We start from the raw sequence: 56435 nt of genomic DNA on the forward strand, positions 1-56435 counted from the left end.
GATATTGATGCAATGGGGGGGGGCGGGAGTTCTGTATGTTGTGTTTCTATGCCAAGAGAGTATCCCAAAGAAGGAATTAAAGTAAAAGTACGCTGGAATGCCACAGATACATTGGAAGAGCATTGGTTTGAAAAAGAAGTAAATGTTGACCCCTATTCAAGCAGGGGGGGGGATGTCTATGTGCATTTCTTACCGAATCAGAATGTCCGAGTGGTTGTTAGCAATACACATCCCATGAGCCCGGAATATCTAGGGCCAGGCATGCCCGGAGAGGAGAAGAATTAATTATGAGCACTAGTAATTTAACCCCTTTACCAGCAAAGTCTGGATTAAGTGCTGCGGAGCAATTGGCAAAAGCAGCATCCTGTTCCGTCGACAAACCTCAGTTAGCATGTCAAAAGACAGTTAATGTAGGGGTTTTCTTTGACGGTACCAATAATAATGATAAAAGAGACAGATCAGAAAAAGGTCATTCTAATATTGCTAAATTATATTCAAGCCATCGTGATGATCCTAGGGAAGGTTTTTATAGGTTATATATACCTGGCGTGGGAACTGCATTTGAAGAAATTGGTGAGCTAACAGAAAGTAGTGAGGGAAAGGCTTATGCAAAAGGAGGAGATTCAAGAATTGCATGGGCATTAATACAAGTATTAAATAGTATTCGTTTTACTTTTGATGGTAGGCGGTTATTAGAAGCAGATGAGGCAAAGGCTGCGATTAAAGATACAAATCAGCTGGCTACTTACTGGGCATTATCTAATTCAAAAAGGCAGGCTTGGTTTAAGAGGCAAGTTAAAAAATTAGAAGAAGTCATTGTCAATAAAAAACCAAAAATTGTTCAGTTAAATGTTTCTGTGTTTGGATTTTCACGTGGAGCGGCAGAGGCGCGGGCGTTTTGTCATTGGCTGGTAGATTGCTGTGAAGGAAATGGCACTTATTTGGCCGGTGTTCCGATAAAAATTCAATTCTTAGGGATTTTTGATACGGTGGCCTCTGTTGGTTTGGCAGATTCATTTCCTATCCCTGTGCAAGGCTTGATGGATTGGGCAGATGGATCCATGGAAATCCTGCCGCAGGTGCAGCGCTGCGTGCATTATGTGGCCGCAAATGAAATTCGCGCTTCGTTTCCTTTGAGTTGTGCCCGTAATGGGAAGTCTTATCCAGCTAATGTATTAGAGCAGGTTTTTCCTGGTGCGCATTCAAATATTGGCGGGGGGTATGGGCCAGGCGAGCAGGGGCGCAGCAAGGCGGGAATTGAGCATTTATTGTCTAATATACCTTTGTTGAATATGTACCGCGAGGCAGTGAAAGCTGGTGTGCCTCTAAAGCCATTGAGTGCTTTAAAGCCAGAGATTCAACAAGATTTTAAAATTAGTGAGCCATTGCGCCTTGCATTTAATGCCTATGTGAAATATAGCGCAATTAAAACGGCTAAAGTTGAGGATATGCTAGATGGGCATATGCGTTTTTATAGGCGGTATAAAGCTCAGATTGGTAAAAATGAAAGTAAATTAATCAATGTTAAAGATCAGGATAAGCTTGATTTAGATGAGGCATCAAAAGATTTTGAAAGAGACGCTGCAAAAATACGATTAGAAGCGTTGCACTACATCCCGGATTATGATCTAAAAAGAATTAAAAATGATTATATTGATATAGAAACGATTTTACCTAATGATGTTCTTGATTTCTTTTTGCAATATGTACATGACTCCCATGCTGGCTTTTATTTGGCTGGAGCAGTTACTAAATATGATAAGGAAATGGAGAAAAAAAGAGTCAAGGCTAAGGCTAAGGCATTAAGTGGTTTATATAATATATATTATAAACCCGACTATGATAACCCTATGAATACTAGCTATGTGAATAAATATAAACTCACTGAGAGTGAATATATAAATAATCAGTTAACTAAATGGGAAAGAAAAGTTTTGGCCTGTAAAGGTAGTGATTTTCCTTTAATGAGTGATCAGGATCAGTGGGATATGTTACAAGGAATGGGGGTCGTTGTTCGTGCTAATACCACTACTCGAAGAGAAGGAAGTGGCTATTTTAGGAGGAGAAATGTCTTTGATAAAAGCTGATGTGTTTTTTTGTGGTTGCTTTTGCATATAAAGATAAGATTACAATTTTTGTTTGGCTGTTGGCTTGGTTTTTTTATGGTCTAGAGTGATAAATTTATATGTATTAATTTTTTTAAATTTATATTTATTTGTTTTTTAAAGTCTTGAGTGTTTAATTAATTAGGTTGTATTTTTTAATAGTTATTGTTTATAAGGATTGGCCAATTTTCATTGTTTGTGAATTTATTAAAATATTACTGCAATTAATTTCAGATTCTTATAACTCTTCGGGACCCATCCCATGTCTACCCCCCTTAAAGCTCTTATCTCCCGCCTTACTCCTACAGCCCGCCGTGCGGTGGAGGAGGCGGCTAGTCGTGCTTTGTCGCGCACTCATTTTGAGATTGAAATTGAACACGTTGTGCTGGCGATTTTGGCTCAGGACGATAATGCGGGGGTGGCGGCTTTGCATTCCCTGGGGTTGAGCCTGGATCAGCTGGAAAAAGAGCTGGATGCCGCGCTGGATCGCTTTCGCACAGGCAATACGCGTAATCCGGTGTTATCCACCTGGCTGCCAAAATGGCTGGAAAAAGCATGGCTGCTGGCCAGTGCAGAGCTGGGGCAGGATTCGGTTTCTACTTTGGATTTGCTGCTGGCGCTGGTGCAGGATGATGCTTTACGCGCCACGGTGCAGGGCAGCTCGGCCACGCTGGCTAAGATGGATGGCAAGCGCGCTTTGCAGGGCTATGTGGCTTTGCGTCAGCATGGTAATGAGGCGGCGACCAATTCAGAAAACCTGCCAACTGGCGATGCGCCGGATATGAATCTGGATCAGCCAGCGCCACGCCGTGGCAGCCCGGGGCTGGATAAATATACGATTGATTTAACTGCGCAGGCCAAGGCGGGCAAGATTGATCCGGTGCTGGGGCGTGAAACAGAAATCCGTCAGATGATTGATATTCTGCAGCGCCGCCGTCAGAACAACCCCATTTTAACCGGCGAGCCGGGCGTGGGTAAAACCGCCGTAGTAGAGGGCCTGGCGCTTAAGATTGTGAGCGGTGAAGTGCCGCCGGTGCTGAGTGGCGTGACTTTACGCGCTTTAGATTTGGGCCTGCTGCAAGCCGGTGCATCAGTTAAAGGCGAGTTTGAAAACCGCCTGCGCCAGGTGATTGATGAAGTGAAAGCCAGCCCTGTGCCAATTATTTTGTTTATTGATGAGGCGCATACGCTGATTGGTGCGGGCGGGGCGGCCGGGCAAAATGATGCGGCAAATCTGTTAAAGCCCGCCCTGGCGCGTGGCGAGCTGCGTACGATTGCGGCCACTACATGGGCCGAATATAAAAAGTATTTTGAAAAAGACGCTGCGCTGGCGCGACGTTTTCAGGTGGTAAAAGTAGACGAGCCTGCGCCGGAAATTGCGGTGCAAATGGTGCGCGGCCTTACAGATGCGATGGCTAAACACCATGAAGTGGTGATTATGAACGAGGCGGTGGTGGCGGCGGTGAATCTGTCCAGCCGCTATATCACGGGTCGCCAGCTGCCGGATAAAGCCATCAGTGTGCTCGATACCGCCTGCGCCCGCGTGGCCTTGTCGCGATCTGGCCGCCCAGCGCCTATCGAAAATGTGGAAGTGCTGATCGCCAATATCGGGCGTGAAATCAAGGCGCTGCAAACCGAAGAAGGCCATGGTGAAAGAATTGCTGAGCTGACTGGCCAGCGCGAGATTTTAGAAGTGGATTTACAGCAGTTGCAGGCTGCATGGGCCGTGCAGCAGCAGGTGATTAATGAAATTGAGGCGCTTAAAGCTGCCGCCGCCGATGCCAAACCTGCCAAGGGCAAGAAAATCAGCCCGCTGCAAGCCAAGCGCACCGAGCTGCGCGAGCTGCAAAAGCAGCATCAGCTGGCTTATGAATGCGTGGATGAAAGCGTAATTGCCGATGTGATTTCCGGCTGGACAGGCATCCCGCTGGGCCGCATGGTCAGCAATGAATTAGAGCAGGTGCAAAAGCTGGCTGGCCTCTTGGCAGAAAGGGTGATTGGCCAGGATCACGCCTTAGAGCAAATTGCCGAGCGTGTACAGATTGCCAAGGCCAATCTGGATGATCCAGGCAAGCCTAAGGGCGTGTTTATGCTGGTTGGCCCTTCTGGCGTGGGTAAAACTGAAACTGCGCTGGCTCTGGCTGAATCTTTATACGGTGGTGAGCGTAATCTGATTACGATTAATATGTCAGAATACCAAGAGGCGCATAGTGTGTCCGGCCTGAAGGGCTCGCCTCCGGGTTATGTGGGTTATGGCGAGGGTGGGGTGCTCACCGAAGCCGTGCGCCGCAAGCCTTATTCGGTGGTGTTGCTGGATGAAGTCGAAAAAGCCCACCCTGATGTGATGGAGCTGTTTTTCCAGGTATTTGATAAGGGCCTGCTGGAAGACAGCGAAGGGCGCGAAGTCGATTTTAAAAACACCATCATCCTGCTGACATCCAATACCGGCACCGATCTGGTGATGCGTGCCTGCGAGCATGGAGTAACAATTGAAGATGTAACGCGTGACCCGACGGCCGATGATCTGATTGAAATTTTGCGCCCAACCTTACAAAAAGCCTTTAAACCGGCGTTTCTGGGCCGCCTGACTATCGTGCCTTACTTCCCGATTTCGGATGAAGTATTGCGTAAGATTGTAGGGCTGAAGCTGGCTAAAATCGCCCGCCGTATTGCGCAAAACCATGGTGCGGTGCTGGAATATCCGGCTGAACTGGTGGATTCAATTGCCAACCGCTGCATGGATGTAGACAGCGGCGCGCGCGATGCAGATGCCATTCTGACCCGCGCCGTGCTGGCGCAGATTTCCACTGATTTGCTGGCCAGAATGTCGGCAGGCAAGCCGGTGAAAAAGATTGTGCTTTCACTTAAAAACGACGAAGTAAAAGTGAAAATCAGCTAAGCAGTTATAGCGCAAGGCAAGGGCAGGTGGCTTAGGGCTGCCTGCCCTTGATGGCGTTTTTATTCGTTTAAGGAATTTTATATGTTGGGAACACTGGGGCTGTTTGGCGGGCTCTTTGCTGGCTGGTGGCTGTTGCTGTGGTGGGGCTTGCCCATCAGCTTTCAGAAAATGAGCCCAACGGCCATGCTGCTGACACATCTGGCCCCGCCGGTGATCTTTGGTGTGGTGTGGCGCATCTGGCAAAAAATACGCGAATCCCGCATCGTGCAGGCACAGGCTGCTGGCCAGGAAGCGGCCGAAGCAGACCGGCAGGCCCAGCGTGAAGCCGCTAAGCAGCAGCATTATGCGGCGCTGGCAGAGCGGCAGATTAAATCGCTTTGCCGTGGCGTATGGGCACTGGCTTTGCCGGTAAAAGACGCGCCGGCCTGGCTGGAAGAAATCCCCGATGGCGCCTACTGGACCGCGCTGGAGCGGGATGAAATCAGTACAGATGCAGAAACCACCGGGCAGGTTCAGCAGACTTTGCAGCAGCTCTTAAGCGATGTTTACACTACTGCGCCAGGGGCCGCCTGGTTGCCGCATTATTTTGAAGCCAACCCGCAGCTGGAAGGGCGTGAGCAGCTGGAAATGCTGAAACAGGCCCAGCTGCAAGCAATTGCTAATCAGGATTTCGAAGAAAACTCACCCAGCCCTGAGCCGCGTTTCTTTCCTGGCTCCGGCGCATTAATGAGCCGCGTTCAGCAGCTGTTTCAGCAAGACCCCGGCCTGCCCGGCATGGTGGTTTATGCCGCCGATGCACCGCTTTTAACGCGTGGTATTCCGGAAGACGAGTGGGATGAGCCAGGTGCCGATCAGGAAGAAGCGAATCAATGGCTGGGAAAACCAGGCTATGCCGCCGTTGCCATGATCTTTTTGCGGGACAACCTGCCGGTGCCAGAGCCAGTCAGTACGCAGGAAACCAGCCAGGATGCTTACACGCCTTACTGGGAAAAGCAGCAGCATTATGGCGACGAGCGCTGGGGACGCGTGCCCTTGCAATGGCAGGATACGCTGGCGCAATTACCCGTGCTGGCCGAGCTGCGCCTTGGTGAGCAAGCCAATATTGTGCATAAGCAGCTGCTGCCTATGACAAGGCAAATCCATGCCCTGTTTGATAATGCGCTGGTAAATGCGGGCCTGCGGGATTATCCCTTCAGCAGTGATGATAAAGACGAGGCCAAAGATCAGGCAGAAAGCATTGCCTGGCTGGTTCACAATAGTGGCGATGTGGATGTGGGCGGCACGCGCCTCGCCGCAGTTTCATCCGCCCTGCAGCAATATGCCGTGCCATTAAACCCGATCGATGACGCCAGTAATTGCGTGCGCGAATGGGGCGATGTGGGCTCGGCAAGGTCTGTGTTGCAAATGGCCGTGGCCGTAGTGCACAGTGCCCGTTTAGCTGCACCAGCCGTGTTAACAGAATTTGATCGCCAGGGTGATACCGAGCATTTCAGCGTGGCCCTGATCAGGCCGCAGGAGCAGTCTGCATGAAAAAAGTCATTCGCATTGGCGACCCGACCAGCCATGGTGGCGTGGTCATCAGCGGCGCATCTAAAACCGTTTTATTTGGAAAAGTAGTGGCATTGCTAGGTGATAAAGTAAGCTGCCCCGTGCCTGGCCACGGCATTTGCCCCATTGTTGAAGGCGATCCAAGCTGGCTGATCGATGGAAAACCTGTGGCGCTGGAAGGTCATAAAACATCTTGTGGCTCAGCGCTGATTTCTACGATGCCAGAAATGGGTAAGGGTTAGTACCTTAAATATGACATTTGGGAAAATATTTTAATAAAATTGCACCTTAATTAATAAAAACGGACAAAAAATGTGGTCAAATTGTCCGCTGCAGATCGTTTTAAATTTCCATTGCTAGCCCTGAAAGTCAGGCTCAAACATGCTTGTGCCTGGCTTTGGGGCCTGCTGTTTTAAAATATTACCCATTTGCTTTATCTGCGATGAGTTTAAACTGACCGCTTAATTCAGCAGATTGCTTGTAAATAAAGGATTTAATCATGAAGAAATCAGAAATTGTTTTAGCCTGCTCGGCGGTGTTTTTTGCCGGGATACTGACAGGGTGTACAGATCTTCCGACGCAGCCAGCTACTACAGCATCCGCTACATCATGGTTAAAAGCACCAGAAGTCCCTGTGGTGGCGCTGGGTAAGCCATATATGCTTAAATTTGAAAAAATGTCTGCCAAGCTTACACCGCAGCAAGAAGAAATCTTAACTGCGCTGGCTCCTCAGCTTAAAGACGCCAAATCGATTATTTTGCGTGGCTATTGCAGTAAAAGAGATATTGGCAATGCCAAAGATTCTGCATTGGCCCGCGCGATCAATGTAGAAAAATTCCTGGTGACCCAGGGTATTGTGGACCAGAAAATGAGCCTGCGTTATAACACCGACGATGCTGAACACGCAGTTGAGCTGGAAATCGGTGGTTAATCTTTTTGCGGTAAGCGCAAGCCATGATCCATCAGGCTAAGCGCTATTGCTTTTGCAGTAAGGGCGAAACCCGCGGGCAATGCTGAAAAATACGCGGTTTTCGCCAGCCATCAGCCGGTACAAAGTTTGCAGGCATGCAGCCGCCTTATGGCAATTGCTTGATTTAATGCATTTAAGGCGGCTGTATTAATGGCTGTATCCTGGCGCTTAATCGTTGCGCTTGATATCCAGCAGCTCGTTAAGCTGTCCCAGCGTTGCATCGTCTTTAATCACCGATCCCAACCATTCTTCCAGGCTCATTTCTGCCCATTTAGCTGCGCGCTCGGCCAAGAGGGCTACGGGGCTGTGCGGCTCGTGCTGGCGGAAGTAGCGGGCTACTTCAACCAGTTGGCGCACGGCATCTGCGCGGCTTTGCAGCGGGCCCTGGCGGGTTGGAGCGGGGCTGTGGCTGATGGCCTGTGGGGCATGGTTGCTTGGCTGGCTTTCGTGGCTGATCACAGGTGCAGGCTCATGGTGGGCGGGGGAAGAAGATGGCTCGCCCCATTGCAGACGCAGGCGGTTAACAACTTCAAGGCAGGCATTGAGCGCATTGCGTAATTCGGCAAAATTAGGCGCAGCAAAGCCAAAGCGATCGTCGATGCGTTTATCCAGTGCGTGATAAGCCTGCTGGGTGTGTTCAAGCTGGGTATGCAGCTGTTTAAACCAGCTGGCACCACTGGCGTTGACGCTTTTATCAAAGGTTTCACCAGCGAGCTTGCCTTCGGCCAGTGCGGCTTCTTTGGCCTGGCTGTCTTTCAGGCCCATGTTTTCTACTTCACGCGATTCCTGCCACTGCTGCCAGTTATAGCCGCCGTGAATCGGATCAGTCAGCGGCACTTCGCGCAGCGCCATGCCCATCTGATTATTAAACCACTCCAGCTTGCCTACCCGTTCGTCTAAATCATTGGGATCGTATTCCGGATAAGCGGTTTCCCAGTAATGATCCAGCAGGCCGTCCAGCACTTGCAAGGCCAGATGGGCACCGGCAAAACCACGGGTTTTAACCAGTGCTTCGCCATACCATGCTGCCAGTTGAAAATCTTTGCTTTGCTGGCTGAGTGCCTGTTTGCAAAGTTGAATCACTTTGCTCCAGTCGGCGGTTTTTAATTGCTGGCCCCAATCGCCCTGAGAGAGGCTGGGGTCATCCGCACGGCGGGCTTCGCGGATTTGATCAAAGAGAGCGGAATAGCCCAAATCCTCACCAGCGGGCTGATCTGCAGAGATGGGGGCCAGCAAAGTGGCCAGTTTATCTTGGGTTGTCATGGCGTTTCCAGAGCTTTTAAAAGAATGTCAGGTCTGTCAATATGGTGTTTTAATTACAACAGCTTGTCATTACACCTGGGGTTAAATTTATCAATAGGGTAACAATTCCTTTCATTATTACTCAGTATTGCCTGATAATGTCAGCTTAATACGGGCCGATGGTATATTTAATATTGACGCGGAATCTGCTCGTTATATTTATTCACTCCCGAAAGACAGTGCCTCATGCTTGATTCATTATTGCCGTATTACGAACGTGAGCTGAGTTTATTACGCGAATTGTCGGGCGAGTTTGCCCGCCGTTACCCTAAAATTGCCGGGCGGCTGCAATTAGAAGGGGATCAGTGTGAAGATCCGCATACTGAGCGTCTGATTGAATCATTCGCCTTTCTTGCCTCACGCATTCATAAAAAGCTGGACGACGAATACCCTGAAATTGCCTCCAGCTTTTTAGATGTGCTCTATCCGCATTATCTGCGGCCGATTCCATCGTCCAGCATTGTGCAGTTTGAGTGTGATCCCCTGCGGCCGGAAATCGCCAAACGCTATGTGATCGAGCGTGGTCAGCCTGTGCATGCGCCAGCCATTCAGGGCGTAACGTGTAAATTCAGAACCTGCTATCCGGTAGATCTTTATCCTTTGTCTTTATCAGACGCCAAGCTGGAGTTATGCAGCAGCTCGCCTAATTTGCGCCGTATCGCGCCCGATGCAGCCGCGGTGTTAACACTGGAATTTAATACTCACGGCAATTTACCTGTCAGCAGTATTAATTTGCAGTCGCTCAGATTATTTCTGGATGGCGAGCCTGCGCTGATGCATCTGGTGTACGAGCTGTTGCTGTCAGGCACTACACGTTTGCGCGTGGGCGATGGCAGCGATGATCCGGCCCGCACCCGCTTTTTGCCTGCTGCTGCAATTGCACCGGTCGGTTTTGGCCGTGATGAAGGCGTGCTGGAATACGACGAGCGCTCCTTTCTGGGCTATCGCTTACTGACCGAATATTTCAGCTGCCCGGATAAATTTTTGTTTGTGGATATTCAGCAGCTGAGCGATGTGGCGCAAACCATTTCGGGCAGCAAGCTGGTCATTCAATGCATGATTCAGCGCTGGCCCGATACCGAGCGCCATGCACGCCTCTTACATCATTTGCAGGCTTCACATTTCAAACTGGGCTGCACGCCGATTGTGAATCTCTTTGTGCAGGCGGGTGAGCCCATTCGTGTGACCCACCAGAAGGCCAGTTATCCCGTTGTGCCCGATGCACGCAAGCAGCATGCTTTTGAAGTGATGCAGCTCAGGCGCGTGGTGCGGGTAGAAAAAACCGGCAGCCAGGAAAGCAGCGAAGAAGTTCTGCCGTTTTATGCAATCCGGCACGGGGTGAGTAAAGAAGGCCCTAAATTTTACTGGCACGCCAGCCGTGAGGCTTCACCTCGTCAGGATGATAAAGGCACAGATTTAGAGCTGCATCTGGTTGATCTGGATTTCAATGCCGTCAGGCCAGGGGCCGAGGTTTTAAGTCTGGAATTACTCTGCAGTAATCGTGATCTGCCCGAGCTGATTCCTTTTGGCGGCAGCCAGTCTGGGCAGCATATTGATTTCAGCCTGCCGGGGCATTCGGTGGTGAAGCGGGTGAAGCTGCTGCGTAAACCAAGTAACAGCTTACGTCCGCCGCAAAAACGCGGGCTGCAGTGGCGCCTGGTTTCGCATCTGTCGCTTAATTATTTGTCTTTGATTGAATCGGGCCGCTCTGCCTTGCAGGAAATGCTGGTGTTGTATAACCAAACCGATTCACCAGTGAATACCCGGCAGATTCAGGGGATCAGCGCCATCAGCAGTGCACCGGCCGTCACACGGGTTATGGGCCGGGATTTTGCGGGTTTTGTACGCGGTACCGAAATCACCCTGACGCTGGATGAAGAATATTACGTAGGCGGCAGTATTTATCTGTTTGCCAGTGTGCTGGAGCGCTTTTTTGCACTGTATTGCTCGCCAAACAGCTTTACCCGCCTGCGGGTAAAAACCAAGCACGAAGAGCTGGCTGCATGGCCTGCACGAGCAGGTGAGGCTTTGGTTATTTAATGACTCATCTTTGTGTATCAAACGGGAGAGCGCTGCATGGCCAGCTCTAAACACCCTCGTCATCTGGATCAGGAGCTTCTGGCCAATCCAACCGGCTTTGGTTTTTTTCAGGCGGTACGGCTTTTGGGTTTATCCGCCAGAAAGCGGGGCGACCGGCGCGGGCCTTTACCTTCGGGCCTGCGTTTTCGCACCCTGGCTAATTTGTCTTTCCCTGCCAGCGAAATGACCCGCTACACCGCCGTGCAAACCGAAGACGGCGAGCTGAACGAGCTGGAAGTCGCATTTATGGGTCTTACCGGCCCCAGCGGCGTTTTGCCCACCAGCTATACCGAGCTGCTGATCGAGCGCCGCCAGCAGTATCGCGATCCCACCCTGCATGCCTTTCTGGATATTTTCAGCCACCGCTCTATTGCCTTGTTTTATGGCGCATGGAAAAAATATCGCTTCTGGCTGCAAGCCGAAAGCGGCGAGCAGGACGGCTTTAGCCGCAATCTGCTGGATTTGGGCGGTATGGGCTTAAGCGCATTGCGGGCGCAAATGGGGCAGGGCGCGCTGCATGATGAAAACCTGTTTATTTATTATGCGGGACTATTAAGCCAGAAACCGATGTCCAGCCAGGCGTTGGTTACACTGATCGAAGGTTTTTTTGGCTTCAGGGCCGAGCTGGTGCAGTTTGCCGGCCAGTGGATGAATCTGCCCGAAGCAGAGCAAAGCCAGCTGGGCGGTGCATCCTGCGAGCTGGGCGTTTCTGCCTTTGCCGGGGACAGAATCTGGGACAGGCAAACTAAGCTTAATTTGCGCCTTGGGCCACTGCGCTGGGCTCAGTTTTCTGCCCTGCAACCTAATGCCGATGCCGCGCATTCGCTCAGAGAGCTGCTTAAATTTGCTCTGGGCCACAGCCTTGCCTGTGATGTTACTCTGGTTCTGGATCAGCGCGATGTTCCGGTGGCACAGCTGGCCGCAGAGCCTGTGGTGCAATTAGGCGGCAGCTGTTGGCTGGGCGCTCAGGATCATCATCCAAGCGATATGATGTTTTGCCTTCTGGAATAGCAAGTTGCTGCTAAGCTACAAGTGATCAACCGGCTCATAAGAAGGCTGTAATGGAAAAATTTCCTCATCATCTTAATGCGCTTTTTGCCCAGCTGGGTCTGGCATCCGGCGATGACGATATCGCGGCCTTTATTATGAAACACGCCCCTCTGCCTTCGCATTTCTCCCTGCTGGAAGCGCCTTTCTGGACAGAAAATCAGGCCGCATTTTTACGCGAAGAGCTGGAAGAAGACGCCGATTGGGCAGAAGTAATCGATCAGCTTGATGTGGCTTTGCGGGCGATGCCATAGCCGCAATGAAACACGCGGTGCACACGGCAAAACCGCGCCAAATCGGCAGGCACAGAGCACACAGCTTTAAAAAGCAGAACTCAGAGAAAACCAAACGATGTTGCTGAGGGCGGTTTTAAAGCCCTCTCAGCGCACTCGGGTTTTTTTAGTTCGCTGCGTGTGCAGATTTTTTTGAGTCGCAGAGCCCGCTTTAGTCATCCCATCCCGCGTAGGTGGGCAGCGTTTGCCAGCATTGCAACTGCCGCGCTTCAATTTGCAAGGTAGTCTGATTGAGCAGCCAGCTGGCCAGGCCGCCGCGGATATAGGCCAGCTCATCGCCACACATTCCCACCAAATCCCGCGTCAGCGCTGCGGCTGCAAGGTAGATTTCACCTTCGATAATTGGCGCTGTAGCAAGATAGTATTGCTCTTCAATCAGCGCCAGCCAGTAAGCACGCTCTTCCTCCGCCAGCACCGCCACCGTACCACGCGGCTTAGCCGCCAGCTCTGTCGCAACTAAATGGCCAACGGCCTGAAACCACTGCCAGTTTTCAATCGTATGCGTATCAACGCCATAGCAGGGGATATCGGTATTGATGGGAAACACAGGGCTAACCTTTATTTAATGCAGGAGGGGATTGTAAGCGAAAACGCTCAATCTAAACCCAAATCTTAAAACGTCATATTAAGCATTGGGGGATTTCGTCATTCCCGGGTGTTTTTATCGGGGATCCTGTGGCGCTGCCGGATCCCCGATTGAAGCGCCCGGGGATGACGATCTAAACCGTGTTTTAAGACTTGGGTTTTCAGGCATTAAAAATCTTTCACTTCCACCACCATCAATCCCGCCCGCACGCCGGGTTTTACTTTGGGGTTGGGGAAGACCACGCGCTCTTCAGGGTGGCTTACTTTGTATTCGTAGCCGGTGTCAGATGCAATCAGCGTGCCTTGGGGATAGCGGGTGAAATTGGCAACATCGTCCGGCAGGTGCAGCTTAAATGCTTCGCTGTGTTTCTCCAGCTGGCCCACCACTTTAAATACTTGATAGGGCCGGGCTGGCCAGTTGGGTTGGGTGGCGGAGACCATGCTTTGCATCAGCGCATTGATACCGGCAAAGTCATCAAGCTGGTTTTGCCCGAAAGGCTGCACCTTGCCCAGCTCCAGTGTTACTGATTGTGCGCCGTGGTGCTGGCTGGAGTGGTAAGCAAACGTGCCTGCCGGGGCATGGTTAATCAGCAGCGCACCTAAATCACAGCACTCAAGGCATTTAAGCAAATGCGTGTCGTAAGGCCGGGTCTGGTAAGGCAGCAGGCCAAAGCGGGTAAAGCTGGAAGGACGGATGGCGGTGTGCAGATCAAGGTGATAGCGGGGGCCACTGGCTCCGGCAAAAAACTGCGCCATCGCCGCTTCAATTTGTGCGGCGCGTTGTGCATCACGGCTTTCCGGCAGGCGGGTATGGCGGTGATCAAACAAGCGGTTGAGATCGTCATCTAAATAGCGGTCGCTGGTCCGCATCGCCGCGACATTGCCCAGCAAAACCAAAAGCCGCACGCCTGGCGTCAGCTGCCCGCTTGCCAGGTCTTTAACCAGGGCATTAAGCAGCTCAATCGGCGCAGTCTCGTTGCCATGTATCCCAGCGGATAAAACCAGGCTCTGATCGCTGCCATGATGCGGCACAAATTCCAGCATGCCCTCACCCAGAAAATGCCAATGCACCCCACTCGCCAGCGTGCCTTTGACGATATCGATGGGATGATCTTGTAAGGTAAAGCTCAGGAAATCAGCAAGAACAGGGTGAGTGTGTGGCATGGGCGGGGTCCTGATAATGAGCAGCAAAATCTGTAGACACTGAGCACTCTGAGTAAAAAAGCAGAACACAGAGAACACAATGAAATATTGGAGGCAAGCGGAGCGATTAGATTCCCGATAAACCCATTCTGGAATGACGATTTTTTGTTCTGCTGGAAAATCGCAAATTGCTCAACGACAAGACGTCATTTTAAAGGTTTTCTTCGTGTGCTCTTTGTTCTCACCGTTCTCTGTGTCTGCAGATCTTGATCGTTATTAAAATATTTAAAAGCAGGCCAGTAAAGCCTGTACCGGATGGCGGAGTGTGGTTTTGTCTATGAGTTTAACCTGGCAGCGGCATGAGTAGCCGGTAGCCAGCAGGTTTGGCCCTTGCTCCGCCACAATTTTAGCCCAGCTTTGCGTGTAGATTTGCTTTGATTGTTGTCTGTGATCCGCCTCGTGGCCAAACGTGCCAGCCATGCCGCAACAGCCTGCTGGCTGGGTACTGAGCGAGACGCCCAGCGCAGCAAATACTTTATTCCAATCGCTGAATGCGCTGGCGACATTGGTTTTTTCGCTGCAATGCGGGATCAGCGTAAAGGCGGCGGTTTTCAGCTTCAGATCGGGTGCTTGCTGAGCAAATTGCCCGGCCAGCCATTCTTGCAGCAGCGCCACTTTAGGCGGATTTGCCAATGTTTTGGCGTATTCGCTGCGGTAAGTCAGCGTCATCGAAGGATCGATTCCCACCAGCGGCACGCCGTTTTGGGCGAGTTTTTGCAGCATGGCGCTGTTATCCGCCGCCGCACGCTTAAAGCGGTCTAAAAATCCGTGCACATGCAGCGGTTTGCCATTGGGTTTAAACGGGGCAAGCTGCGGGGTGAAGCCGAGTTTTTTAAGCAGCTCGAACACATCCAGCACCAGCTGAGTTTCAAAATAGCTGGTGAAACCATCCTGCACGATGATTACAGAGTTAGCCTGATATTGCCCGTTCGCCATGGCAAAGCCACGTTGCAGCAGGGTGGCTTGCAGATTAACGCCGGTAAGCAGCGGGCTTTCGATCAGATTAAGCCGCTGCATGATATTGCGGGCCAGCGGATTGCTCATTACGGCGTTGCAGAGCTTGGGCGCTTTGGCCATCACGGGCAGCGCAGCTTCCAGGCTGGCAACGAAGTAATCTTTGGCGGGGCGCAGATAGCGGCCGTAGTAGAGCGACATAAATTTAGAGCGCAAATCAGGAATATCCACCTTCACCGGGCATTGCCCGGCGCAAGATTTACACGCCAGGCAGCCGTTCATGGCCTCCATGACTTCCTCTGAAAAGTCGCCTTGCTTGTTCAGGCTGTTGATTGCGCGCCGTAACAGACTGGCGGGTTTTGTGGCTGTTGGATCAACCCCTTTCGCCGCTAATTGCCGCAGCCATTCGCGCATTAAAGAGGCGCGGCCTTTCGGGGAGTGGCGGCGCTCTCTTGTCGCTTTCCACGACGGGCACATCGCATCGTCAGTGTCGAAGTTATAGCAAGCGCCGTTGCCATTGCAATGCAGCGCGCCATCGTAATCTTTTTGGACATGAATCGGGATTTGCCGGTCATACACGCCACGGGTGGGCGATTCATCAATCCTGATTAAATCATCCGGGCTGGCAATTTTGCCGGGGTTGAGCTGATTATGCGGGTCGAACACCTGCTTGATCTGCTGCAAGCAGGGGTAGAGCTTGCCAAAAAAAGCCGGTGCATATTCGCTGCGCAGCCCCTTACCGTGCTCGCCCCAGAGCACGCCATGATATTTTTGCGTGAGCGCCGCCACGCCATCGCTAATCTTGCGCAGCATGGCAAGCGCGTTCGGCTCTTTCATATCTATTGCGGGCCGCACATGCAAAACACCCGCATCCACATGGCCAAACATGCCGTAAAACAAGCCGTGCTGATCGAGCAGTGCTCTGAATTCATGAATATAATCGGCCAGATTTTCCGGCGGCACGGCGGTGTCTTCTACAAAGGGGATGGGCCTGGCGTTTCCGGCGCGGTTTGCTAACAGGCCAACCGATTTTTTACGCATTCCCCAGATGCGTTTTACTGCCGCATCGCCATGAGCCACGGTAAAGCCCAGCCTTGCGTCGTCTTGCAGGCCTTGCTCAATATGGGCGATTTGCGCGGCGAGATCGTCTTCCGTCTCGCTCAGCACTTCCAGCAAATTAATCCCCAGAGTGGGCGTGGCGTCTTCTGGAAAAAATTCACGAATGCCGTGCCAGATTAAATCGCCTTTGGCGAGCTGCAAAATGGTGGAATCTACGGTTTCGATGGAGGCCGCACCCAGCGCCATGAGATGCGGCGCATCGCGTAATGCCGCATCAAAGCTGGCATAGCGGATATTGATCAGCGCGCTGAATTTGGGCAGTGGCAGCACATTCAGTTTGGCTTCAACAATCAGTCCCAGCGTGCCTTCCGAGCCGCATAAAATCGCGTTCAGATCAAACTGGCCGGTATCGTTATAAATATGCGCCAGATCGTAGCCGGTCAGGCAGCGGTTGAGCTTGGGAAAAGTGGCCGTAATTTGCTGGCTGTGATCTTTATGAATTTGGGCGATCAGGCCGTGCACATGGCCAATGAGGTTGTCTTGCTCACAGACCTCTGCCAGCGCGTCGTGGCTTATGGGCTGCGAATGCCAAAGCGTGCCGTCCAGTAAGACAGTATCCAGCTCCAGCACATGATCGCGTGTTTTGCCGTAAAGGCAGGAGCCCTGGCCGCTGGCATCGGTATTAATCATCCCGCCTATGGTGGCGCGGTTGGATGTGGATAATTCGGGCGCAAAAAACAGCCCGTGTTTGGCCAGCTCTTTGTTGAGCTGATCTTTCACCACACCCGTTTGCACTCTGGCCCAGCGCTGCTCTGCGTTGATCTCCAGAATGGCATTCATATTTTTGGAGAGATCGACGACTAAGCCATCTCCCAAAGACTGCCCGTTCGTCCCCGTGCCCCCGCCGCGCGGGTAAAGTTTGATGTTGTGAAAGCGCGGCTCACCCGCCAGCTTTACTACGCGGATTACATCATCGCTGTGCTTTGGAAACACCGCCGCCTGGGGCAACAGCTGATAAACTGAATTATCCGTCGCTAAAACGGTGCGATCTGCCAGCGTACTGCTGATCTCCCCCGCAAAACCACGCAAGCGCAGCTCGCTAATAAAATCGAGGTAGAGGGACTGTGGTGCTGGTGTTTTAGAGAGGCGAGGGATCATAGATCTGGGCTGGTGAGAGGGCGTTGGGTGGCTAAGGTGCTTGCCTGCATACTTACAAGTATAGGTTTATCGCAGGGCGGGTGAAACCTGCGGGTAGTGCAATAACTGCGGGGCGTGCCTCAATCCTGTCAATTTAAGCAAAACCAGCTGGAAATGATGCTTTTATTGCTTGGTTTAGCTGGTTTATTCGCCTGTTTAAGGGCTGATAAACCAGCGTAACCCAATATTTGAGCGCAATGTTGGGTTACGCGATCATGCCTGCTAACCCTTCCGACAAATTCACTGCAGGTTGATAAGATTGGGCTTATACCCGCCTGCACCATTCCATTTTATTGGAATGGTTTCGCAGGCAAGATAAAACGCCTTGCTCTCTCTGCGAAGGTTTGAAATTTAAGCCACAGCCGCTGCTGTCATCTTAAAAATCCCCTGTGCATTGGATGCATCAAAGCGTAAATCTAATGCCTGGCTATTGGGGAGTTTGTCGCGGCTGATAAATTCGTAAAAAGAGCCGGGTACGGTACGGGTGATGGGGTGATTTTTTTCGTCGAGGAAAATCCGCTGCACCATGGCTGCCCGCAGCGCAGTCTGGCGCACTGCGCCTGAGCCGGAAATCTCAACACTGTCTTTAATTGGGTAGCCTTTAGCACGCAGCTCATCGGCCAGTGCAATTACATTGGCAACACGATCTGTTGCGTGGTTAAAGCGGTTGCCCTCGGTGCTGATCCATGCCATTTCGGCAGACTCTGCCAGCAGCGTTTCGTAATCCACCAGATGCGGCACTTCGTGCTGTACATCAAAACAGCCTACTAAAGCGGGCAGGAGGGTAGCGGCATCGTCAAAGCTTAAGGAATGATGTTCGCTCAATTGTGCCAGCAGGCTTAAATGCTCGGGCTTGAGCGGATCGCGGGAGTTGTGCACCACGCGCTCGGCAGCAATTTGGAAATTCATTGAGAATTGCTCAACGTGCAGCTCTGAAACAAAAAACTGCGAAATCACTTCGGGTAAATCCAGATGACAGTAAGCGCGGCCTGTCATTTTCAGTTTTTTAAGCGGATACACATTGGCCACGGCAAAACCCAGCGGCTCCAGAATGCGCTTAAATGCCAGCTCCCCATGCGGCAAAGCGCCGGTGCGTGGTGCATCCACGGTACGCAGCGCGCCATGGTCAAACAGCACTTTTTCGCCCGCAGCCAGTTTCTCCGCCACATAACGGGCGCCCTCAGGCACGGCCGCTAAGTTTTGCGCAAACAACATCATATTCATCGCCTGGGCCAGCAAGCCACGGCTTACGCGGGCATCGTTGGCACCCAGCAAGCGCGGGTCTACCTCGATCATGGCAAAAAGCTGCTGCGCTTTTTCTGCACCCGCAACACGAATCAGTAATTGAGCAAGCTGGGATGTTTCAAAGACATTCTGTTCCATTTTGGCAAGACCTTTAATGAATGTGAGTGGATGCGTGGTGTGTGGCGCAATGTGGATGCAGGTTATAGGGCAGGTGAAACCCGCGTATTTTTTAGCAATGCTTGTCGCTTTGCCCTTGTAATGTTGCCAGCGTTACAGTACGACACAGTGTGCTCAGTCTGGAATGATTTCGTTTTCACTTCAAGCGATGTATTCTTATTACATCATTCCTAAAACTCATGAAGTGTATGCGGCGTATTCTTCCATCCCTAGGTGCTTTACAGTGTTTTGATGCGGCAGCGCGGCAGCTGAGTTTTACCCGTGCCGCTGAGGAACTCAATATCACGCAAAGCGCTGTCAGCCGGCAGATTCGTTTGCTGGAAGAATTCTTAGGCAGGGCGCTTTTCCACCGGATTAAGCAACGTTTAGTGATGACCGATGCGGGGGAGTCCTATGCGCGGGATATCCGGGATGTACTGGACAGGGCGGAGGCGGCCACGCTGGCCCTGATGGCGTACAGCGGCACCAGCGGCGCGCTTAATTTAGCCATTCTGCCCACCTTTGGCTCGCGCTGGTTAGTGCCCAGGTTGGGGAGCTTTACTACCCGCTACCCGGAAATCCAGCTTAATTTACTGACGCGCTTAAAGCCTTTTGATTTTGCTAAAGAAGAAATTGATGTGGCAATTCACTTTGGCGATACCTCCTGGCCTGGCGTGGAATACCACCATTTAATGAACGAAGTCACCGTGCCGATTTGCGCCCCCAGCCTGCTGGCTGGCCGCTGCTTGAAAGGCCCCGGTGATCTGATGAGTTTTACTTTATTGCAACACAGCACCCGCCCCGATGCATGGGCTAATTGGTTTGAAGCGGTGGGCGAGCCCAGCATCAACGCGGTAAAAGGCCCGAGGTTTGAGCAGTTTTATATGGTGATACAGGCTGCCCTGGCCGGGCTGGGCATGGCGGTATTGCCGCTATTTTTAGTGCAGGACGAGCTGGCCAGCGGGCGTTTGGTGGTGGCGGTGGATCGTCCCGTGCCCAGCCGTAATGCCTATTATCTGGTTCATCCCAACAGCAAGCGCGATGCCTATCCGGTGAAGGTGTTTAAGGATTGGCTGCTGGAGCAGTGTGAGTTGGGGTGAAGTACGGGTTTCGCCCCGTACGGGTTAAGCAAAGTCAAAAAGATAGTGCCTTCGGCACGTTGATTTTGGTGCGGAATCCCCGCGAAGTATGTGATTTCTGCTTCGCCAGAAATCATAGTACGCAAAGAAGGCGACCCTAAGAAACACGAAGGCCCCCACCCCGCTTGTTCCTCGCTACGGCGTGTTTCAAGGGGACTTTAAAGCCCTGTGCAGAGAGCGTGGTGACGGTTTTTTTCGCTGTTTTCGAATAGAAAACAAATTGCTTAGCGCTAATGAAATTGCACCCGTCCTGCAAATGCCACGACTTCTGCAGGCAAGGCCACAAAATGTTATTCAATCTGTGAAATAAAAAACGAGGCCCCTGAGCAGTGCCTCGTTTCTATTGGAGATCTGTTTCAGGTATTCACTGTGTAGCTGGTGCTGTTGCCGTTTGCGCCTGTAATCGATACGGTAAATTGCTTGGCCGAGGTACGGGTGATGACGGCTTTACTGCCATTAGCACCAGTGATTTCGCAGCTGCCGCTGGTGGCGTTAAAGTTGGTGTATTTCACTTGAATGGTGCCTGTACCATAGTTGACTGCATAACTGCCGTTTACTGTGCCATTGCTGTAAGTCAGATTACTGCTCCAGCCCCGTGTGCCATCGCTGTAGTAGCAGGACATTGCCCCTTTGCTAAAATCGCAAGTTGATGAGCCATTAATAGCCTGGTTGGTAAAGCCATTTCCGTTCACCGTAAAGTTGGTGTATTTGGAGGTGTAGGAAAAATCGCTTGGGCTGACGTAGCGGTTATAAGTCAGCGAGAAAGTACCGTTATAAGTGGCCAAACCGTTAATGTTGCACTGGTTATAGGTGTAGGTCAGTACGGTTCCGGCGGCGATGCCGGTGGTGGGGATATCGTAGCTGATACTGCCCGAGCCGCCAGAGCCAAAGAGCGAGCAGCTGATACTGCTGCTGATCCCGGTAGGCAGGCTGCCAATTTCAACCCCCAGCGGGCCTTTCACCCCGGTGCCTGCCGCGGCTGATTGGGCTGCACTCAGGCCATCTGTAGCCTCGGTGGAGAGTTTATTGGCCTCTGTCTGGCTGGAGTCCAGTACGGTGGTTGCTGCCGCATTAGGAGCAGGCACGGTGCCGGATGATGGATTGGGTGTGGGGGTAGGAGTTGTTGAGGAAGACGCCGGAGTAGTCGCAGCCGTCGTGCTGCTTGAGCCTCCGCCACCGCAGGCGGCCAGTGTGGCACTTACAGCACTTGCAATCAGTAATACTTTTAAGTCTTTCGTCATGATTTTTTCCTTTGGGCTCAGAGACAGAGACAAATACTTGCTCAGGCAGTCAAGCAAATAAGGAAAAAAATTCAAGAAGCAAATAGATAAACCCGCAGGAAAATAACGCTAGTCGATTACTCTGTGCCGCTGGGTTAAAAGTGCCAGCTAAAAAAGCTTTTAAGGACTAATAAGCGCTGATCGCTGCCAGGATAGCGAACCGTAGCGGCGGCAAGGCCATTGCGTTTCAGTATGCCTGGCTGGCTGCTGCCGGGCTGATAGCTTTGATAAGCAAACCCAAGGCCCAGCCTTGCATTTGGAGTGCAGCGCCACTCTGCATCCAGCGCCCAGCGCCAATCGGTATGCTGATCTGTATCCAGCTCTGTGGTGTCGTACAGGCCTTGTGTATCAACTGTCAGGCGGTTTTGATGCTGAGGCAGGATATCCAGCTGAGTATTCAGCGCAACAGGCAGCGCATCCATTTGCCACTGCCAGCTCAGGCTTAAAACAAAGCGCTGGCTGTTAAGTGTTTCATTGAGTGGCAAAGAGCCCAGCGCGGGCAAAATATGGCGGTCAGTTTGCAAGCCATTCAGGCCTGCGCCCAGCGTAATTTGCTGCTGATCAGCAACCTGCCACTGATAGCCCAGCAAGGCTTGCCAGCTTTCTATATTCAGCTCGGTGTGGGTAGCAAGCGGGATGCCCATTTGGGTATAGCCCTGATAATCCACATCGCCCTCTGCACGGGAATAATCAATTTTAATCAGCCAGGGCGCTTCTTTGGCCTGCATACTGATCTCAAACTGCGGCAGATGGCCCGATTCCTGATTAATCACTGTGCCAATCTGATTATGCTCTTCAGCCTGGTAATGCAGCGTGGCCACTGCGGGCTGAATAGAAAACTCTGCAGCATGGATGCAAGGGCTGATCAAAAAAGCAGGCAAGAGTCGCTTAAAGAGTGGCATAAGCTGCCTCAGGTGTGATGGCTGACTACCAGTGTAGGAATAATTGCAAAAAGTGCATTCCACACCGCAGCCAGCTTGCCCCGCTATTGATTAAATAACTTCCTCCGGCCTGCCGATCAGATAGCCCTGCATGGCGGTGATTTTCATGGCCTTTAATAAAGCCAGCTGTGATTCGCTTTCAATACCCTGAGCAATGGTGGTGATATTCAGCGATTCGGCTACCTGGATCAGCGACAGAATCATTTCTTTGGTGTCTTTATGCACGGCCATATCGCTGATTAAGCGGCGGTCTATCTTCACATAATTGGGTTTTAATTCACGGATCAAAGCGGCGGCAGAGGCCGCAAAACCATACTGATCAATCCCAAAGCCAAAGCCCGCATCACGCAGCAGCCGGGCAAAGCGTCTGGCTAATTCTGGCGCTGCAATTAATTGATGCTCTGGGACTTCAAAAGAAATGCGGGCAGCGTGTTTTTTAAGCTTATTTAAGCGGGCCACAAATTCATCCTGCCCGGTTAAGCTGCCCAGCGCGCCTAATAAACCTGCATTCAGCGCAATAGACTGGCCCTGCAAAGTGGCGGCGTTTTCTAATTTGCTGATGGCTAAATCAAATAAAGATTGCTCGGCGGCCTGCAATAAACCATGTCTTGCCGCCATGGGCATAAAGAGGCCTGCACTGATCCATGGGCCATCCTGATGACGCAGGCGGGCGGTCAGCTCCTGATGCACGATTTGTTTATCTGCAATATTTTGTACCGATTGCGCCTGAATACCCCAGCTTTTATCCAAAATAGCGGCCTGCAATACTTCGCGCCATTGTTGCGAGCCATTAGGCAATTGATTCGATGATTCATTAGCCGACATACGCTGGCGTGATTCGCCGCCATTAAACAGCGCCTGCTGCAGGGCTAAATCGGTGGCAGAAAGCAATTTGGATTTAAGCGTGCCATGTTCAAAATCTACAATCGCCACGCCATATTGCAAAGGGCGCTCCAGTGCAGCGGTGATTTCTTTCAGGCTGGCTAAAATCTGATCGCCCATCAGATCAATTTGCCCGCTGTTCAGATTAAAGTGCAGGGCAAACAAAGTGGTGCCGTTCAGCCGGGCAATCAGCGGGCTTTGCTGAGCCATTTTTTCCAGTAATACATGCGCCACCTGTTTAAGAATAGCGTCGCCTTTCTGATAGCCCTCACGGTTATTAAATTCGCTTAAGTCTTCCAGCTGAATGGCAAATGCGGCCCCGATGCTGTCTTGCGGCAATTTTTTAAGTAAGCCATCAAGGCGTAAATCTAAATTACGGCGATTATCCAGTCCAGTGGTGGTATCGGTAAAAGCCTGATGGCGGTATTCCTCGGCACGCTGCTGCTCAATGCTTAAAAACTGCCGTACCCGCTCAATCATCACATTAAAAGCCAGCACAACCCGGCGAAATTCGCGGGTATCGGGCAGGTGTTTGATAGGGTTAAATTCGCGCTCTTGCACCTCGTTGGCCGATTTTTCAATGGCGCTGAGCGGCTGCAGCAAAATGCGTACTAAAAAGTTCATCACCAGCAGGCTGATCACATAGGCCGCCAGCAATAAAGCCAGCGTATGGGTCAGCACATCCCAAAGCTGCTTGTAAGCCAGCGCAGGCTCGCTGATCACCACCACCCGCCCAAGCTGGCGCCAGCCATCACTCAGTAGTGCCGTGCCGGGGGCAGGATCTAAATGCTGCCACTTTATAAACCAGGCTGGCACACCCGCAATTGGCTTGGCCTGCTCCATTTTTGCCATGGTTTTACCGCTTAAAGCCACAATCTCGATGCGCTGAAAATAAGCTCTGTCCAGCAAGGATTTAATCGCGGTTTCTGCCAGAACCACATCGTTTTTACCCAGTGCGCGTGATATCGGATAAACCAGCGAGGTAGCCGCATCCTGGGCTGTAGAGGCCAGCTGCGCTTCTACATATAGCCGTGTGCTGTGCACGCGCTCGGCAAACAGGCCGATCATTAACAGGGTGAACAATAACGTTAAGCCGATTAAAAATTTAAGCCTGAGTGACATGCTGATTCTCTGTTGTGGGCTATTGGGGGGGCTGTGCAGGAGCCGCTGCTCCTGTGGTGCTGGCATTTAAACAGGCCGGGTTTGTTTATCCACCTGCGCCGTGCTCCAGCCTAAGGCAACAATCACGGTAAAGAGCAGGGCATTGGCGGGGATTTGTAAATTGAAATCCACCAGACTGTGCAAAAAGATTTCCAGCATCGCCATCAGCACGCCAAGGGCAATGCCACGGGCCACCGGGTGTTTGCGAATTTTAATTGTGGTGATAATTTGCCACAGCGCAGAGAGCGCCAAAATCGCAAAAAGGCTTGCGCCAATTACGCCGTAATCCGTCAGAATCTCAACATAATCATTGTGGGCATGATCGTAATAACCTTTGGAGCTGGCAGGGCGGTATTGGGGGAAAATAGAGTAAAACGTCCCCGCGCCCGATCCTGTCCAGAAATAATCGCCCACCGCACGTTGGGCATAAGCCACAGGCAGGGTGCGCTCTTCTACCGATTCCTCGATATGGGGCTGAACAAAATTAAGCGAGTTTGCCCCGGCTTGCTGCGCCTTGCTGATGACGGCGGCTTTGGCAGAATTATTCAGCTGGGTAGCCTCCAGCCGGTCTACCACTTTATCCAGCCCCACCCACTGGCCCAGTATCCAGATATCAATCAGCACCAGGCTGATTAACAAGACAAAAATAACTTTACGCACCTTTGGGCTAAATACGGCATATAAGGCCAGGCTTAAAAGCATGGCCGTAAAAAAGCCTGCATTCCCCATGCGGGATCGGGTCATGACCAGTGCTATGACTAAAATCACCAGCCCCAGACGCAGCAGCATTTTTTTGCTCAGCATAAAATCAAGCAAATTAACCGCCCATTTTTTATGCTGGCTGCCGGTGTTTTTTTCTAATTGCACAATAAATAAACCAATGCCCACAGATAAACACATGGCCAGCATGCCTGCCGCATTGTTGTGGTAAACATACGTGCCCAGCATGCGGCCATGGAAAACATCGCTGGTAAACAGCTCGTATTGCGCATTAAAAGAATATAAAAAACCGCCTAATAAAGCCTGAAAAAGCGCCATAAAAAGAAGGGCATAGGCTAAGGCCATCATTCGCCGGGAAGAGCGTACCAGCAATACCGTAAATAAAAAGGCACTGCCATAAATAAAACACAGCGCTGCTTGTAATTGGGTTTGTGCGGCATTAAGCGATAAGGTTGCACTGGCATCGGGCGCAATGTTTTGCCATATCTGCGCCGCATTGGGCGATAAGAATTGAATAAGCCCTAAGGGCAAAGGCGTGGCTTGCAACAGGGTCCAGCACAATAGCGCCAGTAATACACCTAAAGGCAGTGCAAATAATTTTAAGCGATCAATCACCAGAGGCCAGTGGCCACGGTAGCGCAGGGCTGCACTAAACCAAAGCACTAAACTCATACAGAGCAAAATACCCAGTGCCCATGTGCGATTACTGGCCAGTGGCAAAGGCGCCCAGCAAATCTGTGCAATTAAAAGCCAGAATAAAGGCTCATCACGGCGGGAATCTAAAACATTTATCATTAAAAACAAGGCTCAATTTATAGATTGGGGTGCAGATAAAAAACCAATCTGGCGCAATAGCGGCTAATGACAAGGCTTGAAATAACGGGCCAATAGCTTGCAAAGAACAGATAAAAAAAGAAGATGCCCGCAGGCATCTTCTTAGCATTGCAAATGCATGCTTAATTAGTTGCGAGAAACAGCAGAAGAGCCACCACCGCTAAGCGTTGGAGCCGCTGCACTGGTGAGTACTGGCGCGCCACCAGTACCTGTTGGGGTAGCAATAGTGGTATCAGCACCCGGACCTGCAGCCGTTGCCGCAGTGAATGCTGCCGGATCAAGGCCATTAGAAATAGCGGCAGCAACAATATCAGCCTGGCTGATACCCGCAGCAATTAAGCCACCCGCAATTTCTGGGCCTTTACATAGAGCGCCAGCCAAAACAGGCAGAATAGCAGCAGGTGCAACACCGTTTTTGCTCATCCCTTCAGCAACGTGCAGGCATGTAAAGCGCTGATTAAGTAATGCTACAGCCAGGACAGGGGCAGTAACATTGCTGGCTAAACCAGATTTAATAATTTCTGTTGCATTTTTGCCTGCCGTTTTCATTTCTGCCACAGATGGCTCAACCTGATTAGCTGGCATGCCTTTTTCAAAAGCAGCGTAAGCCGCTACGCTCATCACAGCGGATAAAGCTAAAGCGAGTACGGAAAATTTAAGTTTCATTACGCTAAACCTTCATAAAATTAGGATTATGTATTTCGCGAGAATATGCACTGACCACGCTATTGTCAATTGAATTTATATTATTCAAAGATAAAGTGTTGTTTGCTTAAAAGTGAAACATTTATGTGATATATTCCGCAAAAGTAATAAACCAAAAAACAGCTGTTGCTAATATATGCGCTAATTAAAATAATTCATTATTAGCAAATACTAATTTATTAAAAAATACGCCAGATTATGGGGGCATAGCTGCGCCCGCTGTTTAGTTATAGGTAATCACTAAATAATGCTTCTCTTAAATTGTAAGAATTTGCTGTAAGTTGATTTTTGCATGGTTGTTTTTTATGAAAAAAATCAATTAAAACAATAATTAAGTGTATTAATTAATGCGCGGGCTGGATAGAAATAATGCGGGCGAATGCAACAAGAAACGGATCACCATTATTAAGTACGCTGATTTTATTATTAGACATTGCAGCAGTCTGGATCAGCGCGTTTACAGCGGCAAAATGGCGTTTTGGTACTGAAGATCTGGATGGCAATTACGCCACCCTGGTGTTGGCAACCAGCCTGATGGTAGCGGGCTGCTCATCTGCCGTTTACAAATCATTTCGCGGTGGCAGCTGGCTGGCCATGCTGGGCAGGGTAAAGCTGACATGGCTGGTGTCTTGCGGCTTGCTGGTGGCCTGGCTGTTCTTTTCTAAAAGTGCAGATGCTTATTCCAGGCTATTTACAGGCACATGGATGGTGCTGATGCTGATCAGCCTGGTGCTGGAGCGCTCGCTGGTCTTGCTGGGTATGCGCTGGTTAAGCAAAAAAGGCTACAACACCAAAGATGTATTACTGGTAGGCACAGGCCCGATGAGCGCAGATCTGAGAAGGCGCGCCAAGCGATCATCGTGGAGTGGCTATCAGATCCGCAAGGTAGTTAACGCGCATTCATTAGATCTTGTTGAAAAACTAGCCGCAGATAATGATTTTGATGAGGTGTGGATAAACCTGGGCGTAAACGATACTGCGCTTATCCCCAAAGTGTTGCACGCACTGCGCTACAGCGCGGCCGATATCCGCGTGGTGCCGGATATGCTGACTTATAAAATTATGAATCACGGCATTACTTTTATCATGGGCATGCCCATGCTGGATATCTCTGCATCATCGCTGGGCGGCACAAATAAGCTGATTAAAAGAATAGAAGACTATTTACTGGCCAGCCTGATCCTTATTCTGATCAGCCCTGTATTACTTGGCATTGCCATTGCAGTAAAAATCACCTCCCCTGGCCCGGTATTCTTCAGGCAGCGCCGTCATGGCTGGAATGGCGAAGAAATAAAAGTATATAAATTTCGCAGTATGAAAGTGCACAGCGAAGACAAAAATATGGTGACCCAGGCACAAAAAAACGACAGCAGATTCACCCCCATTGGCCCCTTTTTACGCCGTACCAGCCTGGATGAATTGCCACAATTTATTAATGTATTACAAGGACGCATGAGTGTAGTAGGCCCAAGGCCCCACGCCGTGCAACATAATCATCATTATAAAGAGCTGATCCCCCGCTATATGCTGCGCCACAAAATGAAACCCGGCATTACCGGCTGGGCACAAATCAACGGCCTGCGCGGCGAAACAGATACGCTGGATAAAATGGAAGCACGCGTTAATTACGATTTACATTACTTAGAAAACTGGTCTTTGTATCTGGATTTAAAAATTGTGTTTTTGACGATATTCAAAGGCTTTATTAACAAAAACGCATATTAGAAAAATGTAAAGTAGTCAATGAAGTAAAAATCAGGCAGCTATTCATTAAACCCAAACCGATCGGATTATTAAAAGAATGACTCAAGCTAAAGTAGCCCTTATTACAGGGATTACCGGCCAGGATGGCTCTTACCTTGCTGAATTACTGCTGGAAAAAGGCTATATCGTGCACGGTATTAAACGCCGCGCCTCATCATTTAATACCCAGCGCGTAGACCATATCTATCAGGACCCGCATCTGGAAAACAGCCGCTTTAAGCTGCATTACGGCGATTTGAGTGACTCATCCAATCTGACCCGCATCTTAAAAGAAGTGCAGCCGGATGAGCTTTACAACCTGGGCGCACAATCGCATGTGGCGGTCAGCTTTGAATCGCCGGAATACACCGCAGATGTAGATGCCATGGGCACATTGCGTCTGCTGGAAGCCATCCGCTTTTTAGGCCTGGAAAAGAAAACACGCTTTTATCAGGCATCCACATCCGAGCTGTATGGCCTGGTACAGGAAATCCCACAAAAAGAAACCACCCCGTTTCACCCGCGCAGCCCTTACGCCGTGGCCAAGATGTACGCCTACTGGATTACCGTTAACTACCGCGAAGCTTATGGCATGTATGCCTGCAACGGCATCTTGTTTAACCACGAAAGCCCGCGCCGTGGTGAAACCTTTGTAACCCGCAAAATCACCCGTGGCCTGGCCCATATCGCCCAGGGCCTGGAGCAATGTCTGTATATGGGCAATATGGATGCCCTGCGTGATTGGGGCCACGCCAAAGATTATGTACGTATGCAATGGATGATGCTGCAACAGGATCAGCCCGATGATTTCGTTATCGCCACCGGCGTGCAATACAGCGTGCGCCAGTTTATTACCTGGAGCGCAGCGCATTTAGGCCTGGAGCTGGCATTTGAAGGCAAAGGCGTAAACGAAATCGCTATCGTAAAAAGCATCAGCGGCGACAAAGCCCCGGCATTAAACGTGGGCGATGTCATCGTGCGTGTAGACCCCCGTTATTTCCGCCCGGCCGAAGTAGAAACCTTGTTAGGCGACCCAAGCAAAGCCAAAGCCAAATTAGGCTGGACACCAGAAATCACCGTGCAGGAAATGTGTGCGGAAATGGTGGCGAATGATTTAAAAGAAGCCCGGCAGCATGCTTTGTTGAAGCTGAATGGGTTTGATGTGGCGGTGAGTAGCGAAAGATAGATTAAATCGGCCACACTGGTTAAATCAAATGGTCATATGAAAAATATGACCATTTGTGCTTTCAATTAAAAATGGATGTGTAAAGCGAGTGGCAACATTACGTAAACGCCTTTTGTCTGGTGCGGGCGTTAATTTATACGGGCAAATTATCACTATTCTCACGCAATTAGCATCCCTTCCAATATTTTTAAGTATTTGGAGTGTTGAAGAATACGGAGTTTGGTTGCTAATGACTTCTATTCCTGCATACATTTTGATGTCAGATTGTGGTTTTATTGCTGTAGCAATGAATAGAGTTTGTGTTTTAGTGGGTGCAGGCAAGGAAAATGATGCGCGCAGTTTATACCGAGCACAAATTGCATTAACAACAATAATATGCCTTTTTGTGGCAAGTGTTTCTGCAATTATTATATTTATATTGGATTTTAAAATAGGAAATTCCTTGGATGGTGGCGTGGCTCTGTATTTATTAATATTAGCAGCGCTTATACACGTATATTCCGGGATATTTGATACCGTATTCAGAGCATGTAATATTTATACAAAAGGCACGTTTTTTTTAGAGTCTTCGAGATTGATTGAGTGGGTAGGCGCGGTTGCAGGCGTTTATTGTTATAAGAGTTATCTTGGCGCTGCAGCAGGTTGGTTATGTGGCAGAACTCTAGCTGCAATTGGTATGTATATATATATTTTACAAAAATATTCTTTATATAAGCCAGGTTTTTCAAAAGCAAACTGGCAAGAGATGTGGTTACTAAAAAAAGATGCGTATGCATGGATGATGATGAAAGTGGGAGATTCCCTTAATATTCAAGGGATGTCTATTTTAGTTGGCAATATATTAGGGCCTGCAGCATTGACTTATTTCAATGCATATCGAACGATGGCTCGCTGCATATTGCAAGGAACATCAGCCCTGACTCATGCATTCTGGCCCGAGTTTTCTCGCTTGGCTGGTGAAAGTAACACAGATGCACTGGCAAGTTTTTTTAGAAAATCAAAATTAATTACTTTTGCTTCTGCGTTAACTTTGGCTGCGGGCTTATTACTGATATCTAAACCTTTATTATTTTATTGGTCTCATGGAAAAATTGAGTTCAGCTGGCACACAATGTTGCTGATAGTTGTTTATGGTGTCATATGCGCGTATTGGTATACGATTCGAATTTATTTAATGACTCAGAACAGACTGTTTCAAATGTCTAACTTATATAACGTAATTGCTGTTACGACTGTAAGTATTTCTTTGTTGCTTAGTGATCAATTAACATTGAATTTAATAATAATTGTAATATTAGTAGCCGAAGCAGTGTCTGCAATTGCAGCTAGTATCCTTTCAAGGGTGAGTAATGAATAGTAAATTAAATTTTTATATATTATTGACAGTTTTTTTTATGTTTTGGTCGGATCTTTTTAATTATATATTCGCAGGAACGCCATTGGTGGCCTGGAAGCAATTGGTTGCAATTAGTTATTGGATTATTGCATACAAAATTGCGACCAAAGCATGGCATTATGACTTGTTGAATATAAGTCTTGCTGTTGGGTTGGTGTTGTTTATAAATTCATATTTTATGTTTGATGTTGGTGTTGATACGTGTTTGTTTAATTTTTTAATATATTTTACAACGCCTGCGCTATTAGTTGTTTTGTTGTCTTGCCCCGTTAAATTTCTTTTAGATGAAAGAATGTATATCTTATGGGCAGTGTTTGTTTTTTTAAGTGTTGTCGGACTATTGATTGATTTAAATACAGATCTATTTTCATTTTTGCCAAGAAATGAAATGGATAGCGTTTTTTATCTGGTGAATAATGAAGTTAAGCGCGCAAGCTTATTCTTCCCCGCTTCGACTATGGCAGTGCCATTTATTGCAGCTGGTGCTATTTATTCTACAACAATTAAAAATAATTCAAAATGGATTGGGATATCACTTTCTGCTAGTTTACCTGTAGCGGCATTTGCTACAGGCAGCGTCAGTTCATATTTTGTAGCAATTGCTTGTTTAATAGGAATTGTTGCAACACAGAAAATAAGTATTGGAGGTGTTTTTTCTGGCTGTATTGCTATAAGTATTTGTGCTGGGTTGTATTTATCAAACTCTGGAGAAAATAGCACTGTGTCAAAGCAAATGGATCGTCTTTTAAATAATACACATGCAAATAGTCAATCAAATATGGAGCGACAACAATACTGGGATGATGCAATGAAGATAATAGAAAATTTCAATGTAATTGATCACCTTGTTGGAAAAGGTTACGGTGTTACTTTCCCAAAATTTGAGAAACAAATAGTTTATCCGCACGGTGAATCTTCGTTTTTTCAGTCTCATATTGAGCTTGGACTAATAGGAGATCTGGCAAGGGTTGTGCCATTTATTTATATAATAGGAATGTCAATACGAAGAAAAAAAATAGATGTTTTTCTTTGGGGGAGCAGTGTGTTTCTGGCCATAGCACTTGCACCTACAGCTGGATCTATTCCATTTCAAGTGCTAGTTGCATTAATGTTGTATTTTATTGCCACTAATGTTGAAAATAATTTTCAAATTAATGAATACATAATTGAGTAGTATGAAATGACGTATATAAGAAATTTTATATTTAATGCGCTGATGGGGCTTATCCCAATTTCTCAATTTTTTAGCCTAAAGAGAGTATTGGCTAATATTTGTGGCATTAAGTTAAGCAACACAACACGTTTATCCCATAATATTAAAATATTTGGCGGAGGACAAATTGATATTGGCGCGGATACATGGGTGGGGATAAATACAAAATTCTATATTCCATTTGGAGCATTTATTAGGATAGGTGATTTTTGTGATATTGCTCCAGATGTCATTTTTCAAACAGGTACGCATGACATCGGCTTTAGTCATCGTCGGGCTGGTAATGGGAATATTTCATCTATATGTATTGGGAATGGTACTTGGGTTGGGATACGAGCACTTATCCTGCCTGGTGTCAAAATTGGAAATGGATGCATTGTGGCTGCTGGAGCAGTGGTGATTGCTGGAGAATATCCAGATAATGTTTTACTTGCTGGAGTTCCTGCAAGAATAATTAAAAGTCTTGGGGATAGTTGAGATGGGTGTATTCCATTATTTTGCTCCAGTAAATTTTATTGAATATGAAAAGTTAACAGGTTTCAAATTATTAGTGGGCGCTGCGTCACGTAAAGTAATTGCGGTCTGTGAAGCAATGAACTTGGTTGGTATTAATAGTCAGGTAACGACTGGAGCAGTAACGGGAGGATCTCCAGAATGTGGTCGAGGACGTTATTTACCATCGGCAACATTTACCCACGGTAGTACCACTATCCAATTTTTACCCTCATTTGGGTTACCTGGACTAAATAGAATTTTAGCTGCGTTTGGTTATTTAAAAACAGCATTATTCAATGTGGAGCCCTCAGATAAAGTTTTACTTTATAATTTTTATCCGGAATATATACCCGCGGCATTTGTTTTGAAAGTTTTAGGTAACACTGCTTATTTGGATATTGAAGATGCACCACGTATAGATGAAATGGGTATGCGCGGCGTGGTAAATCGTCTGAGTTATTCAATATTAAAACTACTGTGTAAAAAAGAATGTATTGTTGCCGCCAAAGGGATTGCAAAGCAGCTTAATTTACTGAACACATTAGCTATCTACGGGACTATTACTAAAAAAGAAGAAAAATATTGTGGCAGGGATTTTAATAGAAGTGAATTGTGTATTATGTATGGTGGAACGATCAGCTATGATACTGGGCTTGATCTGTTTATTCAGACTATTAAGCAGTTAGACTTAAAGTTGGCGCTAGGATTAAAAAGAATCAGATTTGTAATTACTGGTTTTGGTGGTGAATCTGAGCTTGTGGATTTAAGAAATAGTATTTCTAATTCATCTATTATTCTCGATATAAAAAGTAATTTAAGTGCCAGCGAATATCGTTATGAGCTAGAGCAAGCCCAGGCCGCATTATGTTTAAAATTACCCCATTCTGAAATGGGCGCAACTACTTTTCCTTCGAAGGTAGTTGAGATTGCGTCTGCGGGACTGTTGCTATTTTCAACAAAAGTAAGTGATGTGCCGTTATTATTTGATGAAAATTCAGCAATACTTTTAGATGAAGCATCTCCTGAAGAACTGTGTTCAGCACTAATGAATTTTGTTGACAATGCCGCTATGTATGAAAAAATATCCAGAAATGGCCATAAAGCAATGATTAATCACTTGTCAGCAGAAACAGTTGGAAAAAAATTGAGTCTTTTTTTAGGTATTCAATGATGAAGATAACTCGAGTCGTTTTTTGGGACCCATGTATATCTCCACATAAAGCTGATTTTATTCAAGCACTGGCACGTTTGAATAAGAATATTGAGGTTATCCTTTGCGCTCATGAAGATATTCCTGGTGACAGGAAAAAAATGGGATGGTCTCTGAATTCGTCAGCGGAGTATTTGCAATACATTGCACCCTCTGAAAATGTAATTAAAGCACTATGCCAAACAAGGCCAGAGCAGACTTTACACATGTTCTCAGGAATTCGCTGGGTGCCAACAATTTTGGTTGCTATTAAAGCGGTACGTCGTTCTGGAGCTTATTTCTCTATTATGATGGAGCCACGTGTTACCGAAGGTTTTAAAGGGTTAATGCGCATTGTTCAGTCAAGAATAACTGAAAATTGGTTTAGAAAAAATGCATCATTCATACTAGGGATTGGTCGGAATGGTCCCGCTTGGTTTAGATTATCAGGATATGATGAAAATTTAATCCATCCTTTCGCATATTTTATTAATGACAATTCTACCTCGGCATTAATAAGAAATAATAAGGAGGCAATAAATATTGCATATATTGGTCGCTTAGTTGAAATGAAAGGCGTTGCTGATTTAATTGATGCTGTTAGTTTGCTTGATTTTAAATATAAACTAAAAATAATTGGAAATGGTGAGTCCAAAGTAAAGTTTTATGAAAGGGCGTCTAATAATCCATTAGTACAGTTTTTGGGCGTTATTCCCATAGAAAAAATTAGTGATTTTTTAAAAAATATTGATATCTTGATTTTACCTTCTCGCAGTATGGATGATGGGTGGGGTGTTGTAGTGACAGAAGCATTACTATCAGGCTGCGTAGCAATTGCTAGTGAATGTGTTGGTGCTGCAATTGTCTTAGAAGGTAATGATATAAATGGCAATATTGTTCCTGCATATGCCCCTGAGAAAATTGCTGAAAAAATATGCTCTCAAATTCAATCAAATAATTTATCTTTAGATTGCAGAATTAAGCGTAGAAATTGGGCGCTTGCACATTTAACAGCAAGTGCTGGTGCTGAATATTTTATGAAAATTATGCGACATCATTTTGATAATGGTCCTCGTCCAGATCCATTTTACCAATAAGTGCTACTGTGAAAATTCTTCATGTTCTTCCAAGTATGGACCCTGCTAGTGGCGGCACCAGAGCTGGCGCGGTACTACTTTGCAATCAATCTATACGAATGGGGATTGAGTCGGAAATATTATGTCTTGATGACCCTGGTGAATCTTTTCTTGCACATGTAGATTTTCCAGTGCATGCGCTTGGGCCAACAAAAGCAACTTATCGAAAATCAAAGCATCTAGTGCCCTGGCTAAAACAAAATGCGGCACAGTATAAAGTCGTAATTGTGCACGGGCTCTGGCAGTTTTCAAGTTTTGGTACATGGCTTGCATTAAAGGATAGTAATACGCCTTACTATGTATTTACACATGGCATGCTGGGACCATGGTTTAAAAAGACATATCCATTAAAACATATTAAAAAATGGCTGTATTGGCCATGGGCTGAGTATCGTGTTTTACGTGATGCTACAGCTGTTTTGTTTACTTGTGAGCAAGAAAAAATTTTAGCAAGGCAGTCTTTTTGGTTGTATCAAGCGAATGAAGTAATCGCTGGTTTTGGAGCTGAAGCTCCACCGCAGAATACAGATACTGATAATTTATTTTTAAAAAATTTTCCGCAATTAATTGGCAAGAGAATTCTTCTTTTTGTTGGACGATTACATCCTGTGAAAGGGTGCGATTTATTACTTGATGCATTCTTGGCATGTGCAGAATTGGATGAATCACTCTGCTTAGTTTTTGCAGGGCCTGATCAAGAAGGGTTGCAAAAAAAATTAGAAACGGTTGCAAAAAATTACGGGTTACATTCCAGAGTAATTTTTACTGGAATGATTACAGGTAATCAAAAATGGGATGCCTATCGCAGTGCGGAATTATTTATTCTTCCTTCCCATCATGAAAATTTTGGTGTGACTGTTGCAGAGTCGCTGGCTTGTGGTTTACCCGTTTTAATTACTGATCAAGTCAATATACATGATGAAATTAGTGCTGATGGTGCTGGATTAGTCGCAGAAGCAAGTGCAGATGGTATTACTTTGAAACTAAATCAGTGGCTTATGCTAAATAGAGCAGAGAGAGAAAAATTTTCTAAGCGTGCTGTTGAATGTTATCAGTCCAGATATACGCTGGATGTAATGACAACCGGATTCTTGAATGTTGTTTTGAATAATTACATATGAAATCCGTATTGGGTGTTTGCTAATGATTAAAAATAAATTAATACATATTGAGTATATGCGTGTGTTTTTTGCATTCTGTATTCTAATCGTACATCTTAAGGGTAATATTTTACCTCAATGGAATTCTTTACATTTTACAGATGTAAATTTTTTTACGAAGTCAATGTATTTTATTTTTAACTTAGCACCACACGTTGTGAATTGTGGTTTTTTTTGCGTGAGTGGTTATCTTGTCGCTTTTATACATTGGGATAAAATTTTATCAGGAAGTTTTGATGTCAGAAAATTCATAACTACAAGATTCTACTTGCTTTATTTGCCATATGTTTTGATTATACTTTTGGGAAGTGTCATTGAGTTTTTATATAGTGGAAAATTGAATTTTTGGGTTAATTTTCAGCAAATTTTCTTTTATGGGGGGGACTGGCTCAACCTGCCAAAAGTCAATTATTATCTGTGGTTTATGATTTATGAGTTTTGGTTTAGTTTTTTTGTTGTGTCTGCATATTTACTAAAAAGAGGAGCAACACACAATAAAATATTTGGTGGCTTGCTGATTTTATTATTTTTTATGCTGGTTTTTTTTAAGTTTGACACAGATTTTGTTCTTGCTTGGTTTGTTTCATTTTTATTTGGCTGCGTGTCAAATAGGATAAGAGTAGTGCCTAATAGATTACTTTGTATAGTATCTATTCTATTTTTTATTGTTCTGTATAAATTGTCATCACATTACAATGTGATTGATATTGGATATTTTTCCAAGCTGTTTTTATATGTGTCTTTTGTTATTTTTGGGTATATTCTGGTTGAAAAGAAAATGGCGCGATTAGCAAAGAACAGTCTAGAAAAATGTGTGTTAGTTATGTCCAAATATACGTTTTCACTATATTTGACTCAGGGCGTTGTTATTTATCTATATAATATTTATTACGTTCAGGAAAACAGGCTGGATTTTAATGTGTTTAAGGATTTTATGTTCTGTTTTTTATTATGTGTTTTTGTTGCGTACTTATATAAAAAAACAATAATTGATATGTTTTCATTTTTTATGAAAAAAAATAAATTATTAACTGAGAATGTTAATGCAAAATCTTTATAATTTTAAATTGCCTGAAGGCTTTCGCGGTAAATCGATGGTATATGTCCAGCTTTGGTGGCTGGTTCAAGCTACTTTATTTCGTTGTTCACCGCAGTTTGCTTATAATTTTCGTGCTTTTCTATTGCGGTTGTTTGGCGCAAAAGTTGGATTAAAAACTGTAATTCGTCCTACTGCTACTATTACTTATCCATGGAAAGTTGAAATAGGTGATTATTCTTGGATTGGCGACGATGTTGTGCTTTACAGTCTTGGTAACATTAAAATTGGCGCTAATGTAGTTATTTCTCAGCGCAGTTATTTGTGTGCCGCAGATCATGATTATAAGCAAGCCGATTTTCCTATCCGTTCATTCCCAATTATTGTTGAGGACCAGGCATGGTTAGCTACAGACGTTTTTGTTTCTCCTGGAGTTACCATTGGGCATAACTCAGTTATTGGTGCACGCAGCTCAGTATTTAAGAGTATGCCTGCAGGAATGGTTTGTATGGGGTCGCCATGCAGAGTAGTTAAAAAGCGTGAGTAGCATCTTATTCATAGAATATTGTATTTAAGAGTGTTTGTTAAAAATAGGTATTTTTTTATGAAAAAAGTATTTTATTTAAATTTTATTTTTGTACTTTCTACAATTAGCCTTTATGCCTGCGGTGGTGGGGCGGGTGAAGATATCAAACCAGCTTCAATTAAAGAGCCCCAAGCTGTAACTGAGAGCAGCCAACCATTACGTGATGAGCTTTTAGCCTTGGCGAAACAATATCCCGCTATACAAGGGGGTATATTTTTTTATGGAAGCTCAACATTCACTCGTTGGAATGCAAGCTTAAATAAAGATTTTCCTGGTTTTAGTGTTGTGCCAAGGGGGTTTGGTGGATCAACATTTTATGATGCACTGCTGTACCTTGATGAGTTTGTGCTGAATTTTAAGCCAAAAATAATTATTGTTTATGAAGGCGATAATGATATTTATTTTGGAGTGACACCTCAAGGTGTACTTGCAAATGCAAAACTATTTTTGCAGCGAGTAAAAGTAAAGTCTCCGGCGACGAAAGTAGTTTTTCTATCTCTGAAGCCGAGTATTCAAAGAAAATCGAAATTAACTCTTCAAGTGGAAACTAATTTATTGATTAAAAATTTGTGTGATTCTAATGATTGTCATTATGTTGATGTAACATCCCCCATGCTTGATAAAACTGGTAATGTAATTGCAAGTTATTATGATGGCACTGATGGACTTCATTTTAATCAGAGTGGCTATATTCTTTGGAAAAACATCATAGATAAGTTTTTGAATTAAATTATTTTTACTGGGTTAAAGCTGATGTTTAAATTGTAAGCTTGGCTTTATTGTCTGAAAATTTATTATATTACTTCTTTACTTTTATGCTGGTGTTTATATGTTGGATAAAAAAGAGTATAAATTCTGGCTGGATACAATAAGATTTGCTGCTGCGTTTATTGTAGTTTTGGCACATGCAAAACAATGGATGTTTGGAGATTATGGTCAGTTAAGCACCAACTCGCATAATTTTTTAATTGCTGCATTTTATGCGATTTGCAGGATTGGAAATGAGGCCGTCATTGTTTTTTTTGTGCTTTCTGGCTATTTGGTTGGTGGAGCAAATATAAACAGGATGCTAATTAATAAATTTAATTTTATTGATTATTTGGTTGATCGGTTTTTAAGAATATATGTTCCTTTTATTCCTGCACTTTTATTTAGTGGAGTTATTGCATTTATCTTTAATAAGAATGTGGATTTTATTGCTTTTTTTGGAAATATTTTTCAATTGCAAGGTATTTTTTTCGAGCCATTTTCTGATAATGGACCTTTGTGGTCATTGGCTTATGAATGTTGGTTTTACGTGCTGCTGCCTGTGCTGTATTACCTTGTAAGAGGAAATAAGTTTTCACTGAGTATGTTTTTTATTCTGATTGTTTTTTTTGCTGTTTTTGTGAAGCTGGATAGTGTTTATTTATACTCCTGGTTAATTGGTGCTGTAGCATTTTTTAATCCACCTGTAAAATTTAAGAAGCATGTTTTGTTTTTATCGATATTGCTTATGCTTATTGGTGTTGTTCTTATTCAAATTAGTACTGCATCTAAATCAATTGTGGGTGTGCAGTTTTTTTTGTCTAATCCTTTGTTGGGTTTTTCAAAAATTATATTTTCTGCTGGCTGTGCATTTTTTATACGAATAGTCTCTATTGCTGAACCTCAATCACTCTTTTTGGCTAAACTTGAGCATTGTGGATCATATTTGGCAAAATTCTCTTTTACTTTATATTTGACACATTACCCTGTGATTGTTTATTTATCGCCATACTTTAAGATTGATAATGGTGTTATTAGTGTTTACTCATTCATAAATTTATTGTTTTTAATATTTGTGTGTGTTTTTGTATCGTATCTTTTTTATTATTTTTTTGAAAGTAAAACGGCTTTTTATAAGCCGATATTAAAAAATTTTCTGCTTAGATTTTCTATAAATAATAAGCTTTTGGTGATTAAAAATTAAATGAAAATATTAGTTTATGGAATTAACTACTCTCCAGAAATGACTGGTATCGGCAAATACACAGGTGAAATGGCAGAGTGGTTGGCGGCTCAGGGGCATGAGGTGAGGGTGGTTACTGCTCCGCCATATTACCCGCAGTGGCAGGTGGGTGAGGGCTATTCTGCTTTTCGTTATCAGTATGAAATGAAAGCGGGTGTTAAGGTTTGGCGTACGCCTTTATGGGTGCCCGGCAAATTAAGCGGAGCCAAGCGTTTATTGCATTTAATGAGTTTTGCACTGAGCAGCCTGCCGGTGATGCTGCGCCAGATATTCTGGCGGCCAGATGTGGTGTGGATGGCCGCGCCTGCTTTAGTTTGTGCGCCCAATTCCTGGCTTACTGCAAAGCTATCCGGGGCTAAGTGTTGTATTCATATTCAGGATTATGAGGTGGATGCGGCTTTTGCCTTGGGCTTATTAAAAAATCAAAAAGCGCGTCGCTTTGCATTGTGGCTGGAGCGTGGTTTATTGCGCAGATTTGATCTGGTTTCTACTATCTCTGGCCGGATGATGGATTTGGCCCGCGCAAAAGGGGTAGATCCTAAAAAACTGGTGTTTTTTCCTAATTGGGTAAAGCTGCCCCCGGCCAGCATTGTTTCGCAGCGCAGTAGTTATCGTGATCATCTGGGTATTGCAGATGATGCGGTGGTGGCCTTGTATTCAGGCAATATGGGCGCAAAGCAAGGCTTAGAGGTGCTGGCTGATACGGCCCGGGCCCTGAAGGATTTGCCAAATATTCAGTTTGTTTTTTGCGGCCAGGGGCCGGGGCGGGCCGGTTTAGAGCGTATGTGCGCGGGTTTAAGCAATGTGCGTTTTTTAGATCTGCAGCCTATGGAGCAATTGGCAGATTTTCTGGGGCTGGCAGATATCCATTTATTGCCTCAGCGTGCAGATGCGGCTGATTTAGTGATGCCATCTAAGCTTACGGGCATGTTGGCAAGCGGGCGGGCTGTGGTGGCAGGGGCTCAGCCAGGCACAGAGCTGGCAGAAGTCATGCAGGGCTGCGGCCTGGTAGTGCAGCCAGAAAACGCCGTTGCGATGTCTGCAGCTGTTTTATCTTTGGCAAATGATCAGACCTTAAGATTAAATTTTGGCATGGCAGGCCGTGCATTTGCAGATGCAACTTTAGATCAGCAGGTTATTTTGGCGTGTTTTGTTGCTTCATTAAAAAGCGTGGGCGTGGTGTGTAATTTGAATCTTGAGGAAAGTAAGTTGCAGCAAAACTCTGTTGTAGTTGAATAAAAAATATACGCTGTCGAAAGTGTGTTGCAGAAAACTGTTTCTATATTGATTAATAATTTTATTCTTATAAAGATGATTTTTGTATCAGTAGAATTTAAATTACACTCGTTTAACGCTTTATGATTGTTTTCTAATGTACATCTGCTCATATAAAAATTAATGTTAAAAGGCGGAGTGTGTTTTTTTAATATTAAATTTTATGTTTAAATTTAACCATAATTTTTTTTGATATATAATCGTGCTATATTTATTATTCAATCAATAAGGAGGTAGATTAATGAAATCTTATATTGCTGCTGGATTAAGTGCTTTATTTTTGTCGGTGCCGGCAATGGCGGCAAATGTTACTGTGTTTACTGATAAAGATGCTTGGGCTGCTGCAGTTGGTGGTAGTTTTATTACAGAGGACTTTTCAGATAATAGTCTCATTGCTGGCCTTAATGTTAGTGGCACCGGACCTCGTTTTTCTATTTCTGATAACAGGGTAAATGATAGCCTAACAGGACCAAATAGCACGACCATCTCTTATAGTGGCAAAACAAAAGGGTTTGGTGGTAATTTCGATCTTACTCCAAGTGGCCCCGGTAAAGGTCTTAAGCTCTCATTATCTGATGGTTCTTTGTTTAATTTTACCCTTCCTGATGAGATAAGTAATACTTATGCCGGTCAATTTTTTGGTTTTGTCTCTGATCAGTATTTTAGTACTGTTAAGTTGACTGCCGGCACTCAAGGTATTTTTCCATCTGAGTCTTATAATTTTGACAATATTGTTATTGCTACAGCCCCAGTGCCTGAGCCTGAAACCTACGCTTTAATGGGTATTGGTCTGATTGGGCTATTTGCAGCACGTCGCCGAAAAGTAAAGTAAGCCCGTTTTTTTGTCTTAGTATAATATCCGCACTTTAGTAATACCATTGCATAAGGTATTGCTAATTTGCGGTTTTTTTATATGCGCGCGAAAAGTGAGTCTGATGGCTTAACTTTTTTTGTATGAGTTGTCATTGCAGGTAGTTAGACCATTTTTATCTAAACATGCGGTTAAGCAATTGTTTAATCACATGGCCTGCTCGCGGGCCATCTTTTCTTTCAGGTCTTTCCAGAATCTGATCTGGCTCGCGCCGCCTTTTTTCTGAGTATCACCTGCCCAGATATCATCATCATTAAAGCTGTATACCGGCTCTAAATCTGTGCGTTGTGATGCGGGCTTTATTTCGCCTGTTAAAATATCCAGGATATAAGGTTCGGCTTCTGGGGTGGGGTACCATGCCAGTACCATATGGGCTTCATTTATTTTTAGTGCCCGCACATACACCATCCGTAATTGGCCAGCGGGCGCGCCTAAATCCCTCAGGCTAAAATATTTGGCCGCAGCATAATCTTCGCAATCGCCCGCATTTGATGCCAGCATTTCAACAGGCGTGGCCCAGTAATCTGTTACACCCCAATGGGCCTGATCGGTTTGGTAGGGGATTTTATTAAAAAAACGATTGGTGTTTTTTAGTGTATTTACCACAGGTGTTTTGGGCGGACTCCATTGGCCTTGTGCCACTGGCTTTTCTTCCTGAATAAATTCTTTCCATGCCAATAGCCTGGGCACAGCACTTTGCCCCCATCGCTTAGCAATTGCACTCAGCAAATTGGCAGAAAACTCGGTGAGGCCTGCCGCCATACTGATTGCGGTGCATAAACTCAGCGCCAGCACAAATAAGCCCACTTTAAAGCGGGCTTGTTTACGGGCGGGCAGAGCAGGCAATTTATACATTCAGATCAGGATAGCTGGCCTTTAGCTTTAGCACATTGTCTTTTTGCTGCAGCATGGCTTGTTTATACACTTGGCCCATTTGCTGGCGGATTGTAACAGATAGCTTATCCCAATTTTGAAACCCAGCATTCAAAATAGCCAGCTGGCTGTCGGGCTCGTATGGATTTAATTGTGATGATCTGATAAGTAATTGCTCAAACTCTGCATCGTGCTGATTCAGATACGCTTTAAATTGCACAATATTGGCCATATTGCTGCCATTATTAGGCTGTACCTGCAGGGCTGCGCGGTATTGATTAATTGCCTCCTGATAAAACACATCTCTTACCAGTTTAAAATTAGCCGCTTTTAGCCCGCGTAATACTTGCAGGCGTGCAAGATCTGTATGGTATTGGGCAATATCGGGGCAGGCTATGCTGGCTTTTTCTAAAATATCCCGGGTTTTAATCCATTGGGCCAAATCAAGTGGCTGCTGCGGCTGGCTTAGCCAGCTTTGTACCTGTTTGCGTGCTTCTAATGTTTTAATATCGTACCAGGCGTATTTAAGGCTGGGCCAGATTGCGATACAGGCCAGCCAGATAGCCAGAGACATAAGCGGCAATACCGCCGCTGATTTTAATTTATTCATATGCGCTTATTTATAATACCCAATGGGCGTTCAATGGTCAGCATATCTGCATAATCCTGGCCGTGCTGTGCCATTACAGCGGCATGTCCCAGATGCAGATTAGGGGGGCGATACGCTAAATTATGGCAATCGCTGGCTAGTAAATAGACCCAGTCTTTTTCTAATAAATAGTCTGCTGTTTTGCGGGCCTTGCTGCCAAATTGATTGCAAAGCGATCCGGCTGTTACTTGCAGCCAGCAGCCTAAATCAATTAAATGCCGGGCTTTATCCGGCTGGGACTGAATCGCAGCATTGCGCTCCGGGTGGGCAATCAGCGGGCGAATACCCATTTTTAAAAAATGGCGGATAAATTGCTCGCTGCCCACGGGTATCATTTGGTCTGGAAACTCTAATAGCATGATCTTCATGCCATCCACTTCACCCAGAAAAGGCACTTCGTTTTTTTCCAGCAGCGGCAAGATATCTTCGCCAAGGCGTACCTCGCCACCTAAATGAATATTCAGCGGAATTTTTTTGCTGGCTAAGTGCAATTTAAAGATCGCAATTTCGCATTCAAGTGCTGTGCGCTGGTTATTCCAGCGGGCCGGGTAGATATGGGGGGTTAATACCGCCGTTTTAATGCCATTTTTTACGGCTTCTGCTGCTAATTGCAGCGCCATTTCCATATCCCTTGGGCCATCATCAATAGTGGGTAGTATGTGGCAGTGAATATCAATCATGGTGCTTGGTTTTACCTGGAGTATTGATTGTACTTATGGTGTCAGATATACAATGTTTAATTATCGCACGCTTACGGGTTTGAATCCTGCAATTCTTAGATGGAAAACTGTTTACTAAAGAAATAGTCAATGGGGCCGCGTGTATGCGCTTGCAATCTTGCCAGAATAACATTTCGTATAAGTGGAATGGATTCGGTTTTTTTCTGCTCTGCAAGGAATTAGCAATTGATTTATCATAAAAAAAGGGCAACCTTTATAAAAGTTGCCCCTTTGTTTTACTTTACCGGCTATTAAGTTGCCCCGTATGCTTTTCCATATTGGCTGATGCTGCCGTATTGCCCGTAATAGCGCTCTGCCTTTTTAAAATCCAAATGGCTGAGGGTTACGCCTAAAACCCGCCCGCCAGCTTGTGTAAGCCGCGCCAGATTTTTGCGTGCAATTGGGTGCGGTGTTTCCTGGGCGCGGGTTACAAAAAGGGTATCGCTGCACAGCGGGGCCAAAATAAGCGGGTCGCTGACCAGGCTTAATGGCGGGCCATCAATTACCAGCATTTCATAGCTTGCCGATAATTGTTTTAATAATTCGCTGAAACGCTTAGACATCAATATCTCTAAAGAGCTTGGTGGAATATCTCCGGTGCCAATGCAAAACAATTGGCTGTCGCCTACACGTTGCAGGCATTCTTCCAATGTAGCATTGCCTGCTACCAGATTACTCAAGCCCGGGCTTGCAGGGTTCAGCCCTAATTTGCGGGCTAAGCCAGGTTTACGCAAATCGGCATCAATAATTAAAGTGCGGCGTGTGCTGGATAATGCCAGCGCTAAATTACTGGCAAATGTGGTTTTACCTTCATTTGGCATGCTGGATGTAATCAGCAGGGTGCGCTCTGTGGCATCAATTGAAGATAAAGCCACGCCCGTGCGGGCCGTAAAGATAGATTCGGCATAAATAGATCTTGGCTCACTTAATACTAATTTACCTGCATCACTGGCTTGTTTCTTATTCAGCAGCGGAATGCTGGTCAGTAATGGGTGGCCTAATAAGCGTTCTACATCATCGCTGTTATTAATTGTGTTATTCAGGCGGTCTAATAAAATAGATGCTGCAGAGGCAAGTAATAGCCCAAGTAAGCCGGCCATAATAATAATTTGCGATTTTTTAGGTTTAATAGGTGCAGATGGCGTACTTGCAGCATCAATTACCCGTGCAATGGCAGATTGCAAATCTTGTGAAGCCGCTGTTTGTTTGGCGCGGGCAATAAAGTTTTCGTAAAGCTGGCGGTTTGCTGTGGCTTCGCGCTCCAGCACACCCAGCTGTACTTCTTTGCGGTTTAAATTAGATACCGCGCCACGCGCCTGGTTTAATACCGCCTCTAAAGCGCGCTCTGTACCCTGCGCTGCTTCATAGCTTTGGCGCAGGCTGCCTACAACCGCATCGACTTGTCTTTTGGCATTTGCTTTAGCTGCACGTAATTCACCCTCGGCCTGTACCATTTTTGGGTGGTCTACGCCATAGCGCTGAATTAAATCAGCCATTTTGCTTTCGGCTTCAGCTTCTTGCCTTTTTGCATCAGCAACTTGCGGGTTGGTAATTACGGCGGGCACGCTGCTGTAATCGCCATTTTTAACTGCAGTCACCTGGCGGTAAGCATTTTCTGCTTCGGCCCGTTTCATTTTTGCGGCAATTAATTGCTGGGTAGCATCTGATACCTGATTGCTATTGCCGTTTTGGCCTTCCTTGCTTAAAGAGATAATGCCGTTTGTTTCACGGTATTGTTGTAATGCATATTCGGATTTATCCAGCTTTTCACGCAAGCCTCCAAGGCGATCATTCAGCCATTTTGATGCGCCTTGCGCCATGGCAAAACGGGCATCTCTGTCGCTGTCGATATACATTTCGGATAATTTATTTGGCACTGCAGCTGCCAGCTCTTTATCTGTGCTGGTAAAGCTGATTTTGGCCAGCTGGCTGAGGCGCACTAATTCTACATCTACATTTTTGGCAAATGCCGGGTAAATAGCTGCTGCCAGTTTGTCTTCTGTCCAGCTGGCTTTTTCTTTAGTTTCTTCTGTTTTCAAAAAAGAAGACCAGAAAGATGCTTTAACCAGGCGCGGGTCAAACTCCGGGTAGTTCCACAGTTTTAAAGCTTTAATGGTTTTTATCGCTAAATCTCTGGATTGCAAAATCTCGGCCTGGGTTTGAAAGTATTCCCGGTTGGCCGTTACTCCAGAATAAACCTCTTCTACTGACAAGATTTTTTGCCGGCTAGATTCAATCAAAATCGTTGTGGTAGATCGATAAGAAGGCGCAATAGAAAAAACAATAGCCGTGGCAACGGCTGCTACGGTAATGGCAAAAACAAGTATTTTCCATTTACGTTTGCTAATGCTGCGCCAATATTCAAGCAGAGGGTTTTGCTCTGTTGCGGGCATATGCCCTGGCAGGCGTTGAGTCTGGTTCATCTTGCGTAATCCTTGCCTTACCGATAGGGAATGGCGAATTAATCTGTTTAGAAAAAGCTATCTTGCACGGTGATAATGTCACCCGGATAGATAAGGGTATTGAGGCCTACTTTTTGCTGGGCCTGACTTGGGTCATCTGCACGAATAACAAAGATTTTTTCTTTAGATGCACGCTCTTTAAACCCGCCAGCTAAGGCAATGGCTTTTAATACGGTTAATCCGGGCTGAAAAGGGTAGCCGCCTGCGGTGTAAATCATGCCATTGATGTAATAGGGGCGGTATTCTTCAATTAATACGGCTACGCGCGGGTTAACCAGATAGCGCCCTTTTAGCCCCGTGGTGATTAAGCGTTGTAAATCACCAGTGGTCATATCTTTGATTACAATTTCACCCAGCACAGGGTATTGCAATGTGCCTGCATCGGTCAGCTTTACCCGCTCACGGCTTAGCTCGTCTTCGCCAAATACACGAATAGTGACTACGTCACCCGCTCCTAACTTGTAGTTGGATAAAGGGCTGGCTGGTTTAATGCCGGGCAGTTCTGGTTCTGTACTGGCTTTGGGAGTATTTGATTCGGGGGCATCAAAGATTGATGCGCTGGCATGGGCTGCAAGTAGTGCAGAGGCAAGCAGGGCGGAAGATAAAAAACCTCTGAAACGCAGGCCACCCTGCACTTCAGAGGTTGATAGCAACAGTTTAGTTGGCATCAGTGGAATTTCTCATTTAGTTAATTGTAAGCAAAAACTACAGTGAACCGCTTAGATTAACCATAAACAGATTACGTTGGTAGTCTTGTTCTGTAATATTTGAGTTGCGTTTTTCGTATCTTAACTCCGCACCTGTTTTTAGCCAGCGGGTCAGTTTGTAGTCCACACCCAGCCCTGCTGCATAGGTATTATCGGTGCGGGTGATGCCAGAGTAATCACTTTGCACATAGTTAAGATAAGTGCGCGTGGATAAATAGCTGCTCCATGCGTGATTCCACTGCAGATTAAGCACATCATCCAGCAAAAAGTTACCAGAGCCGGTGGCTTCTGATGGCGTACGCAGTGCGCTTAGCTCAAAGCTGCTGTATGTAAGGGGGGTAAAGCGCAGCAGGGCTTCGTAGCTGAACTTGGTGAAATCTTCTTTTGTACTTGTATCGTAATTTTTGTTCAGCACACCCACTTTTACCGTGCCGGTAAAGTAATCATCTGCATCCCATGTTGCCCCGGTATAAAAGCGATATTCCTTACTGTTTTGCAGATCCGGGTTCACCAAGTAATCAAAGTTTTGCACTCTGCCTTCAAAGACTAAGCTTGTTTTTGGCGCTACGCGGTAAAAGAAGCGAGCAGCGGCAGAGAGCGAATCCTGATCAAAAAATCGCGTTACGTTTTGATTATTGGAGTAGCGCTTATTCTGTACGCCCGCTTCCAGCTCTATACGGCCAGTGGCTTCTGCAGCGCCATAGGCCACCAGGCCTTTTAAGCCAAAAGAGCGGTATTTGTCTGGCGTGCTTGAGCCGCTGTCGGTAGTGCCCTGTGCATCTTCTGCATAAAGCAGATTGCTAAGAATCAGCGAGCTCAGGCGGGCGCTGTAAGCGTTTTGTGCTTGAAATTGCAATTCATTGCTGTTGGTATTGTTTTCTTTGCTGTCGAAATAACGTAAAAACTTGCCGTTATAGCCAAATACATAACGATCGCCGTTGTTTAATAAATCAGCAACAATCGAAGGGCTGATTAATGCGGCGGTTGATGCAATTTCATTTCTATTTGTGCGGGTTACATTGCTGTCTCTGCCCACTGCAATACCCAGCGTTGGGTAGATAAAAAACGGGCCTGCTTCTATAGCAGAAGGGCTTTGGCGGCCTGTATCTGCAAATTCTTTTGCATCAAAGCTTGGCTTTGGTTTTGTGCTGTTGGGTGATGATAGTTTATCCAGTAAATCGGCCGAGCTAATTGCTTTAGGCTGCTCGTCTGCATAGCTGATTGATGCCGTTGCACTCATTGCCAGCGCAAGCGCAATTAATCCGGATACGGGTTTAGCGGTGAACATTTATTTTTCCAGAATGTTGAAAATAATTGTTTGATTATGAGGGGCTGTGTTGCAAGGGCATAGACGCAGCTATGTTTATACTTTACCAGCGCAATATTAAATTTTTATGCGGGCATTCTATCTTTAAATCATCTGGTTTGATAGATATCTCTGCGGGCTTTTGGTATATAAGCAATTAATTGTATATGGATTTTCAGGTTTACTTATGGGATTGAAAACTAGAAAATTTGAATATTAATAAATGATAATGTTTGATTGTTCTATATTTCACTCTTTATTTTTATCTTAAATTTTTTTATTTTGGTATGGTGTTATTATCCATCCTGGGCTTTAAGTATTATTAGCTAATATACTGCTGATTTTTGATTGAAAATATGAAATTAACAGCTTTCTGTTGCATCGAAAACACAGGTTTTTTATTTAAAACATTGGTAAATAAATTGTTTTGATACTGTCCTAAAGTGTGAACGTATTTCATTAATACATTCGTAGTGCTGTCTTGCTGTGTATTATTTGCAATTCTCAAGTGATTGAATTTATTTGTTTTTTAGGGGGTTTGAATTTCATATTTCGGGCTGTATGACGGAACGGTGTAGATGGTTTTAAGCTATCGATAAGCGTAAGTCAATAGCGTATTGGTATTAATGGAGCTAAAATTTTTAACGCTGCTGGTACTTGCATCGCTTTCTATTGGCTCGTAAGCGGAAGCTGAAAATCTGGTCGTTAATGGCAGCTTTGAAGACGGCAATGCCGGGTTTACAAGTGACTAACACTTTTAGTGAGCGGCTTGGTAAGGAAGGCCGTTATTTTGTTGGCTCTAATCTTCGTGATTCACACCCGGATTTTAAGAGCCTTTCAGCTCAAGAAGGGTAACATCGCCATAGCCACTACCGCTCCTGTTCCAGAGCCAGAAACCTACGCTTTGATGGGCTTGGGTCTGGTTGGTTTGCTTGCTGCCCGTCGTCGTAAGCTGCAATCTGTTTAAGTCAGTGTTCTAAGGTGGATATTCTTCTGTGTGCCAATAAAGCGGCAGGCAGTTAGAAAAAAAACGGGAAGCCCAGGCTTCCCGTTTTTTATTGATTAAGCGCTTTACAGGCTAATTCCCGGTGACAGCTGTGCAGGCAGTACCAGCATGGCTGATTCTATGGATGCCATCGGTGTGGCGCAGTAGTCGGCCGCGTAATAGGCGCTGGGGCGGTGGTTGCCGGATTTGCCGGTGCCGCCAAATGGCGCGGCAGAGGATGCGCCGTTGGTTGGGCGGTTCCAGTTCACCACGCCTGCGTCGATCTCGGTTTTAAACTCTTCCCATAGCGCCGGATCATCGGCCAATAGCCCTGCTGACAGGCCATAGGCCGTATCGTTGGCAATCTCGATTGCCATAGCAAAATCGCTGTAGCGAATAATTTGTGTTAGTGGGCCAAAGTATTCTTCGTCTGGCAGATTTGTGACCTTGCTCACATCCAGAATCGCCGGTGTCACAAAGGCGTTGCTTGGGTCGGCGTGTTGCATTTTTAGTAATGGCACCGCGCCCAAGGCGATCAGCTTGTCTTGCGCAGCCATCAGCTGGCGTGCAGCAGTTAAGGAAATCACTGAGCCCATAAATGGCTGCTCGGCGGCATCAAAATGGCCGATAGACAGCTTGCCTGCCACTTCAATCAGGCGGGTAAGGAAGCGATCACCAAATTCACCGTGTGGCACCAGAATGCGGCGCGAGCAGGTGCAGCGCTGGCCAGCGGATAAAAACGCCGATTGAATGGCGTGGTGTACCGCCGCATCCAGCGCTTCGGTCGGGGCAATAATCAGCGGGTTATTACCGCCCATTTCCAGAGCCAGCATAAAGTCAGGCCGGCCAGCAAATTGCTTGTGCAGCGCCACACCCGTGCCAGAGCTGCCGGTAAATAAGAGGCCATTCAGATCCTCGTGTTTAGCCAGCGTCATACCGGTTTCTTTTTCGCCCTGCAGCAGCGTCATCACACCAGCAGGCAGGCCCGCCGCTTGCCAAAGCTGCACGGTTTTCTCGGCCACCAGCGGTGCTTGCTCGGACGGCTTAAACACAATGCAATTGCCCGCCAGCAGCGCAGGCACAATATGGCCGTTAGGCAAATGGCCTGGGAAGTTATATGGGCCGTAAACTGCTACTACACCATGCGGGCGATGACGCAAAACAGCGTTGCCATCTGGCGTGGCGCTGCTGCGCTCACCCGTGCGCTCTGCATGGGCGCGGATAGAAATCTCGATCTTGCCCACCATCGCGGCTACTTCCTGACGCGATTCCCACAAGGGCTTACCGGTTTCAAAGCCAATGGCATGAGCAAGGTCTTCTTTATGCTCGCCCAGCAGTTCAGCAAAGCGGCGCACAATGGCGATGCGTTCTTCCAGCGAGCTGCGTTTCCAAGCAGGGAAGGCAGCGCGGGCGCTCTGCATGGCCAGATTCACATCGTCGCCGCTGGCGCTCTTGCCCTGCCACACCACGGCGTTATTCGCCGGGTTGGTGGAAATCAGTTCACTACCCGTGCCATCTTGCCATTGGCCATTAATAAACAGTTGAGCCATGTTGCTGTCCTTTATTGTGAAAGTGAGTTCTGGCTTTTAAAAAGTTTTGCAGGCAGCTATGCAGCGTGCGTTTATTTTGTAAGGTACATATTGATCCTTTAGACCATAACTATCTGCATCAGTTTGATGTACTGATTCTCCCTTTTACAAAGGGGTAGGCTGCATTAACTGCCGCCAAATAGTGTGCAGATTTATGGCTTTAGAGGTTTACACCACTCTCCGTGGATAAGCTTCCATCATTCTGACCTGATCTCCTGTTTTTACTTGCAAGGCTCTGGCCTCGGCAGGCGTCAGCATAATCAGGCCTTGCTCCGGCGCGGTATATATCAGCCCGGTGCGAAATGTCTTTAACTGGCTGGTGGCGATTAAGTGCGGTGCCGATGGTGCTTTTTTTGTATCGCTGATGACTACATTACAAAGGCCACTTTCCCGCATCACACGCAGGCTGTCGATACGGGCTTCCAGCACGGGGCCTGCTTCAAAGATATCGATGTGCCGCTCTAAGCGTAAGCCTTCGCTTTCTAACAGATGACGGGCAGGGGTGGTATCTTTGTGCGTGGCCCCAATACAGGCTTTGGCATCGTCCGGTAAAAAGTCGATATACACAGGAAAACGCGGCATCAGTTCGGCCAGAAAAGATTTTTGACCCAGCGATACCAGCCGGTCTGCCTCATGAAAATCGATTCGATAAAAATGGCTGCCCAGCGCGCGCCAGAAGGGTGAATCACCATGCTCATCAAATACGCCGCGCATTTCGGCGCAGACGCGCTCGCCAAAGCGGTCGCTAAATTGCGCCAAAAACATAAAGCGGGATTTGGACAAAAGCGCACCGTTGCAGTTCACGCGGTGCAGCGGGTCTAAAAACAGTGAGCAAAGCTCGGTGTAGCCGGTGAGATCGTGCGAGATGGTCAGCTTATCCATCTTGCTCCAGATATGCATTTCGCGGCTGGCGTATACCGAGGTGTCGATGCGGTAGGTGTAAAAGGGTTGTTCCAGCCCCACGGCGGTTTCAATGCCGCATACGCCGACAATCTCACCGGTGTCGGTTTCTTCCATTAAAAATAAGTAGCCCTGATCGGCCAGTGCCGCACTGCCTTCCAGTGTGCGACGAACACGGTCGATTCTGGCTGCTTGCGCGCCATGGTCGGGTTTAAGCGTGGTCATGCCGGGGCCGGCTTTATGCGCCAGCTCGACCAGTTTATCTACATCGCTAAATTGGCAGAGGCGGACAATTTTCATAATACGGCCCCTGAGTGATTGAGTTTTACGCAGCGCACTTCGCTGCCAAGATCCACTTCTAATGCGCTGGCTAAGGCGGGTGGTAAGGCCATATCGTGGCTTAGCTGCTTAGGTAAATGGGTTTTAATGCAGCGAAATTCGCTGCTGGATGTATTGCAGACTAAATAGCTGGCTGTGCCGTGGATGTCTGATTCGTAAGCAATGCGGTGCAGGGCGCTGTGGCGCAGCGAATAACAGGCGTCCAGCGTGGCGGTGAGTACGGGGCCGGCATCAAAAATATCAATAAAGCGATCCGGTTCAAAGCCTTCATCCAGATGGCATTGATAAGGCAGACGCGCGCTGGCATGAGGCTCACCCATGACGCGTTGGGCGTCTTCCGAAAGCAGGGGCACATAGAGCGGATCAACTGGCATCACTTCGGCAATAAAGCCACGGCTGCGCCCGCCGGATTCGATCTCCATTTCGGCAAAATCACGGCGGGTAAACTTGCGCCCCACGCTCTCCCAAAAAGGCGAGTGGCCATCCGCATCGGCAATGCCGGGCAACACAGAGAAGATATCTTTACTGAAGCGCTGGCGGTGCTGAGCAATAAACAAAAGGCGCGCGCGTGACAGCAGATCGGCATAGGCGGCTTTCTCCGGCTCGATATAAAAGCCCGTCAGCCTGGTACAGCTGGTCAGCTCATGCGACATTACTAAGGCGTGAATTCGGTGATTAACCTGTAATTCGCGCGAGGCGTGCACGACCACTTCATTACGAAAAGCGTAGAAAGGCTCGTGCTGCCCGGCAAGGGCGACGATGCTTGCAGAGCCATATAAAACGCCGTTTTCTTCTAATACAAATAAATAGCTTTCTTCGCCAGGGTAGTCGATCTCGTTTTGCAGGGAATCAATCGAGCGCAAAATCAGCTCTTGCAGGCGTGCGCGATCCGGTGGCAGCGAATGCAAAATCGGCCCCTTGGAGCGGGCCATGCGCTCCAATTGATCAAGGTCGGACAGTTTTCCTGGTCTTACGATAAGCATAGGGGCGATCCGAATGAGGTGGATGGGGGGTAAACGCACAGGTTTCAAAACCGTCATCCCCGAGTGCTTTAGGCGGGGATCCATGTGTGGCACTGGATCCTGATAAAGGCGCTCGGGAATGACGTATGGTGTGCTGATTGTGAAATCTTAAAACGCTCCCTGACTTTCACAACCGTCATTCCCGAATGTTTTAGCCGGGGATCCAGTATTACAGCGGGATGCCTGAAATAAGCATTCGGGAGTGACGTAGTCTTTTTTTTAAGCCGCAACAGTTGCCGGTACCAGCTCTGCAATCACGGCTTCTAAACGGCGCAGGCCTTCAGCTACATCTGCTTCTGAAATCACTAAAGATGGCAGCAGGCGCAATACATTCGGGCCTGCCATCAGCAGTACAACGCCATGTTTGGCACCCAGCGTCACCACGTCTTTAGCGCGGCCTTGCAATACCGGAGCCAGCTCGGCACCAATCAATAAGCCACTGCCACGAATCTCTTTAAATACACTGTGTTTTGCATTGATCTTATTTAAGCCATCCACAAACAGCTTATTGCGGTGTTTTACGCCATCTAATACAGCGGGTGTATTAATCAGCTCGATTACTTTGTCGGCAACGGCAGTGACCAGCGGGTTGCCGCCGTAAGTGGAGCCGTGCGTGCCTACTACAAAAGCGCTGGCAATTTTTGCGGTGGTCAGCATCGCGCCAATCGGCAGGCCGTTGCCCAGTGCTTTGGCCGAAGTCAGAATGTCGGGTGTGACGCCGTAGTGCATATAGGCATAGAGCGAGCCTGAGCGGCCAACGCCAATTTGTACTTCATCAAAAATCAGCAGGGCATTGTGTTTGTCGCACAGGGCGCGCAGGCCGTTCAGGTATGCTTGCGTGGCAGGGATCACACCGCCTTCGCCTTGCACGGGTTCTACAATCACCGCGCAGGTTTTGTCGCTGATCATGGCTTCAATCGCGGCCAGATCATTAAAAGGTACATGGCTGATGCCGCCAGGCGTTGGGCCAAAGCCTTCTGCGTATTTGGGCTGGCCGCCTACTGACACGGTAAACAGGGTGCGGCCATGAAAAGATTGGGTGCAGGCAATAATCTGGTCTTTTTCACTGGAAAAATGATCCACGGCATAGCGGCGGGCCAGTTTCAGTGCGGCTTCATTGGCTTCAGCGCCAGAGTTGCAAAAGAACACGCGTTCAGCAAAAGTGGCATCAATTAAGCGTTGTGCAAGGCGCAGTGCGGGCTCGTTAGTAAAGCCATTAGATAAATGCCAGAGCTGATCGGCCTGATCGTGTAATACGGCGGTCAGCTCCGGGTGTAAGTGTCCAAGGCTGGTTACTGCAATGCCGCTGGAGAAATCTACATACTCGCGGCCTTCCTGATCCCACAAACGTGAGGCCAGGCCTTTTACCGGAATAAACGGCGCAGGGGCGTAGTTGGGAACCATAACTTGATCAAAGGTGGCGCGATTTACGGTAGACATGGGCAGATCCTGCAGACGGGATAAAGTGCATCCAGTGTAGAGCGGGCATCACTCATCAATCTTCTATAAATGCGACATAAAGCTATAGCTTTACACCTTTACGACCTGGGGAAAGCAGCAGTTCTTGCATTAGTATCTACACAACTTCAGCAGTCACTTCAGCTACAACTTCCCCTTTATATAAAGGTGTAAGCAAGATTCATGACTTAGAAAAAGCGGCACGCTCATCCCGTGGGGATACGCCAAAGTGGGCGCGGTAGGCGGTAGCAAAATGCGCACCAGAAGAAAAACCACAAGATAAACCAATCTGCACTACAGAAATCCCGGTGCGTTGCAACATGGTGCGGGCCCGTTCTAATCGCAATTGCATATAGTGGCGGGCGGGCAGGGAGTCTAAATGTTGCTTAAACAGCCGCTCCAGCTGGCGGCGGGATAAATCCACATGTCGGGCCAGCTCGTCGCTGCTGAGGGGCTCTTCTAGATTGGCTTCCATTAATTGCAGCACGGCGCTGAGCTTGGGCTGGCGCTGCCCCAGTTGCAAAGCATGTGAAGTGCGTTGGCGGGTATCGGGTGTGCGCAGGTGTTCAATACATAAAGATTCAGCAATCTGCTCGGCCAGAGCAAGGCTTTGCTGCCTGGCTACTAAGGCCAGCATCGCATCCAGCGATGCAGCGCCTGCGCCACAGCTAAAATAGTTATGATCAAACTCATATATATTCTGTGTGCAAATTACGCGGGGAAACGTCGCTGCAAATGCCCGCAGCTCAGGCCAGCGCACTGTGGCCCGGTGCTGATCTAATACGCCGCAGGCTGCCAGCCACCATGCACCGCAATCAATCGCCCCAACTAAAGTGGCGCTATTAAGCAGCGGTTTAAGCAGTGCAAGGCGCGGATCGTTCGCAAAAGGGGGGGTTTGGGAAACAACAAGTAATACATCAATCGTCAGAGAGCCGGGTAAGGCAGGAAGCTGAGGATAATGCCCGCCCGTTGCCAGTGGTATCGCAGCGCCATCTAAAGAGTAGTACTGCACCTTATACAAAGACGCATCACTCATCGTGTTTGCCATGCCCAAAATAGTATCGATGCCAGCGATGCTCAGCAGGGGAGCCGGAGGCAAAAGCAGCACAGCAATTTGAATGACTTGGGAATTGAGTTTAAGAGGCATTTATCTATTTTTTCAGTAAATACACAGAATCGCAATTGTTGTTGTACCTGGTGTTTGAATGAAATATTAATCAGATAACTGTTGCAGCAAAGCCTAATAAATAATCTTTCTCTCAATTTCAAACAGACATAGAGTAATAAGGGCTGGCACAATAGGCTCTAATTTATTTCAATATCTGGAATTTAACTATGAATAAGAGAGAGCTCATCGAGGCCGTACTCAGGGTTGCTGAGTACGAGTTACCAGGTATTTCTAAAAAGGCAGTAGAAGCCACCTTAGAAGCACTGGGCGATGTGACTGGGGCAACTTTGAAAGGCGGCGGTGAAGTCACTTTGCCAGGGATTGGTAAATTGGCGGTAAAACACCGCGATGCACGCGTTGGCCGCAACCCAAGAACAGGTGAACCAGTGCAAATCCCTGCGAAGAAAGCACTGAAGTACACTCCACTCAAAGCCATCAAAGACGCAGTCGCCTAGTCTGCCAGCCATAAGAATTGATTGCTGCTTTTCTAAATCAATTACTTACGTTATTAAATCTTTTTTATGTTGCGCAAGGGTTGACCGGATAAGGCCTCGCCGGTATAGTTCGGCCTCTCGCTGCAGCACACACGGAAACGAAGTGATGCAGAAGCAGCGAAACGATCTTTAAAAAAATACAGTCGATGAGTGTGAGTGCTTGATTCGGAAGCGAAACAAGTGC

General features: G+C 47.0%; 46 protein-coding genes and 1 pseudogene. 26 read left to right on the forward strand and 21 right to left on the reverse strand.

Annotated features, from left to right (window positions below; genetic code table 11):
* The 6 genes from HA050_RS20490 to HA050_RS20515 form a co-directional block, all read left to right on the forward strand.
* The coding region (locus tag HA050_RS20490) for a DUF3304 domain-containing protein (protein ID WP_166830210.1) at positions 1–285 on the forward strand (285 nt) is incomplete at its 5' end.
* 2 nt (positions 286–287) lie between these two features.
* The gene (locus tag HA050_RS20495) at positions 288–2087 is read left to right on the forward strand and encodes a T6SS phospholipase effector Tle1-like catalytic domain-containing protein (protein WP_166830212.1); all 1800 of its coding nucleotides are present in this window, start codon (positions 288–290) and stop codon (positions 2085–2087) included.
* A gap of 280 nt (positions 2088–2367) precedes the next feature.
* Positions 2368–5004: a type VI secretion system ATPase TssH gene (tssH, locus tag HA050_RS20500; RefSeq protein ID WP_166830214.1), complete on the forward strand. Its 2637-nt coding sequence runs from the start codon at positions 2368–2370 to the stop codon at positions 5002–5004.
* 81 nt (positions 5005–5085) lie between these two features.
* Positions 5086–6534, forward strand: a complete 1449-nt coding sequence (locus tag HA050_RS20505; RefSeq protein WP_166830216.1) for a hypothetical protein — start codon at positions 5086–5088, stop codon at positions 6532–6534.
* A complete protein-coding gene (locus tag HA050_RS20510) occupies positions 6531–6794 on the forward strand; it encodes a PAAR domain-containing protein (RefSeq protein ID WP_099398580.1) in 264 nt (87 codons plus the stop codon). The genes HA050_RS20505 and HA050_RS20510 overlap by 4 nt, the downstream gene beginning before the upstream one ends.
* A gap of 257 nt (positions 6795–7051) precedes the next feature.
* Positions 7052–7483 carry an OmpA family protein gene (locus HA050_RS20515; protein WP_166830218.1) on the forward strand — a complete coding sequence of 144 codons (432 nt, stop codon included), beginning with the start codon at positions 7052–7054 and terminating at the stop codon, positions 7481–7483.
* A 207-nt stretch (positions 7484–7690) separates the two neighbouring features.
* On the opposite strand, the gene tssA is transcribed toward HA050_RS20515, so the two are convergent.
* Positions 7691–8785 (reverse strand): type VI secretion system protein TssA, encoded by a 1095-nt coding sequence (tssA, locus tag HA050_RS20520; RefSeq protein WP_166830220.1) that lies wholly within the window; start codon positions 8783–8785, stop codon positions 7691–7693.
* A 225-nt stretch (positions 8786–9010) separates the two neighbouring features.
* Between tssA and tssF the strand changes: the two genes are divergently transcribed.
* The 3 genes from tssF to HA050_RS20535 are packed head-to-tail and all read left to right on the forward strand — an operon-like array spanning position 9011 to position 12204.
* A complete protein-coding gene (gene tssF, locus HA050_RS20525; protein ID WP_166830222.1) occupies positions 9011–10864 on the forward strand; it encodes a type VI secretion system baseplate subunit TssF in 1854 nt (617 codons plus the stop codon).
* A gap of 36 nt (positions 10865–10900) precedes the next feature.
* Positions 10901–11914 (forward strand): type VI secretion system baseplate subunit TssG, encoded by a 1014-nt coding sequence (gene tssG / locus HA050_RS20530; RefSeq protein WP_166830224.1) that lies wholly within the window; start codon positions 10901–10903, stop codon positions 11912–11914.
* A 50-nt stretch (positions 11915–11964) separates the two neighbouring features.
* Positions 11965–12204, forward strand: a complete 240-nt coding sequence (locus tag HA050_RS20535) for a DUF2789 domain-containing protein (RefSeq protein ID WP_166830226.1) — start codon at positions 11965–11967, stop codon at positions 12202–12204.
* A 190-nt stretch (positions 12205–12394) separates the two neighbouring features.
* On the opposite strand, the gene HA050_RS20540 is transcribed toward HA050_RS20535, so the two are convergent.
* The 4 genes from HA050_RS20540 to HA050_RS20555 all read right to left on the reverse strand — a co-directional run bounded on the left by HA050_RS20540 (position 12395) and on the right by HA050_RS20555 (position 18624).
* The gene (locus tag HA050_RS20540; RefSeq protein ID WP_166830228.1) at positions 12395–12790 is read right to left on the reverse strand and encodes a hypothetical protein; all 396 of its coding nucleotides are present in this window, start codon (positions 12788–12790) and stop codon (positions 12395–12397) included.
* A gap of 206 nt (positions 12791–12996) precedes the next feature.
* Positions 12997–13992, reverse strand: a complete 996-nt coding sequence (gene astE, locus HA050_RS20545; protein ID WP_166830230.1) for a succinylglutamate desuccinylase — start codon at positions 13990–13992, stop codon at positions 12997–12999.
* A gap of 264 nt (positions 13993–14256) precedes the next feature.
* Positions 14257–17202: a D-2-hydroxyglutarate dehydrogenase YdiJ gene (gene ydiJ / locus HA050_RS20550; protein ID WP_166830232.1), complete on the reverse strand. Its 2946-nt coding sequence runs from the start codon at positions 17200–17202 to the stop codon at positions 14257–14259.
* 390 nt (positions 17203–17592) lie between these two features.
* Positions 17593–18624, reverse strand: a complete 1032-nt coding sequence (locus HA050_RS20555; RefSeq protein WP_166830234.1) for a DUF1338 domain-containing protein — start codon at positions 18622–18624, stop codon at positions 17593–17595.
* A 227-nt stretch (positions 18625–18851) separates the two neighbouring features.
* On the opposite strand from HA050_RS20555, the gene gcvA reads away from it, so the two are divergent.
* Positions 18852–19742, forward strand: coding sequence for a transcriptional regulator GcvA (gcvA, locus tag HA050_RS20560; protein WP_166830236.1), 891 nt, complete (start codon positions 18852–18854; stop codon positions 19740–19742).
* A gap of 395 nt (positions 19743–20137) precedes the next feature.
* Here the strand turns inward: gcvA and HA050_RS20565 are convergent, their stop codons facing one another.
* The 5 genes from HA050_RS20565 to HA050_RS20585 all read right to left on the reverse strand — a co-directional run bounded on the left by HA050_RS20565 (position 20138) and on the right by HA050_RS20585 (position 26265).
* On the reverse strand, positions 20138–21022 hold the full coding sequence (locus tag HA050_RS20565) for a hypothetical protein (RefSeq protein ID WP_166830237.1): 885 nt from the start codon (positions 21020–21022) through the stop codon (positions 20138–20140).
* A gap of 134 nt (positions 21023–21156) precedes the next feature.
* Positions 21157–21963: a hypothetical protein gene (locus HA050_RS20570; RefSeq protein ID WP_166830239.1), complete on the reverse strand. Its 807-nt coding sequence runs from the start codon at positions 21961–21963 to the stop codon at positions 21157–21159.
* A 90-nt stretch (positions 21964–22053) separates the two neighbouring features.
* Positions 22054–24006: a bifunctional diguanylate cyclase/phosphodiesterase gene (locus HA050_RS20575; protein WP_166830241.1), complete on the reverse strand. Its 1953-nt coding sequence runs from the start codon at positions 24004–24006 to the stop codon at positions 22054–22056.
* 66 nt (positions 24007–24072) lie between these two features.
* Positions 24073–25560, reverse strand: coding sequence for an O-antigen ligase family protein (locus HA050_RS20580; protein ID WP_166830243.1), 1488 nt, complete (start codon positions 25558–25560; stop codon positions 24073–24075).
* Positions 25561–25725: 165 nt separating this feature from the next.
* The gene (locus HA050_RS20585) at positions 25726–26265 is read right to left on the reverse strand and encodes a hypothetical protein (RefSeq protein ID WP_166830245.1); all 540 of its coding nucleotides are present in this window, start codon (positions 26263–26265) and stop codon (positions 25726–25728) included.
* A gap of 408 nt (positions 26266–26673) precedes the next feature.
* Between HA050_RS20585 and HA050_RS20590 the strand changes: the two genes are divergently transcribed.
* The 14 genes from HA050_RS20590 (at position 26674) to HA050_RS21985 (ending at position 41541) form a co-directional block, all read left to right on the forward strand.
* Positions 26674–28029, forward strand: a complete 1356-nt coding sequence (locus HA050_RS20590; protein ID WP_166830247.1) for an undecaprenyl-phosphate glucose phosphotransferase — start codon at positions 26674–26676, stop codon at positions 28027–28029.
* A gap of 76 nt (positions 28030–28105) precedes the next feature.
* A complete protein-coding gene (gene gmd / locus HA050_RS20595) occupies positions 28106–29233 on the forward strand; it encodes a GDP-mannose 4,6-dehydratase (protein WP_166830249.1) in 1128 nt (375 codons plus the stop codon).
* Positions 29234–29321: 88 nt separating this feature from the next.
* Positions 29322–30590, forward strand: coding sequence for a lipopolysaccharide biosynthesis protein (locus tag HA050_RS20600; RefSeq protein WP_166830251.1), 1269 nt, complete (start codon positions 29322–29324; stop codon positions 30588–30590).
* Entirely contained in the window at positions 30583–31803 is a 1221-nt protein-coding gene (locus HA050_RS20605; protein ID WP_166830253.1) for an O-antigen ligase family protein, read from the forward strand. The genes HA050_RS20600 and HA050_RS20605 overlap by 8 nt, the downstream gene beginning before the upstream one ends.
* 6 nt (positions 31804–31809) lie before the next feature.
* A complete protein-coding gene (locus tag HA050_RS20610) occupies positions 31810–32319 on the forward strand; it encodes an acyltransferase (RefSeq protein WP_166830255.1) in 510 nt (169 codons plus the stop codon).
* 1 nt (position 32320) lies between these two features.
* Positions 32321–33508, forward strand: a complete 1188-nt coding sequence (locus HA050_RS20615; protein WP_166830257.1) for a glycosyltransferase family protein — start codon at positions 32321–32323, stop codon at positions 33506–33508.
* The gene (locus HA050_RS20620; protein WP_166830259.1) at positions 33505–34623 is read left to right on the forward strand and encodes a glycosyltransferase; all 1119 of its coding nucleotides are present in this window, start codon (positions 33505–33507) and stop codon (positions 34621–34623) included. The genes HA050_RS20615 and HA050_RS20620 overlap by 4 nt, the downstream gene beginning before the upstream one ends.
* Before the next feature lie 8 nt (positions 34624–34631).
* Positions 34632–35783, forward strand: coding sequence for a glycosyltransferase (locus tag HA050_RS20625; RefSeq protein WP_166830261.1), 1152 nt, complete (start codon positions 34632–34634; stop codon positions 35781–35783).
* A gap of 22 nt (positions 35784–35805) precedes the next feature.
* Positions 35806–36882, forward strand: a complete 1077-nt coding sequence (locus HA050_RS20630) for an acyltransferase family protein (RefSeq protein ID WP_166830263.1) — start codon at positions 35806–35808, stop codon at positions 36880–36882.
* Positions 36866–37405, forward strand: a complete 540-nt coding sequence (locus tag HA050_RS20635) for a putative colanic acid biosynthesis acetyltransferase (protein WP_166830265.1) — start codon at positions 36866–36868, stop codon at positions 37403–37405. The genes HA050_RS20630 and HA050_RS20635 overlap by 17 nt, the downstream gene beginning before the upstream one ends.
* Positions 37406–37462: 57 nt before the next feature.
* Complete coding sequence (locus HA050_RS20640; RefSeq protein ID WP_166830267.1) at positions 37463–38173, forward strand: GDSL-type esterase/lipase family protein; 711 nt, start codon at positions 37463–37465, stop codon at positions 38171–38173.
* Between the two features lie 100 nt (positions 38174–38273).
* Entirely contained in the window at positions 38274–39395 is a 1122-nt protein-coding gene (locus HA050_RS20645) for an acyltransferase family protein (protein ID WP_166830268.1), read from the forward strand.
* Complete coding sequence (locus HA050_RS20650) at positions 39396–40673, forward strand: glycosyltransferase WbuB (RefSeq protein WP_166830270.1); 1278 nt, start codon at positions 39396–39398, stop codon at positions 40671–40673.
* Positions 40674–40950: 277 nt separating this feature from the next.
* Positions 40951–41541 (forward strand): PEP-CTERM sorting domain-containing protein, encoded by a 591-nt coding sequence (locus HA050_RS21985; RefSeq protein WP_205836533.1) that lies wholly within the window; start codon positions 40951–40953, stop codon positions 41539–41541.
* Positions 41542–41727: 186 nt separating this feature from the next.
* Here the strand turns inward: HA050_RS21985 and HA050_RS20660 are convergent, their stop codons facing one another.
* The 6 genes from HA050_RS20660 to HA050_RS20685 all read right to left on the reverse strand — a co-directional run bounded on the left by HA050_RS20660 (position 41728) and on the right by HA050_RS20685 (position 48278).
* Complete coding sequence (locus tag HA050_RS20660) at positions 41728–42435, reverse strand: transglutaminase-like cysteine peptidase (RefSeq protein ID WP_205836534.1); 708 nt, start codon at positions 42433–42435, stop codon at positions 41728–41730.
* Positions 42428–43063, reverse strand: coding sequence for a hypothetical protein (locus HA050_RS20665; protein ID WP_166830272.1), 636 nt, complete (start codon positions 43061–43063; stop codon positions 42428–42430). The genes HA050_RS20660 and HA050_RS20665 overlap by 8 nt, the downstream gene beginning before the upstream one ends.
* Positions 43060–43782 carry a tyrosine-protein phosphatase gene (locus HA050_RS20670; protein ID WP_166830274.1) on the reverse strand — a complete coding sequence of 241 codons (723 nt, stop codon included), beginning with the start codon at positions 43780–43782 and terminating at the stop codon, positions 43060–43062. Before HA050_RS20670 ends, HA050_RS20665 begins: the two co-directional genes overlap by 4 nt.
* A 290-nt stretch (positions 43783–44072) precedes the next feature.
* Positions 44073–46244, reverse strand: coding sequence for a GumC family protein (locus tag HA050_RS20675; RefSeq protein ID WP_166830276.1), 2172 nt, complete (start codon positions 46242–46244; stop codon positions 44073–44075).
* Between the two features lie 47 nt (positions 46245–46291).
* Entirely contained in the window at positions 46292–46951 is a 660-nt protein-coding gene (locus tag HA050_RS20680) for a polysaccharide biosynthesis/export family protein (RefSeq protein WP_166830278.1), read from the reverse strand.
* 37 nt (positions 46952–46988) lie between these two features.
* A complete protein-coding gene (locus tag HA050_RS20685; RefSeq protein WP_166830280.1) occupies positions 46989–48278 on the reverse strand; it encodes an outer membrane beta-barrel protein in 1290 nt (429 codons plus the stop codon).
* An 889-nt stretch (positions 48279–49167) separates the two neighbouring features.
* Here HA050_RS20685 and HA050_RS22680 point away from each other — a divergent pair.
* Positions 49168–49263 (forward strand): annotated as a pseudogene (locus tag HA050_RS22680) (PEP-CTERM sorting domain-containing protein); the annotation flags it as partial.
* A 104-nt stretch (positions 49264–49367) separates the two neighbouring features.
* On the opposite strand, the gene astD reads toward HA050_RS22680, so the two are convergent.
* From astD to HA050_RS20715, 5 genes are all read right to left on the reverse strand, one after another.
* A complete protein-coding gene (gene astD, locus HA050_RS20695) occupies positions 49368–50831 on the reverse strand; it encodes a succinylglutamate-semialdehyde dehydrogenase (RefSeq protein ID WP_166830282.1) in 1464 nt (487 codons plus the stop codon).
* 207 nt (positions 50832–51038) lie between these two features.
* Positions 51039–52070, reverse strand: a complete 1032-nt coding sequence (astA, locus tag HA050_RS20700; RefSeq protein WP_166830284.1) for an arginine N-succinyltransferase — start codon at positions 52068–52070, stop codon at positions 51039–51041.
* Entirely contained in the window at positions 52067–53092 is a 1026-nt protein-coding gene (locus HA050_RS20705) for an arginine N-succinyltransferase (protein WP_166830286.1), read from the reverse strand. Before HA050_RS20705 ends, astA begins: the two co-directional genes overlap by 4 nt.
* Positions 53093–53350: 258 nt before the next feature.
* Positions 53351–54571 carry an aspartate aminotransferase family protein gene (locus HA050_RS20710; protein ID WP_166830288.1) on the reverse strand — a complete coding sequence of 407 codons (1221 nt, stop codon included), beginning with the start codon at positions 54569–54571 and terminating at the stop codon, positions 53351–53353.
* A gap of 199 nt (positions 54572–54770) precedes the next feature.
* The gene (locus HA050_RS20715) at positions 54771–55736 is read right to left on the reverse strand and encodes a GlxA family transcriptional regulator (RefSeq protein ID WP_166830290.1); all 966 of its coding nucleotides are present in this window, start codon (positions 55734–55736) and stop codon (positions 54771–54773) included.
* 188 nt (positions 55737–55924) lie between these two features.
* On the opposite strand from HA050_RS20715, the gene HA050_RS20720 reads away from it, so the two are divergent.
* Complete coding sequence (locus tag HA050_RS20720; RefSeq protein ID WP_125971350.1) at positions 55925–56212, forward strand: HU family DNA-binding protein; 288 nt, start codon at positions 55925–55927, stop codon at positions 56210–56212.
* The last annotated feature ends 223 nt before the right edge of the window (positions 56213–56435 follow it).

The sequence above is a fragment of the Iodobacter violaceini genome (assembly GCF_011601265.1).
GTDB lineage: Bacteria > Pseudomonadota > Gammaproteobacteria > Burkholderiales > Chitinibacteraceae > Iodobacter > Iodobacter violaceini.

Coding starts and splice junctions, on each gene's coding strand:
- HA050_RS20495 (WP_166830212.1), top strand. CDS start 288: ATGAGCACTAGTAATTTAACCCCTTTACCAGCAAAGTCTGGATTAAGT.
- tssH (WP_166830214.1), top strand. CDS start 2,368: ATGTCTACCCCCCTTAAAGCTCTTATCTCCCGCCTTACTCCTACAGCC.
- HA050_RS20505 (WP_166830216.1), top strand. CDS start 5,086: ATGTTGGGAACACTGGGGCTGTTTGGCGGGCTCTTTGCTGGCTGGTGG.
- HA050_RS20510 (WP_099398580.1), top strand. CDS start 6,531: ATGAAAAAAGTCATTCGCATTGGCGACCCGACCAGCCATGGTGGCGTG.
- HA050_RS20515 (WP_166830218.1), top strand. CDS start 7,052: ATGAAGAAATCAGAAATTGTTTTAGCCTGCTCGGCGGTGTTTTTTGCC.
- tssA (WP_166830220.1), bottom strand. CDS start 8,785: ATGACAACCCAAGATAAACTGGCCACTTTGCTGGCCCCCATCTCTGCA.
- tssF (WP_166830222.1), top strand. CDS start 9,011: ATGCTTGATTCATTATTGCCGTATTACGAACGTGAGCTGAGTTTATTA.
- tssG (WP_166830224.1), top strand. CDS start 10,901: ATGGCCAGCTCTAAACACCCTCGTCATCTGGATCAGGAGCTTCTGGCC.
- HA050_RS20535 (WP_166830226.1), top strand. CDS start 11,965: ATGGAAAAATTTCCTCATCATCTTAATGCGCTTTTTGCCCAGCTGGGT.
- astE (WP_166830230.1), bottom strand. CDS start 13,992: ATGCCACACACTCACCCTGTTCTTGCTGATTTCCTGAGCTTTACCTTA.
- ydiJ (WP_166830232.1), bottom strand. CDS start 17,202: ATGATCCCTCGCCTCTCTAAAACACCAGCACCACAGTCCCTCTACCTC.
- HA050_RS20555 (WP_166830234.1), bottom strand. CDS start 18,624: ATGGAACAGAATGTCTTTGAAACATCCCAGCTTGCTCAATTACTGATT.
- gcvA (WP_166830236.1), top strand. CDS start 18,852: ATGCGGCGTATTCTTCCATCCCTAGGTGCTTTACAGTGTTTTGATGCG.
- HA050_RS20565 (WP_166830237.1), bottom strand. CDS start 21,022: ATGACGAAAGACTTAAAAGTATTACTGATTGCAAGTGCTGTAAGTGCC.
- HA050_RS20570 (WP_166830239.1), bottom strand. CDS start 21,963: ATGCCACTCTTTAAGCGACTCTTGCCTGCTTTTTTGATCAGCCCTTGC.
- HA050_RS20575 (WP_166830241.1), bottom strand. CDS start 24,006: ATGTCACTCAGGCTTAAATTTTTAATCGGCTTAACGTTATTGTTCACC.
- HA050_RS20580 (WP_166830243.1), bottom strand. CDS start 25,560: ATGATAAATGTTTTAGATTCCCGCCGTGATGAGCCTTTATTCTGGCTT.
- HA050_RS20585 (WP_166830245.1), bottom strand. CDS start 26,265: ATGAAACTTAAATTTTCCGTACTCGCTTTAGCTTTATCCGCTGTGATG.
- HA050_RS20590 (WP_166830247.1), top strand. CDS start 26,674: ATGCGGGCGAATGCAACAAGAAACGGATCACCATTATTAAGTACGCTG.
- gmd (WP_166830249.1), top strand. CDS start 28,106: ATGACTCAAGCTAAAGTAGCCCTTATTACAGGGATTACCGGCCAGGAT.
- HA050_RS20605 (WP_166830253.1), top strand. CDS start 30,583: ATGAATAGTAAATTAAATTTTTATATATTATTGACAGTTTTTTTTATG.
- HA050_RS20610 (WP_166830255.1), top strand. CDS start 31,810: ATGACGTATATAAGAAATTTTATATTTAATGCGCTGATGGGGCTTATC.
- HA050_RS20615 (WP_166830257.1), top strand. CDS start 32,321: ATGGGTGTATTCCATTATTTTGCTCCAGTAAATTTTATTGAATATGAA.
- HA050_RS20620 (WP_166830259.1), top strand. CDS start 33,505: ATGATGAAGATAACTCGAGTCGTTTTTTGGGACCCATGTATATCTCCA.
- HA050_RS20630 (WP_166830263.1), top strand. CDS start 35,806: ATGATTAAAAATAAATTAATACATATTGAGTATATGCGTGTGTTTTTT.
- HA050_RS20635 (WP_166830265.1), top strand. CDS start 36,866: ATGCAAAATCTTTATAATTTTAAATTGCCTGAAGGCTTTCGCGGTAAA.
- HA050_RS20640 (WP_166830267.1), top strand. CDS start 37,463: ATGAAAAAAGTATTTTATTTAAATTTTATTTTTGTACTTTCTACAATT.
- HA050_RS20645 (WP_166830268.1), top strand. CDS start 38,274: ATGTTGGATAAAAAAGAGTATAAATTCTGGCTGGATACAATAAGATTT.
- HA050_RS20650 (WP_166830270.1), top strand. CDS start 39,396: ATGAAAATATTAGTTTATGGAATTAACTACTCTCCAGAAATGACTGGT.
- HA050_RS21985 (WP_205836533.1), top strand. CDS start 40,951: ATGAAATCTTATATTGCTGCTGGATTAAGTGCTTTATTTTTGTCGGTG.
- HA050_RS20660 (WP_205836534.1), bottom strand. CDS start 42,435: ATGTATAAATTGCCTGCTCTGCCCGCCCGTAAACAAGCCCGCTTTAAA.
- HA050_RS20665 (WP_166830272.1), bottom strand. CDS start 43,063: ATGAATAAATTAAAATCAGCGGCGGTATTGCCGCTTATGTCTCTGGCT.
- HA050_RS20670 (WP_166830274.1), bottom strand. CDS start 43,782: ATGATTGATATTCACTGCCACATACTACCCACTATTGATGATGGCCCA.
- HA050_RS20675 (WP_166830276.1), bottom strand. CDS start 46,244: ATGAACCAGACTCAACGCCTGCCAGGGCATATGCCCGCAACAGAGCAA.
- HA050_RS20680 (WP_166830278.1), bottom strand. CDS start 46,951: ATGCCAACTAAACTGTTGCTATCAACCTCTGAAGTGCAGGGTGGCCTG.
- HA050_RS20685 (WP_166830280.1), bottom strand. CDS start 48,278: ATGTTCACCGCTAAACCCGTATCCGGATTAATTGCGCTTGCGCTGGCA.
- astD (WP_166830282.1), bottom strand. CDS start 50,831: ATGGCTCAACTGTTTATTAATGGCCAATGGCAAGATGGCACGGGTAGT.
- astA (WP_166830284.1), bottom strand. CDS start 52,070: ATGAAAATTGTCCGCCTCTGCCAATTTAGCGATGTAGATAAACTGGTC.
- HA050_RS20705 (WP_166830286.1), bottom strand. CDS start 53,092: ATGCTTATCGTAAGACCAGGAAAACTGTCCGACCTTGATCAATTGGAG.
- HA050_RS20710 (WP_166830288.1), bottom strand. CDS start 54,571: ATGTCTACCGTAAATCGCGCCACCTTTGATCAAGTTATGGTTCCCAAC.
- HA050_RS20715 (WP_166830290.1), bottom strand. CDS start 55,736: ATGCCTCTTAAACTCAATTCCCAAGTCATTCAAATTGCTGTGCTGCTT.
- HA050_RS20720 (WP_125971350.1), top strand. CDS start 55,925: ATGAATAAGAGAGAGCTCATCGAGGCCGTACTCAGGGTTGCTGAGTAC.